At 61.6% G+C, this 47,993-nt stretch carries 41 protein-coding genes, 1 pseudogene and 1 riboswitch; of the genes and pseudogenes, 14 read left to right on the top strand and 28 right to left on the bottom strand.

Annotated elements, in window-relative coordinates; genetic code table 11:
* Positions 1-141: 141 nt before the first annotated feature.
* Positions 142-345, top strand: a pseudogene (locus GGQ66_RS20125) (alpha/beta fold hydrolase); the annotation flags it as partial.
* A 46-nt stretch (positions 346-391) separates the two neighbouring features.
* Entirely contained in the window at positions 392-1,855 is a 1,464-nt protein-coding gene (locus GGQ66_RS20120; protein WP_183795008.1) for an aldehyde dehydrogenase, read from the top strand.
* Positions 1,856-1,959: 104 nt separating this feature from the next.
* On the opposite strand, the gene GGQ66_RS20115 is transcribed toward GGQ66_RS20120, so the two are convergent.
* Positions 1,960-3,513: a hydantoinase/oxoprolinase N-terminal domain-containing protein gene (locus GGQ66_RS20115; RefSeq protein ID WP_183795006.1), complete on the bottom strand. Its 1,554-nt coding sequence runs from the start codon at positions 3,511-3,513 to the stop codon at positions 1,960-1,962.
* Positions 3,510-4,589, bottom strand: coding sequence for an S-methyl thiohydantoin desulfurase family protein (locus GGQ66_RS20110; RefSeq protein WP_183795005.1), 1,080 nt, complete (start codon positions 4,587-4,589; stop codon positions 3,510-3,512). The genes GGQ66_RS20115 and GGQ66_RS20110 overlap by 4 nt, the downstream gene beginning before the upstream one ends.
* Before the next feature lie 211 nt (positions 4,590-4,800).
* Between GGQ66_RS20110 and GGQ66_RS23175 the strand changes: the two genes are divergently transcribed.
* The 6 genes from GGQ66_RS23175 to GGQ66_RS20080 all read left to right on the top strand — a co-directional run bounded on the left by GGQ66_RS23175 (position 4,801) and on the right by GGQ66_RS20080 (position 11,865).
* Complete coding sequence (locus GGQ66_RS23175) at positions 4,801-5,691, top strand: AroM family protein (protein WP_183795004.1); 891 nt, start codon at positions 4,801-4,803, stop codon at positions 5,689-5,691.
* Between the two features lie 173 nt (positions 5,692-5,864).
* A complete protein-coding gene (locus GGQ66_RS20100) occupies positions 5,865-6,545 on the top strand; it encodes an AroM family protein (RefSeq protein ID WP_183795003.1) in 681 nt (226 codons plus the stop codon).
* A 51-nt stretch (positions 6,546-6,596) separates the two neighbouring features.
* On the top strand, positions 6,597-8,189 hold the full coding sequence (locus tag GGQ66_RS20095) for an ABC transporter substrate-binding protein (protein WP_183795002.1): 1,593 nt from the start codon (positions 6,597-6,599) through the stop codon (positions 8,187-8,189).
* A gap of 93 nt (positions 8,190-8,282) precedes the next feature.
* Positions 8,283-9,290: an ABC transporter permease gene (locus GGQ66_RS20090; RefSeq protein ID WP_183795001.1), complete on the top strand. Its 1,008-nt coding sequence runs from the start codon at positions 8,283-8,285 to the stop codon at positions 9,288-9,290.
* Complete coding sequence (locus GGQ66_RS20085) at positions 9,290-10,231, top strand: ABC transporter permease (protein ID WP_237359003.1); 942 nt, start codon at positions 9,290-9,292, stop codon at positions 10,229-10,231. Before GGQ66_RS20090 ends, GGQ66_RS20085 begins: the two co-directional genes overlap by 1 nt.
* Positions 10,228-11,865 carry an ABC transporter ATP-binding protein gene (locus tag GGQ66_RS20080; protein ID WP_183794999.1) on the top strand — a complete coding sequence of 546 codons (1,638 nt, stop codon included), beginning with the start codon at positions 10,228-10,230 and terminating at the stop codon, positions 11,863-11,865. Before GGQ66_RS20085 ends, GGQ66_RS20080 begins: the two co-directional genes overlap by 4 nt.
* Positions 11,866-12,076: 211 nt before the next feature.
* Here GGQ66_RS20080 and GGQ66_RS20075 read toward each other — a convergent pair whose 3' ends face one another.
* From GGQ66_RS20075 to GGQ66_RS20055, 5 genes are all read right to left on the bottom strand, one after another.
* Positions 12,077-13,288: a Gfo/Idh/MocA family protein gene (locus tag GGQ66_RS20075; protein ID WP_183794997.1), complete on the bottom strand. Its 1,212-nt coding sequence runs from the start codon at positions 13,286-13,288 to the stop codon at positions 12,077-12,079.
* Between the two features lie 10 nt (positions 13,289-13,298).
* Entirely contained in the window at positions 13,299-14,351 is a 1,053-nt protein-coding gene (locus tag GGQ66_RS20070) for a sugar phosphate isomerase/epimerase family protein (protein ID WP_183794995.1), read from the bottom strand.
* A gap of 64 nt (positions 14,352-14,415) precedes the next feature.
* On the bottom strand, positions 14,416-15,363 hold the full coding sequence (locus GGQ66_RS20065) for a substrate-binding domain-containing protein (RefSeq protein WP_183794993.1): 948 nt from the start codon (positions 15,361-15,363) through the stop codon (positions 14,416-14,418).
* Positions 15,364-15,439: 76 nt separating this feature from the next.
* Positions 15,440-16,447, bottom strand: coding sequence for an ABC transporter permease (locus GGQ66_RS20060; protein ID WP_183794991.1), 1,008 nt, complete (start codon positions 16,445-16,447; stop codon positions 15,440-15,442).
* Positions 16,448-16,510: 63 nt separating this feature from the next.
* Complete coding sequence (locus GGQ66_RS20055; protein ID WP_183794989.1) at positions 16,511-18,031, bottom strand: sugar ABC transporter ATP-binding protein; 1,521 nt, start codon at positions 18,029-18,031, stop codon at positions 16,511-16,513.
* 166 nt (positions 18,032-18,197) lie between these two features.
* On the opposite strand from GGQ66_RS20055, the gene GGQ66_RS20050 reads away from it, so the two are divergent.
* Entirely contained in the window at positions 18,198-19,229 is a 1,032-nt protein-coding gene (locus GGQ66_RS20050) for a LacI family DNA-binding transcriptional regulator (protein WP_183795014.1), read from the top strand.
* Between the two features lie 15 nt (positions 19,230-19,244).
* Here the strand turns inward: GGQ66_RS20050 and xylA are convergent, their stop codons facing one another.
* Genes xylA through GGQ66_RS20035 form a run of 3 tightly spaced genes read right to left on the bottom strand, consistent with a single transcriptional unit; the run spans position 19,245 to position 23,081 of the window.
* Positions 19,245-20,555, bottom strand: a complete 1,311-nt coding sequence (gene xylA, locus GGQ66_RS20045; RefSeq protein WP_183794987.1) for a xylose isomerase — start codon at positions 20,553-20,555, stop codon at positions 19,245-19,247.
* 40 nt (positions 20,556-20,595) lie between these two features.
* Complete coding sequence (xylB, locus tag GGQ66_RS20040; RefSeq protein ID WP_183794985.1) at positions 20,596-22,050, bottom strand: xylulokinase; 1,455 nt, start codon at positions 22,048-22,050, stop codon at positions 20,596-20,598.
* Entirely contained in the window at positions 22,047-23,081 is a 1,035-nt protein-coding gene (locus tag GGQ66_RS20035; protein ID WP_183794983.1) for a LacI family DNA-binding transcriptional regulator, read from the bottom strand. Before GGQ66_RS20035 ends, xylB begins: the two co-directional genes overlap by 4 nt.
* A gap of 404 nt (positions 23,082-23,485) precedes the next feature.
* On the opposite strand from GGQ66_RS20035, the gene xylF reads away from it, so the two are divergent.
* The 3 genes from xylF to GGQ66_RS20020 all read left to right on the top strand — a co-directional run bounded on the left by xylF (position 23,486) and on the right by GGQ66_RS20020 (position 27,287).
* On the top strand, positions 23,486-24,496 hold the full coding sequence (xylF, locus tag GGQ66_RS20030; RefSeq protein WP_183794981.1) for a D-xylose ABC transporter substrate-binding protein: 1,011 nt from the start codon (positions 23,486-23,488) through the stop codon (positions 24,494-24,496).
* A gap of 72 nt (positions 24,497-24,568) precedes the next feature.
* The gene (locus GGQ66_RS20025) at positions 24,569-26,101 is read left to right on the top strand and encodes a xylose ABC transporter ATP-binding protein (protein ID WP_183794979.1); all 1,533 of its coding nucleotides are present in this window, start codon (positions 24,569-24,571) and stop codon (positions 26,099-26,101) included.
* 13 nt (positions 26,102-26,114) lie between these two features.
* Positions 26,115-27,287: a sugar ABC transporter permease gene (locus GGQ66_RS20020; RefSeq protein WP_183794977.1), complete on the top strand. Its 1,173-nt coding sequence runs from the start codon at positions 26,115-26,117 to the stop codon at positions 27,285-27,287.
* A 136-nt stretch (positions 27,288-27,423) separates the two neighbouring features.
* Here GGQ66_RS20020 and GGQ66_RS20015 read toward each other — a convergent pair whose 3' ends face one another.
* The 7 genes from GGQ66_RS20015 to GGQ66_RS19985 form a co-directional block, all read right to left on the bottom strand.
* Complete coding sequence (locus GGQ66_RS20015) at positions 27,424-28,230, bottom strand: ABC transporter permease (RefSeq protein ID WP_183794975.1); 807 nt, start codon at positions 28,228-28,230, stop codon at positions 27,424-27,426.
* 1 nt (position 28,231) lies between these two features.
* Positions 28,232-29,098 carry an ABC transporter permease gene (locus GGQ66_RS20010; RefSeq protein ID WP_183794973.1) on the bottom strand — a complete coding sequence of 289 codons (867 nt, stop codon included), beginning with the start codon at positions 29,096-29,098 and terminating at the stop codon, positions 28,232-28,234.
* Positions 29,095-30,192 (bottom strand): ABC transporter ATP-binding protein, encoded by a 1,098-nt coding sequence (locus GGQ66_RS20005; RefSeq protein ID WP_183794971.1) that lies wholly within the window; start codon positions 30,190-30,192, stop codon positions 29,095-29,097. The genes GGQ66_RS20010 and GGQ66_RS20005 overlap by 4 nt, the downstream gene beginning before the upstream one ends.
* A 103-nt stretch (positions 30,193-30,295) precedes the next feature.
* Positions 30,296-31,348 carry an ABC transporter substrate-binding protein gene (locus GGQ66_RS20000; protein ID WP_183794969.1) on the bottom strand — a complete coding sequence of 351 codons (1,053 nt, stop codon included), beginning with the start codon at positions 31,346-31,348 and terminating at the stop codon, positions 30,296-30,298.
* 59 nt (positions 31,349-31,407) lie between these two features.
* Complete coding sequence (locus GGQ66_RS19995) at positions 31,408-31,773, bottom strand: cupin domain-containing protein (protein ID WP_183794967.1); 366 nt, start codon at positions 31,771-31,773, stop codon at positions 31,408-31,410.
* A gap of 73 nt (positions 31,774-31,846) precedes the next feature.
* Positions 31,847-33,133, bottom strand: a complete 1,287-nt coding sequence (locus GGQ66_RS19990) for an NAD(P)/FAD-dependent oxidoreductase (protein ID WP_183794965.1) — start codon at positions 33,131-33,133, stop codon at positions 31,847-31,849.
* 10 nt (positions 33,134-33,143) lie between these two features.
* Entirely contained in the window at positions 33,144-34,487 is a 1,344-nt protein-coding gene (locus GGQ66_RS19985) for a glutamine synthetase family protein (protein ID WP_183794963.1), read from the bottom strand.
* Positions 34,488-34,535: 48 nt separating this feature from the next.
* On the opposite strand from GGQ66_RS19985, the gene GGQ66_RS23295 reads away from it, so the two are divergent.
* Positions 34,536-35,255 (top strand): GntR family transcriptional regulator, encoded by a 720-nt coding sequence (locus GGQ66_RS23295; RefSeq protein WP_370686397.1) that lies wholly within the window; start codon positions 34,536-34,538, stop codon positions 35,253-35,255.
* A gap of 102 nt (positions 35,256-35,357) precedes the next feature.
* Here the strand turns inward: GGQ66_RS23295 and GGQ66_RS19975 are convergent, their stop codons facing one another.
* The 11 genes from GGQ66_RS19975 to GGQ66_RS19925 form a co-directional block, all read right to left on the bottom strand.
* On the bottom strand, positions 35,358-36,113 hold the full coding sequence (locus GGQ66_RS19975) for an ABC transporter permease (protein ID WP_183794958.1): 756 nt from the start codon (positions 36,111-36,113) through the stop codon (positions 35,358-35,360).
* Positions 36,110-37,030, bottom strand: coding sequence for an ABC transporter permease (locus tag GGQ66_RS19970; RefSeq protein ID WP_370686396.1), 921 nt, complete (start codon positions 37,028-37,030; stop codon positions 36,110-36,112). The genes GGQ66_RS19975 and GGQ66_RS19970 overlap by 4 nt, the downstream gene beginning before the upstream one ends.
* 1 nt (position 37,031) lies before the next feature.
* Positions 37,032-38,531: an ABC transporter substrate-binding protein gene (locus tag GGQ66_RS19965; RefSeq protein WP_183794956.1), complete on the bottom strand. Its 1,500-nt coding sequence runs from the start codon at positions 38,529-38,531 to the stop codon at positions 37,032-37,034.
* An 18-nt stretch (positions 38,532-38,549) separates the two neighbouring features.
* Positions 38,550-39,341, bottom strand: coding sequence for a (2Fe-2S) ferredoxin domain-containing protein (locus tag GGQ66_RS19960; protein WP_370686395.1), 792 nt, complete (start codon positions 39,339-39,341; stop codon positions 38,550-38,552).
* A gap of 101 nt (positions 39,342-39,442) precedes the next feature.
* Positions 39,443-39,631: riboswitch (cobalamin riboswitch) on the bottom strand.
* An 82-nt stretch (positions 39,632-39,713) separates the two neighbouring features.
* Positions 39,714-40,376 (bottom strand): ZinT family metal-binding protein, encoded by a 663-nt coding sequence (locus GGQ66_RS19955; RefSeq protein ID WP_183794954.1) that lies wholly within the window; start codon positions 40,374-40,376, stop codon positions 39,714-39,716.
* Positions 40,377-40,694: 318 nt separating this feature from the next.
* Positions 40,695-42,020, bottom strand: coding sequence for an amidase (locus tag GGQ66_RS19950; protein WP_183794952.1), 1,326 nt, complete (start codon positions 42,018-42,020; stop codon positions 40,695-40,697).
* A gap of 12 nt (positions 42,021-42,032) precedes the next feature.
* The gene (locus GGQ66_RS19945) at positions 42,033-43,076 is read right to left on the bottom strand and encodes a DmpA family aminopeptidase (protein ID WP_183794950.1); all 1,044 of its coding nucleotides are present in this window, start codon (positions 43,074-43,076) and stop codon (positions 42,033-42,035) included.
* A 16-nt stretch (positions 43,077-43,092) separates the two neighbouring features.
* A complete protein-coding gene (locus GGQ66_RS19940; protein WP_183794948.1) occupies positions 43,093-43,836 on the bottom strand; it encodes an amino acid ABC transporter ATP-binding protein in 744 nt (247 codons plus the stop codon).
* 10 nt (positions 43,837-43,846) lie between these two features.
* Positions 43,847-44,968 carry an amino acid ABC transporter permease gene (locus tag GGQ66_RS19935; RefSeq protein WP_183794946.1) on the bottom strand — a complete coding sequence of 374 codons (1,122 nt, stop codon included), beginning with the start codon at positions 44,966-44,968 and terminating at the stop codon, positions 43,847-43,849.
* 16 nt (positions 44,969-44,984) lie between these two features.
* Positions 44,985-45,839, bottom strand: coding sequence for an ABC transporter substrate-binding protein (locus GGQ66_RS19930; protein WP_183794944.1), 855 nt, complete (start codon positions 45,837-45,839; stop codon positions 44,985-44,987).
* A gap of 90 nt (positions 45,840-45,929) precedes the next feature.
* Entirely contained in the window at positions 45,930-46,823 is an 894-nt protein-coding gene (locus GGQ66_RS19925; RefSeq protein WP_183794942.1) for a D-amino-acid transaminase, read from the bottom strand.
* 136 nt (positions 46,824-46,959) lie between these two features.
* Here GGQ66_RS19925 and GGQ66_RS19920 point away from each other — a divergent pair, with 136 nt between their 5' ends.
* The gene (locus GGQ66_RS19920) at positions 46,960-47,853 is read left to right on the top strand and encodes a LysR family transcriptional regulator (RefSeq protein ID WP_183794940.1); all 894 of its coding nucleotides are present in this window, start codon (positions 46,960-46,962) and stop codon (positions 47,851-47,853) included.
* The last annotated feature ends 140 nt before the right edge of the window (positions 47,854-47,993 follow it).

The raw sequence follows: 47,993 nt of genomic DNA, 5'->3' as shown, positions 1-47,993 counted from the left end.
CAGGCTCTCTTGACTATGTTGTATCGCTCGACGGACTGCCTCTGTCGTGCGGGCGCTCCCGTGTAGAATTTGACCCATAGCGCATCCCTCCATTCCTAGCTGAATAATGCACCATCAAATGCCGGGACTAAACACCGTGTATGGCCGAAGGTCGGTTGCCCGGCGCTGTTCCTGACGGGCAGCGGCGATCCGAACTCCACGCCGAACATGGCCAGGCAGATGGCGGCGCTTTGCCCTCAGGGCGTGGCGCGGATTATCGAAGGGCATCGACACATGGTCAATCTTACGGCTCCGGAAGCCGTCAATGCGCTGATGCGCGAATGGTTGGCGGTTCCGGCGGCCTGAGCGACCGTAGCCTGCCGCATTCCGGTTTTGTCACAAGGAGCAAGCGATGAGGACGTTTCAGCTTTATATCGATGGTGCCTTCGAGGACGGAGACGGCGCATTCGAGAGCATTGATCCGGCCACCGGTCAGGCATGGGCGGTCATGCCGGAAGCGCGTGAGGCGGCGGTCGACAGGGCCGTCGCCGCCGCGCACCGCGCCCTGAGCGAAGGCGCATGGCCACGAATGACCGCCACCCAGCGCGGCCAGCTTCTTCACCGCCTGGCCGACCTCGTGGCCGAAAACGCCAGGGTGCTGGCCGAACTCGAAACCCGCGACACCGGCAAGATCATCCGCGAAACTTCGACCCAGATCGCCTATGTCGCGAATTACTATCGCTACTATGCCGGGCTGGCGGACAAGATCGAAGGCTCTTACCTGCCCATCGACAAGCCGGACATGGAGGTGTGGCTGCGCCGCGAACCGGTCGGCGTCGTCGCCATGGTCGTGCCGTGGAACAGCCAGCTTTTCCTGTCCGCCGTCAAGATCGGCCCGGCGCTCGCCGCCGGCTGCACGCTGGTTCTGAAAGCTTCGGAAGATGGTCCCGCGCCTCTTCTGGAATTTGCCCGCCTCGTGCATGAAGCCGGTTTCCCGCCGGGCGTCGTCAATGTCGTCACCGGCTTCGGCACCGCCTGCGGCGCGGCACTCACCAGCCACCCCAATGTCGCCCATATCGCTTTCACCGGCGGACCGGAATCGGCGCGGCATGTGGTGCGTAACTCCGCTGAAAACCTTGCCTCCACCTCGCTGGAACTCGGCGGCAAGTCGCCCTTCGTGGTCTTCGCCGATGCCGATATGGAAAGCGCGGTCAATGCGCAGGTCGCCGGCATTTTCGCCGCCACCGGCCAGTCCTGCGTCGCGGGTTCGCGCCTTATTATCGAGCGTTCGATCAAGGCCGAATTTCTGACGCGCCTGAAGACGAAGGCCGAAGCGATCCGCATTGGCAGCCCGCTCGACATGGCGACCGAGGTCGGGCCGCTGGCGACGCGACGCCAGCAGGATCACGTCGACCGGCTGGTCACGGCTTCGATTGCCGCCGGCGCGACGCTCGTGAGCGGTGGCGTGCGGCCCGAGGGGCCCGGCAATTATTACCCGCCCACCATTCTCGACTGCGACGGCATCGCCTCGCCATCGCTCGAACAGGAATTCTTCGGCCCGGTTCTCTCCGTGGTTTCGTTCGAAACGGAAGATGAGGCCACGCGGCTTGCCAACGACACCCGCTTCGGGCTTGCCTCGGGCGTCTTCACGCGCGATCTGGCGCGCGGCCATCGCATGAGCCGCAATATCCGCGCGGGCATCGTGTGGCTCAACACCTACCGCGCCGTTTCACCCATCGCGCCCTTCGGCGGCTTCGGCCTTTCCGGCCATGGCCGCGAGGGTGGCATGGCGGCGGTTCTCGATTACACGCGCACCAAGACCGTCTGGCTCAATACCTCGGACGCACCATTTCCCGACCCCTTTGTCATGCGGTGAAGCCTGAATAAAGAGCTTCATCTCAAACGGATCGCACAACACTGGCAGCCCGTCCCCGATCCTGCCGGGATCGGGGACATCAGGGCGTTGAAAACAATCGGGATTTATTGCGCAGCCGCCGTTTGCGGGCTTTTCATGAACGCAATATCACCCACGACACGCACACGGACACGGCGGGCATCGCCCGGCAGATACGCGATCGGGATGTCTTCCGCATCCAGTGTCACGATCGAGTTCGGGTCAGCGCCGGATTCGATTGCGCGCTGGCGGGCAAGACGGTCCGCTTCGGCAATGGCGGCGTCGCGCGACATGCCGGAGAAGACCTGATCGACTTCGCCGGACACCTGCGCCATGGCAGCGCCAAGCGCGTTCGCAACACCGGCATGTTCCACCCGCAGCACCGAGCTTGCGCCTTTGAGCTTTTCCGGGATGAGGAATGCGCCCCCGCCAACGGCGATGAGATTGACACCCTCCGCCGAGGTCTTCATGCGGTCGACACCGTCTTCCACCATTGCCTCGATCCGCTTCAGAAGATCGCCGACCAGGGCCTTGTCCAGATCCTTGACGCGGTCCCGGTCGCCGATTTCGACAAGGCCGGCCGCAACGGCGATGTCCGTCGTCGTCAGCGTGTCGCCGCCGAAGACACGGGCCTTTTCCGTGATGCGATAACCGACAGAACGCGGACCGATCTTGCGGGTTTCGGGGTCGATGATCGTACCGCCACCAAGGGCCATCGGCAGAAGGTCGGGCATGCGGAACAATGTACGGACACCGCCGACTTCCACCACATTGTTGGCTTCGCGCGGGAAACCGCCAACGAGGCAACCGATATCCGACGTCGTGCCGCCGACATCGATGACCATGGCTTCCTTGAGGCCCGTCAGGAATGCAGCACCGCGCATGGAATTGGTGGGGCCGGAAGCGAAGCTGTAAACCGGGTTGGCCGCCGCGACATCCGCCAGAACAACGGTGCCGTCATTCTGGGTCAGGTAGAAAGGCGCGTTGACGCCGGCCTTGCGCAGGGCATCCTTGAAGGCATCGATGGTCTTGCGGCCAAGACCCTGGAGCGCGGCATTGAGGAGCGTAACGTTCTCGCGTTCGAGAAGGCCGATCCGCCCGAGCGTGTGCGACAGGGTGATGCGCGCATCCGGAATGACCGAGCGCACGATTTCTTCAGCTTCAAGCTCGCATTCCGCCGTCAATGGCGAAAACAGCGCGGTGATACCGACCGAGGTGATCCCCGCGTCGCGGATATTCATCGCGGCGTCGCGGATTTCGTCGCGGGCGAGCGGAACCAGCGGGCGACCATCATATTCATGTCCGCCATGGACCATGAAGGACAGCGGATCGACCGCTTCGCGCAGATCATCCGGCCAGTCGATCATTGGCGGCAGGGAGGCGCCGGCCGGCATCGCGATGCGGATCGCGGCGATCCGCTCCAGCCGTGCCCGTTCGACGACGGCATTGGTGAAATGCGTCGTCCCGATCATCACGGCATCGACCGGCGCCTGCGAGGCGACGACGTGACCGATGGCGTTGACCACGCCCTGCATCACATCCGAGGTCGTTGGGAACTTGATGGCGGAAATGACCTTTTCGCCATCGATGAGCACGGCATCCGTATTCGTGCCGCCTACGTCAATTCCGATCCGCTTCATGCTGAAAACACCGATTTGAAATCAAGATCATAGCCAAAGGCACGCGGGCCGACATGCTCCAGTCCCTTCGGGCTGGTGAGAACGGCCGGGGCCGGCAGGGCGACCACGGTCACGCGCTGTCCGTAGCGCACGGTTTCGGTGCCAATCGCTTCGCCGGAGACCGTGTCGAGAAGGCAGATGAGGTCCGGCGTCATGGCAATGGGCTGCCCATCACGGAACGCAACCGCCCATTCGTTCTGGAAAGCGAGTTCCACTTTCGAACCACGGTCGTCGTCGAGCCCTTCGAGAATGGCGGCGCCACGCAGGAAGCCGCCTGTGGTGGTGCGGTCCACATCGGCAACCTTGCCGCGGAAGAGAACCTTGCCACCTTCATGCGCCAGGACAGCCGCAATCGGGTCGGTATGAGCGGCACGGGCCTCGAGCACGGCGCGGCCGAGACTGACGGCCTTGGTGACGGTGTGGAGCACGCCCCATTCCTTCACTTCCTTGCCGGTGCGCGGTGCTTTGCAGGTGGCGGAGGTCGAGCCGACTTCGGTGCAGATCTTGCGGGAAATGCGTTCCATCCACTTCCACGAAGCCGCCTTTGCCACGATCGCCTCGTTATCACGGCAATCGACCAGCGTCAGGGGATACATCGGCAGGTCGCCGATGGCGAAGCTCGTCATCTGGGCTTCCGGATAGGCCCGGCCCATCGCATCGGCATCGACAACCGGAAGATCCAGCATCCCGGCGGCCAGGAACGGTGACAGGGCATTGCCGCCGCCGATTTCGACGCTCATCACGGCACGGAACTTGCGACCCGTATATTCTTCCATAAGCTGCATCGCGCGAGCCAGATGCGCGGGGTCGACCAGACGTTCCTGCCCCACAAGCGGCGCGCCCATCTTCGACACTACGGCCACGGCATCACCGTCTTCCAGCGCATTCGGATCGATAAGCTTGACACGCTTGCCGTCCTTGTAGAGCTTCTTCAGGTTGAGTTGCGCCAGATAGGGACTGCCGCCGCCGCCTGTTCCGAGAATCCAGGCACCAACAGCAAGCGGGTCGATCTCACTTGCTTCGAAATCACGGATCATGTTTGCCTCCGAAAAATGTGCTAGAACCTAGCCACGGGAAGCGGAGGATGCCTATAGGGGACTGCCCCTAGAATGGACTTGCCTTTAATTTGAGCATCCTTAGAACGGATTGAACCAGACGATCAGAAGGACCGAGTCCCTGCCCGCGCCGACGCCTCCCCATAACCCGTCCCAACCCTTTGCCAATATCGAGGAGCGGCCTCACCGCGTCATGTTTCTCAGTGTCGGGCAGTCGCCGCGTGCCGATATCATCGACGACATGCTGGGAAATCTCGACCTGCCCATCGAAGCGCGGGAAATCGGTGCGCTTGACGGCCTTTCACAGGCGGAACTCGATGACCTCAGGGTGCGTCCGGGTGAAGCGAGCATTGTAACGAAGCTCGCTGACGGCAGCACCATCGTCATTTCCAAGCCGCGCATCGCAGAGCGGATGGCAAGGATCGCCGCGGCCTTCCAGCCCAACCAGTTCGATCTGGTCGTTATCCTGTCAACGGGTCTCTTTCGGGATTTCGAAAGCACCTGCCCGACGGTCAATGCCCAGCGCGCCATGGAATCCACGGTCATTTCGCTGGCCGCGCACGGGTCTGCCGTCGGCCTCATCCAGCCATTGAAACAGCAGATCGATGAGTTGAGCATTCCGGCGCTTGCGCCCTACAAGATCACCGCAAGCTATGCCGCCGATGGGGACAAGAGGTCGCTCGCGGGCGCGCTTGTCGATCTCGCCGACGCGGAGATTATCGTTCTGAATTCCGTGAGCTTTACCGAAGCGGACCGGTTGACGGTCGCAAAGGCGAGCGGCAAGCCTGTCGTACTTGCACGACGGATTGTTGCCAGCGCGATCCGTCTTCTCCTGCATGGCACGCATCCCGTTGCATTGCCCGGCGTGCCAGCGGAATTTTCCGACAAACTGCAACGGCTGACGCCACGGGAAAGGCAGGTGCTCTCGCTCGTGGCGGAGGGGCTCTCGAACAAGGCGATCGCGCGCCAGCTTGGCATCAGCCCGAAAACGGTTGAGATTCATCGTTCCAACGTCATGGCAAAGATGGAAGTCACGTCGTCCAATGCCCTTATCCGCATGGTCGTTGCGGCCGGCCACCCCTGATGTGAAAATCAGGACTGCATCATAAATTTGCGCAGAAAACACGAAACGCACAAAAAACAGGCGCAAAATATATGACACAATTGCATCGACCTAGGGGCATTACCCTATAGAGAAGCGGTACGTCCGGACGCTAGGTTTCCTGCCAGCAATCTCAAATGCAGGGAACGAGCGAAATGCCTTCCACCTCCAAAATCGCTTTTGTGACGATCGGCCAGACCCCGCGCGTGGATCTGGTGCCGGAAATGATTGCGGAGATTTCCGTCGGACTTCCTGACGGACGCATCGCATTTCAGGAATTCGGCGTTCTCGATGGCATGAGCCCGGCTGAACTGGACGCCATGCGCGCCCGCGACGGCGAATATTCCTTTGCAACCCGCCTTCAGAGCGGCGAGGAAATCGTCACCTCCAAGGCCCGGACCGAAGAGAAGCTCAATGCACTTCTGCGGCGGATCGATGGTGAAGGTTTCGATATCGTCGTGCTTCTTTGCACCGGCACCAGGATCGAACCGCTTGCCAACACGCTGGTTATCGAAGCACAGCGTATCGTGGATTCCACCGTGGAGGCGCTGGCCGCCTCTGCCCGCAAACTGGGCGTCATTCTTCCGCTGGAGCGCCAGGTCAAGGACTTCGCCGAACGTCATGTGCTGCCCGGCAAGCCACACCTCGTTTCGGCATCACCCTACGCCGGCGACGACATCGGCGAACGTGCAAAGCAGCTTGAAGGTTGCGATCTCGTCGTGATGCATTGCATGGGCTACTCCGCCGCCATGCATGAAGCCGTTTGCGATGCGATCGACACGCCTGTGCTGTTGTCACGGCGCCTCGTCGCGGGTGTCGTGCGCCAGATGCTGTAAGCCATTGAAATCATCATGACCGGAACGCCACGCAAAAAGAGAGGGAACGATATGTTCGGCAAGATCATCAGGAATATCGCAATCGCGGGGCTGCTCGCCTCGTCGGTGCTCGCCACGCCGGCCGGTGCCTTCGAGCGCACCGACAAGGGCAATGTCATCGTGTTCGGCGGGCGTCAGGCAATCCCGGTTCTCGATCCGCATATCCGCTACGACTGGTCGACGCGCATGATGCAGCAGGCCGTCTACGATGCGCTCGTGAAGTATGAAGGCGACCCGGCTGACATCAAGCCCTGGCTGGCCGAATCCTGGGAAACCAGCGCCGATGGCAAGACCTGGACGTTCCATCTCGTCAAGAACGCCAAGTTCCATAATGGTGATCCGGTCAACGCCGAAGCCATCCGTTACTCATTCGAGCGCGGCCTCAAGCTGAACAAGGGCGTCGCCTGGATGCTCAAGGACTTCCTGGCGCCGGAAGGCATCTCCGTCGTCGACGACTACACCGTCAAGTTCGACCTCAAGGCCCCTTACACGCCGTTCCTGTCCTTCCTGCCCTGGTGGTACATCGTCAATCCCGCACAGGTGAAGGCGAACGAAGTGGACGGCGATTACGGCCAGAAGTGGCTGACCGACCACGAGGCCGGCTCCGGCCCGTTCAAGCTTGGCCGGTGGGAGCCGAATGTCCTTTATGAAGCGGAAGCTGTCAGCGATTACTGGAAGGGCTGGCCGCAGGGCGATGCAAACCGCCCGGCTGGCGTGATCTACAAGATCATCCGCGAGCCCGCCGCCCAGAAGGCCGCTCTTCAGCGCGGTGAGGCCGATATCGTGGAAGGCCTGACGCCGGACGACTACGTCCAGATCAAGCGCGTGCCGGGCATCGCCATCGAAGATCACAAAGGCATGACCACCTTCGGCATCAAGTTCAACACGCAGCAGGGACCGACCGCCGACATCAATCTGCGCAAGGCCATCGCCTATGCCATGGATTACGACGCGTTGATCCAGGTCTACAACGGTGCAGCAACCCTTGAGACGAGCCCGATCCCGGATGCCATGAAGGGCCATATCGATGTGCCCGGCATTCCGCGCAAGGATCTTGCCAAGGCCAAGGAATATCTTGCGAAATCCGCCTATCCAAACGGCGGAATCACCCTGCCTTACGTGCATGTCGCCGGCCTTGAAGAAGCCCGCCGCATCGGTCTCGTCCTGCTCGACAGCCTGAAGCCGCTGAACATCAATGTCGAGATCAAGCCGGAACAGTGGCCGAACATGGTGGCCAACGGCTCGAAGGTCGAGACCTCGCCGGCCATGACCTCGGTCTACACGACACCGGTCTCAACGGACCCGGATGCCGTCGCCTACCAGTATCACAAGAACAGTTGGGGCCAGTATTTCGCCATGATGTTCTATGACAGCCCGAAGGTTACGGAGATGATCGACAAGGCCCGCTCTTCCTCGAACTGGGACGAACGCGCCAAGCTCTATGCCGATATCCAGACGCAGATCGTTGCCGATCAGCCGGAAGTGTTCGGCATGCTCCAGAACCGCCGCTGGGCCCGCCGCGACTATCTCCAGGGCTTCCAGTTCAGCCCCGTCCGCTTCACCGGGGAGGTTGATCTCTACCCGCTGTGGGTAAAGGCTGAATAAGCTTTCTGGCTCGCCCTGCAAAAGCCAGACTGAAGCGCATGGCCCGCCCCCAACCGCAGGCCATGCGCGCATTTTAAACGATTGGAGCAGACGATGCTGACATTCGCCTTCCGCAAGGTGCTGACGCTGGTCGGCACGATGATCGGTATCGCGGCCCTCACCTTCGTCATCACGAATGTGGCGCCCGGTGATCCTGCCCGTCTCGTGGCCGGACCGAACGCAACGGAAGATATGGTCGCGACCATCCGCACCGAATATGGCCTCGACAAATCGCTTGCAGAGCAGTTTGTCGTCTATATGGGCGATCTGGCGCACGGCGACCTCGGCACGTCGATCATCACGACACGGCCTGTTCTGGAAGAAGTCCTGCGTTATGCGCCGGCAACGCTGGAGCTGGTTTTCGTCGCCATGGGGCTCGGCATCGTCATTGGCGTTCCGCTCGGCATGTTGTCGGCCGTCTACAAGGATGGCCCTCTCGATCAGGTGACGCGCATCTTCTCGATCTCGGGCGTGGCCCTGCCCGCCTTCTGGTTCGGCATCCTGCTGCAATTGCTGTTTTCCGTCGATCTTGGCTGGCTGCCGGTCTCGGGCCGCCTGCCGCTGGTGACCCGCCCGCCGGAGGCCCTGACGGGACTGTTGCTTGTCGACAGCCTGCTGGCGGGACAGTTCTCGACATTCTGGGTTTCCTTTCAGCATATCATCCTGCCGGCCATCGTTCTGTCCTTCCCCTGCCTTGCCTCGATCCTGCGCGTGAACCGCGCCGAGATGATCGAGGTGCTGCAATCGGATTACATCGTGGCGGCGCGGGCACACGGCATTTCTTCTTTCCGCATCGTCGCGCTCTATGCGCTGAAAAACGCCCTGCTGCCGACGCTTGCGATGATCGGCCTGCGTTTCGGCTGGATGCTGGGCTCGACCGTCCTGGTCGAGACGGTTTTCGACTGGCCGGGCATCGGCCTCTATGCCGTATCATCGGCGCTGTCATCCGATTTCAAACCGGTGGTCGGTGTCACGCTGATGATCGGCTTCTTCTTCATTGTCGCCAACACGCTCGTCGATCTTGCCTATGCCTGGATCGACCCGCGCCTGAGGAAAGCGTGATGACGGCAACTTCCATGCCTCCCATGAATTCATCCAACGACACCGAAGCTGCACGGCCGCTTTCCTTCAGGGAGCGTCATGCAAGTGAGATCCGCCAGTGGCGGCTCTATGCGCATATGTTCCGCAAGAGCTTTTCGTCGATGCTCGGTCTTTCACTCGTCGTGGTCTTTCTGCTGCTGGCGGCCTTCGGGCCCTGGATCGTGCCTTTTCCGGAAGCCGCAAGCGGCGCGATCAACATGTCCAGCAAGCTTTTGCCACCAAACGGCACCTACTGGTTCGGCACGGATGAAATGGGCGCCGACATTTTCTCCCGTGTGATCATCGGCGCCCGCACATCCCTGTGGATCGGCGTCGTCATCACCGGCATCGCCGCATTGATCGGCGTGCCGCTCGGCATTCTGGCCGGATATCGCGGCGGCTGGGTTCGTGCCGTGATCATGCGCGTCACCGAGCTTTTTCTGGCCGTTCCGGGACTGGCGCTGGCGCTGGCAATTGTCGCAGCCCTGGGGCCGGGCATCACGAACTGCGTGCTGGCGCTTTCCATTGTCTGGTGGCCGGGTTATGTGCGTCTGGTCGAGGCCAAGACGCTCTCGATCAAGGAAGAACTCTTCATCGAATCCGCGCGCTCCATCGGCGCCAGGACCCCGTGGATTCTCTGGCATCACATTCTGCCGAATTGCCTCTCGCCGATCATCGTCAAGATGAGCATGGACATGGGCATGGCAATCCTGTCAGCAGCGAGCCTCGGCTTCATCGGCCTTGGCGCGCAGCCGCCCTCCCCGGAATGGGGCGCGATGATCTCCGTTGCACGCACCTATATGCCGGACTGGTGGTGGTATTCGCTCTTTCCGGGCGCCGCGATCTTCCTGACCGTGCTCGGCTTCAACCTTCTGGGCGACGGGCTGCGCGATATTCTCGATCCCAGGAGCCGCGACCGATGAGCCTGCTCGACATCAAAGATTACCGGCTGGATATCGACACGTTCGACGGCCCTGTCCATGTGCTGAAAGGCATCAATCTCTCCATCAATCGCGGCGACACGCTCGGCATCGTCGGCGAGAGCGGCTCGGGCAAGACGGTTCTGGTCCGTTCGGTGCTCGGCATCGGTCCGCGCAATGCGCGCGTGATCGAGGGCGGCATCAGCTTCGACGGGCAGAACATCACCAACCTGTCGGAAAAGGAATGGGCGAAGATCCGTGGCATCCGCATCTCGATGATCTTCCAGGATCCGATGACTTATCTCAACCCGCTGTTTTCCATCGGGCGGCAGATATCGGACGTGATCGCCGCGCATGAAAAGGCCGCCGGTCACGGCGTATCCCCGAAGGCAGCGCGGCGCACCCGCACCGAGGAACTGCTGGATCAGGTCGGCCTTCCGAACCCGGCCATGCTCTTCTCGCAATATCCGCACCAGCTTTCTGGCGGCATGCGCCAGCGTGTGCTCATTGCCATGGCGCTGGCGGGAAAGCCGGACATTCTGATTGCCGACGAACCGACCACGGCGCTCGATGTCACGGTTCAGGCGCAGGTGCTCGACCTCATCAATTCGCTGGTCGAAAAGCTCAACCTTACCGTCATCATGATCAGCCATGACATTGGCGCTATCGCAACCGTCGCCCGCCGCTGTGCGGTCATGTACAAGGGCGAGATCGTCGAGCAAGGCCTGACGCGGGATATTCTGAGTAACCCGCAGCACGACTATACGAAGCGCCTGCTTTCGGCCGTGCCGGATATCGACGCGGCGCCGGAAAGGGTTGCTGCCCGGCCCGCGGCAAGCGAACCGGCCAAGTCCCGTTTTCTGCTGGAGGCGGTCGATCTGAAAAAGGTCTATCGCAGCCAGTCCGGCGAAGACTTCACGGCCGTGAATTCGCTCAGTCTTTCTGTGCGTACCGGCGAGATATTCGGGGTCGTCGGCGAAAGCGGTTCGGGAAAATCGACGCTTGCCCGCATGCTCCTGCGGTTGATCGATCCGACATCCGGCGACGTCATCTTCGACGGACAGAATATCTCCGGCCTCTCGGAAAAGGCGCTCAGGGCGATGCGGCGGCATATGCAGTTCGTCTTCCAGAACCCGCATTCTGCCCTCAACGGGCGCCACACCATCGGCGATGCCATCGGCGAGCCGCTACGTTTGCAGACGAAGATGGGCCGTCGGGAAATCGAGGCGCGCATCGAGGCTCTGCTCGACATCGTGCAACTGCCGCGACTGTTCAAATACCGTTATCCGCACGAGCTTTCCGGCGGGCAAAAGCAGCGTGTCTGCATTGCCCGTGCCATTGCGCTCAATCCCCGCCTTCTCGTTCTGGACGAGCCGACCTCGGCGCTGGACATTTCAGTACAGGCGCAGGTGCTTGAGTTCCTGCAACAGCTTCGGGCCGAAATGAACCTGACCTACGTTTTCATCTCGCACAATCTGGCAGTCATCCGGCAGATATGTGATCGCACCATCGTCATGAAACACGGCGAGATTGTCGAGCAAGGGGAGACGGAGCAGATCTTCCTGCATCCACGCGAGAATTATACCAGAACCCTGATCGAAAGCGGCCGCAAGACCTCCCAGGCCGCGGACCTTTGATGAATCGAACTGGACTTGCCTCGAAAGGTGGAACGGTTTTCTTGTTTTGAAAGGAAGCCGTTCGATCGAAACAAGTCCCCTTCACGAAAGAATTCGCGCAAGAAGCCGTCCGGCTGGCTGAAACGAGTGGGCATACGCGGCGCGGGATTGCCCCTTTCTGGCAATGGCGCGTGGCCAGAGCCTGAAAGGGGCCCTTTCGTCGGCCAACGCCCTATGCCGGTCCGGTCGACGCGCCGCCCGGAGAAACCCATTCGCCGTTGCGGCGCGAAGATTCGACACAGGCTTCCACGAAAGCGACGCCCATGACGCCGTCTTCGATGGTTGGATAGACCACGGCGGGATCGACCGGTCGTCCGGATTTTCGGGCGTTGATCGCCAGCGCCGCTTCGGAGTAGAGGGTGGCGAACGCTTCGAGATAGCCTTCCGGATGGCCCGAGGGAATGCGTGTCACTCGTCCCGCCGCAATTCCGGCCCCGGCCCCGGCGCGGGTGATGAGGCGCTTCGGCTCACCGAAGGGCGTATACCAGAGATAGTTCGGATCGGCCTGCGTCCACTCTATCCCCCCGCGTGAGCCATAGACACGCAGTTTGAGACCGTTTTCGTTGCCGGGCGCGACCTGGCTGCTCCAGAGCATGCCCTTGGCGGGTTTTTGCCCGCCCTTCGCCTTGAAGCGCATCAGAACATGCGCGTTGTCATCGAGCCGGCGGCCGGGAACGAAGCTGTCGAGATCGGCGGCGAGGCTGTCGAGTTCCAGCCCTGTGACGAAACAGGCGAGATTGAAGGCATGGGTGCCGATGTCACCGGTCGATCCACCAGCCCCGGACTTGGCCGGATCGGTGCGCCACAAAGCCTGTTTCTGGCCGGATTGCTCGACCGCATCCGTCAGCCAGTCCTGCGGATATTCCGCCTGCACGACACGGATATCGCCGAGATCGCCCGCCTCCACCATGGCCCGCGCCTGCCGGATCATCGGGTAGCCCGTGTAATTGTGGGTGAGGACGAACAGGGCATTGCTGCGTTCGGCGATGCGCTTCAGCTTCACCGCATCCTCAAGTGTCGAGGTCAGCGGCTTGTCGCAGATGACATGGATGCCCTGTTCGAGGAACGCGACCGCCGCGTCGAAATGGACGTGGTTGGGCGTGACGATGGAAACGGCCTCTATCCCGTCCGCACGCCCGGCCTCCCGCCGCGCCATTTCGGCAAACGACCCGTAACAGCGATCCGAATCGAGGCCGAGCGCGCGGCCGGATTCAGCCGACTTTTCAGGCGTCGAGGACAGCGCCCCGGCCACCAGGTCAAAATGATCGTCCAGCCGGGCGGCGATGCGATGCACCGCGCCGATGAAGGCGCCCGTTCCGCCTCCGACCATGCCCAGGCGGATACGCGGCACGCGGGCCGCTTCCGCCGATGCTTCTATGCTCATGTCAGCCTCCTCAAAGTCCGAGCATCCGGCGGTTCGCCGCATCGTCCGTGCCGCCGGCGGCAAAGTCGTCGAAGGCCTTTTCGGTCACACGGATGATGTGGGCACGCACGAACTCCGCCCCTTCCCGCGCCCCGTCTTCCGGGTGCTTGAGGGCGCATTCCCATTCGACAACGGCCCAGCCATCGAAATCATTGGCCGCCATCTTGGAGAAGATCGCGCCGAAATCGACCTGTCCGTCGCCCAGCGACCGGAACCGGCCGGCACGCTCGACCCAGCCCTGATAGCCGCCATAGACGCCCTGCCGCCCCGTGGGGTTGAACTCGGCGTCCTTGACGTGGAACATCCGGATGCGGTCCTTGTAGATGTCGATGTGATCCAGATAATCGAGCTGCTGCAGAACGTAGTGCGAGGGGTCGTAGAGCATGTTCGCGCGGGCATGGTCGCCGACGCGCTCGAGAAACATCTCGAAGGTGATGCCGTCGTGCAGGTCTTCGCCCGGATGGATCTCGTAGCAGATGTCGACGCCGTGCTCGTCCGCATAGTCGAGGATCGGGCGCCAGCGGCGCGCCAGTTCGTCAAAGGCGGTTTCCACGAGGCCGGCCGGACGCTGCGGCCAAGGGTAGATATAGGGCCAGGCCAGCGCACCGGAAAAGGTGGCGTGTGCGCCGATGCCGAGATGGGCGGAGGCCTTGAGCGCCATCTTCACCTGCTCGACCGCCCAGGCCTGCCGGGCCTTCGGGTTACCGCGGACCTCCGGGGCTGCAAACCCGTCGAACGCTTCGTCATAGGCCGGATGAACCGCCACAAGCTGCCCCTGCAAATGGGTGGAAAGCTCGGTGATCTCGACACCATTTTCGCGCGCCTTCCCCGCCAGCTCTTCGCAGTAGGTCTTTGATTCCGCTGCCTTGCGCAGGTCGAAGATCTGGCTGGCCCAGGTCGGCACCTGCACGCCCGCATATCCTTTTTCGGCAGCCCATCTGGTGATGGCATCCCAGGAATTGAAGGGCGCCTGATCGCCCGCAAACTGCCCGAGAAAAATTCCCGGTCCCTTGATTGTCTTCATGTCGGCAAACCTCGTCATGATCGGGGGAAGCGCCCGCACCAGAGGTGCGGGCGCGGGCAAGACATCAGAACGGCGAGTCCGGGAAGTAGTAGGCCTTGGCGTTCTCGGGCGTCACCAGCGTCGCATCGAGAATGTATTCGCCACGCACCGGCACGAGGTCGATGAGGCCGGCGGCCGTCAGTTCCATGGCGGTCCCCACCATGGCCGGCGGATAGAGCACATCGACCGGCACCATCTTGTCGCCGTCCATGACCTTCTTGATCATGTCCTTCGAACCGGCACCGGCGACGATGTACTGGATGTCCTTGCGCTTGGCCTGATCGATGGCTTCGAGAACGCCGACGGCCATATCGTCGTCCTGGCACCAGACCACGTCGATCTTCGGATATTTCGTCAGGTAGTCCTGCATCACCTTGAACGCGTCGTCGCGGTTCCAGTTGCCATACTGGCGCTCGAGAATCTTGACACCGGAACCGGCAATGCCCTTGTCGAAGCCGTCCTGACGCTGCTGATCGATCGGGATCGGCATGCCGCGGATGACGACGACTTCGGCATTCGGCGTGGTCTTGGCAATGTAGCGGCCTGCCACTTCACCCAGCGCCGGGTTGTTACCGGCGATATAGAGATCACGCACCGTGTTATCGTTGCTGGACGGCGCACGGTCCACCAACGCCACGAACTTGCCCTTGTCCTTGACCTCGCGGATGGCGTTGACCAGCGGGTCCGGGTCGGTCGGCAGGATGACGAGCGCATCGATGCCCTGAACGTCGAGGTCCTGCACGGCATTGGCCTGCGAGGCCGGGTCCGGCGACGTCTTGACGATGACCTTGAGGCCCGGATGTTCCTCCATCAGCTTCTTGGCCACCCGTTCGGCGTGGTAGACGACACCGGCGGTCCAGCCATGGTCGGCAGCGGGAACCGAAACCCCCATGGTGTATTTCTTGTCTTCGGCCTGCGCTGCGCCGGCCAGAACACAGGCTGTGGCCGCAAGGCCTAGCATGAGTTTACGCATGATTTTCCTCCCAGAAACGAGGGCTTCATCCTCCCTCCCGGCGGTGCCCTCCAGCCCGCCCGGATGTGACGTCCGGCTACCGGCCCTTGCGGACCAGCGACCGTTGAACCAGCATGGCGATGATGATGATGGTGCCCTGAATGGCCCCGATCAGATACTCGCTGATGAAGTTGGACAGCAGCATGATGTTGCCGACGAGTTCCAGAATGAACGCGCCGCAGATCGTGCCCCAAACGCGCCCGGCCCCGCCTTTCAGCGCCGTTCCGCCCACCACGACCGCCGTGATCGCCTGCAACTCCCAGAGCATGCCGGTGGTCGCCGAGGTGGAGGCCAGACGCGGCACGTAAAGCAGTACCGCGATGGCGACGCACAGCCCCTGAATGGCGAAGGCGATGACGCGGACCCGGTTCACCCGGATACCGGAATAGCGCGCGACATCGCTGTTCGAACCGACGGCAACCACATGGCGCCCATAGGATGTGCGGTAAAGAATGAAGGCGGCCACCAGCGTGACCAGCAGGATCGCGGCAATCGGCACCGGAACACCGAAGATGGTGCCGAAATAGGCCGGACGGTAAAGCGTCTGGATTTCGCGCGATTGCAGCGTGATCGCCCCGCCCTGCGACAGCCAGGTCGTCAGGCCACGATAGATGCCCATCATGCCGAGCGTGGCAATGAACGGCTCGATCCGCCCGACGGTCGTGATCAGCCCGTTGGTCAGGCCGCACAGCAACCCCACCATCACCGTCATGGCGACGCCGATGGCGAGCATCAGCACGGGATCGGCAACCAGCCCGGAATTCATCAGCAAGATCATCAGGCTGGCCACGAAGGCGACCATGGAGCCGACCGAAAGATCGAGATCGCCCGCCGAAATGACGAATGTGGCGCCGACCGCGATGATGGCGATGAAAGCGCAGCGCGTTGCCACATTGGCGAGATTGGCGAACCCGATGAAGTTGGGGTTCACCATGGCGCCCACGACCAGAAGCAGGGCAAGTGCGGCGAACGGCGCTACGGCTCTCAGATCGACATCTCGCCAGGAACGGCCGCGTGGCACCCCGGTTTCTTCATTCACGCTCATGTGCGGCATCCTCCCCGATGCAGTCTATCCCTGTCCCGGCGCCCGAAGCGTCCGCCAGCGCGCTTACGCCGCCTTGCGTTTCAGCCCCGCCGCATAACGCACGATCTCCTGCTCGGAGATTTCCTCCCCTTCGAGCATGCCGACGATATGACCCTCACGCATCACCGCGACACGGGTGCAAAGGCCAATGATCTCCTGCATTTCCGAGGAGATGACGATGATCGAGCAGCCTTCCTGCGCCAGCGCGGAAATGAAGTGGTAAATCTGTTGCTTGGTGCCGACATCGATGCCGCGCGTCGGCTCGTCGATGATGACGATGCGCGGCTCGGTTTCCATGATCTTGGCCAGCAGCAGCTTCTGCTGGTTACCGCCCGACATACGCGCGGCCGGCACGCCATCGTCGCGCACGCGAATATCGAAGCGCCGCCGCGCCCGCTTCAGCGCCTCGGTTTCGCTGGCCTTATCAAGATAGCCGTGGCGCACATGCCGCTCGAGCGATTGCAGTGTGAGATTGACGGCCATGCCGGAGCCGAGCAGAAGCCCGCGCCCCTTGCGATCCTTGGTCATGTAGACGAGGCCGGCCCGGTTGAGCGCAGCGACATCGCCCGCGACCTCATCGCCATTGATCAAGACCATGCCCGAAAGACGGGGGCGAAGCCCGGCAATCGCCTCCGCCAGCTCGGTGCGCCCAGACCCGATGATGCCGGAAAAGCCGAGTACCTCGCCGCGCTTCAGATCGAAGCTCGCATCCTGCACGTAGCCGGTCGACAGATGGCGCACATCGAGCACCAGATCGGCATCCACATCCGGCTCGCATTTCTTGGGATAAAGGCTCGCAAGCTCGCGCCCGACCATTAACTGCGCGATGGATTCGCCGTCGAGAAGGGCCGTCGGGGCCGTCTTGATCCAGTGGCCGTCGCGCAACACCGTCACCCGGTCGGTGATCGCCATCACCTCGTCCAGCTTGTGGGAGACGAAGACGAAGCTCGTGCCCTTTTTCTTCAGGTTGCGCACCTGCGCAAACAGCGAGGCGGTTTCCGCCGCGGAAAGAACCGCCGTCGGCTCGTCCATGATCACGACACGCGCGTCGCGGCTGATCGCCTTGGCGATCTCCACCATCTGCTTGTCGGCCACCGACAGCGAGCCGATCATGGCGTCGACATCGATATGCGCGCCGAGCATGTCGAGAACCCGCCGCGTTTCGGCCCGCATGAAGCGACGGTCGAGAATGCCGAACCGCGTCACCTCGCGGCCGAGGAACAGGCTTTCGGACACCGTGAGATGATCGGCCAGATTGAATTCCTGGTGGATGACGACGATACCCAGCCGCTCGGCATCGCCATTTGGCGGCAGCACGACAGACTGACCATCAAGGCGGATTTCACCCGTGGTTGGCTGTTCGAAGCCGGACAGAACCTTGATGAGTGTCGACTTGCCGGCTCCGTTCTCGCCCATCAAGGCATGGACCTCGCCACACCTCAGCTCAAAGTCGACACTGAAAAGAACCTGCACGCCATTGAACGACTTGCAGATTCGCGACGCGGCAAGCACGATCGGTTGCTCGCCAGCAGCTTCGTCAAGCATGATTTCCTCCCCGCGACCTCCATCGCTTGAAGGCAATGTAAACCTTTACATTTGCCATGTAAAGGTTTACATCGTGACTATTGGCGTAATCGGCTGCTGCTCTCGTTGACGTGAACACAAGTCCGTGTAGTGTCACGGCGAAGATAGCCCCATGACAGAACAACCCATGCCAGTCGCCTCACCGGCAACCATCGAAGACGTCGCCCGTCTTGCGGACGTGTCGATCGCAACCGTGTCACGGGCGATCCACACGCCGGAAAAGGTAGCGAACTCCACCCGCCTGAAGGTGGACAAGGCGATTGCCATTACCGGCTATACTGCCAATGCCATGGCGCGGAATCTGCGCCTCGGGCGGTCGAACATGATCCTGGTCATCGCCCCGGACATCAGTGACCCGAATTTCTCCAACATTCTCGTCGGGCTGGAAAACGAGGCGCGCACGCAGGGCTATGGCGTTCTCATCGGCCATACGCAGAACGAACCGCAGCGCAGCACCGAATATCTGAAGTTTCTCAATTCCAGCCAGGCGATGGGGCTGATCCTCTTCACCGGCCTTCTGCCCTCCGAATATCAGTCGATGACGCCGCGCCTGCCGCCGGCGGTCGCCGTTTTCGAACCCGTGTTCAACGGCGGCCTGCCCTATGTCGGCGTCGATGATGTCGAGGGCGCCCGCAAGATCGCCGACCTTCTTCTCTCCGAAGGCCATCGCAGGATTGCCTTCATTGGCGATTCGCGCACGAAACTGTCGCATATGCGTCGCCGGCAGGGTTATGACGCGGCACTCGATGCGGCGGGCGTGCCGCGCGAGGGACGTATCATTGTCGAGGGAGACGGGACGCTCGAAAGCGGCCGCCATGCGCTGGAACGGCTGTTTATCGCCGATGCGCTGCCGACCGCGTTTCTCTGCGTGAACGACCAGACCGCCATTGGCGTCATGATGGGCCTGCAGGCGCGAAACCATGTCGTGCCGCGCGATTTTTCCGTAACCGGTTTCGATGACATTCCGCATGCAAGCTTCATCTCCCCGTCCTTGACCACGGTTCGCCAGCCGCGATCGGCCATCGGCAAGCAGGCGATGGCCCTTCTGTTCGGCCTTCTGTCCGGCAATGCATCGCCGGACAGTGAAATCCTGTTGCGACCCGACCTTGCCATCCGCAATTCGGTCGGTCCGCCGCCCCGCACCCTGCCTGGGCGCTGAGGCGGCGTTGCACCCTCAGACGTAACGATTGACGACGTTTTCCAGGTATTCCTGACGGCCCGACTTCGGTTGCGGATTGATGTTCTCGCGCAAAACGAGATCGGCAACGCCCTCAAGCGAAGTTTCTCCGCTCAGAAGCGCCTTGCCGCGCGCGCCGCTCCACCCGGCATAACGGTCGGTCAGCGGCTTTTCGAGCGCGCCGTCGGCAATCATGCGGGCCGCCGCCTTGAGGCCGCGGGCGCAGGCATCCATACCGCCGATATGGCCGATCAGCAGATCCTGCGGATCGAGCGACTGACGGCGCAGCTTGGCGTCGAAGTTCGTTCCGCCCGTCGTGAAGCCGCCGGCCTTGAGCACCTGATAGAAGGCCAGCGCCATTTCCGGCACGTTGTTGGGGAACTGGTCGGTATCCCAGCCCGACTGGTAATCGTTGCGGTTCATGTCGATGGAGCCGAAAATGCCGAGCGAGCGGGCAAGCGCCAGTTCGTGCTCGAAGGAGTGCCCGGCCAGAATGGCATGGCCCTGTTCGATATTGACCTTCACTTCCCTTTCGAGACCATATTTCTTGAGGAAGCCATAGACCGTCGCCACATCGTAATCATACTGGTGCTTGGTCGGTTCTTGGGGCTTGGGTTCGATCAGGATCGTGCCCTTGAAGCCGATCTTGTGCTTGTATTCGACGACGAGGTTCAGGAAACGCCCCATCTGGTCGAGTTCGCGGGACAGATCGGTGTTGAGCAATGTCTCATAACCTTCCCGGCCGCCCCACAGCACATAGTTCTCGCCGCCCAGCCGCTTGGTAGCGTCGATGCACGTCTTCACCGTCGCCGCCGCGAAGGCGAACACGTCCGGGTCGGGATTGGTGGCGGCACCGGCCATGTAACGGCGGTGGGAGAACAGGTTGGCGGTCCCCCAGAGGAGCTTGACGCCGGTTTCGGCCTGCTTCTTCTCGAAAATATCGACGATAGCTTCGAGATTGCGGGTGTTTTCAGCGAAGTCTGCGCCTTCCGGACGCACATCGGCGTCGTGGAAGCAGTAATAGGGCGCGCCGAGGAGCTGGAAGAATTCGAAGGCGACATCGGCCTTCAGCTTCGCCGCGTTCATATCGCCCGCGAACCAGGGGCGGTCAAAGGTACGCCCGCCGAAGGGATCGCTCCCCTCCCAGGCGAAGGTGTGCCAATAGGCAACGGCAAAGCGCAGATGGTCTTCAAGACGCTTGCCCGCCACGATCTCGTCGGGATTGTAGTGACGGAACGCGAGCGGATTGTCGCTTTCCGGTCCTTCATAGCGGATGGGGGCAATATCGCCGAAAAAGCCGCTGGCCATAGTTTTCTCCTCCTTGAAAAATAACGGATAAGTCAATGCCTCAGGCAAGTTTGCCGAGGGCGGGATAAAGGGCGCGATAGCGGCGATAGGCGGCCGCGAAGGGCTCGGCCAGCGCTGTCTGCGGTTCAAAGGTTTCGGCAATCGCCGGCGGGGTCAGCACCGCCAGCGGATCGGCATCCGTGGCGGCGATGAGGCCGAGGCGGGCCGCGCCGAAGGCTGCACCGAAATCGCCTGCCGCCGGCAGATCGACCGGAATGCCAAGAATGGTGGCAATCAACGAAAGCCAGTAATGCGATCGTGCGCCACCGCCGACGGCTGTCACGCGGCTGAGTTCGGTGCCGGCCAGCCGCAAGGCTTCCAGATTGTCGCGAATGGCAAAGCCCACGCCTTCCAGCACGGCCTGGGTCAGTGCCGCACGGTCGCTTTCATGGGCCAGACCGATGAAGGCTCCGCGGATCGCCGCGTCATTGTGGGGCGTGCGCTCGCCGGAGAGATAAGGCAGGAACGTCACGCCGGTCGGCGCGCGCAAGGGTTGCCCAAGCTCCGCCGTCAGTTCCGCCGAGGTCAGGCCCGTGATCCCGGCATGCCAGTTCAGCGCATCGGTGGCGGACAGGATAACGCCCATCTGGTGCCAAGTGCCCGGCACCGCATGGCAGAAGGCATGAACCGCGCTTTCGGGGCGCGGCAGATAGGTATCATTGGCCGCAAACAGTACACCGGAAGTGCCGAGCGAAACGAAGGCCGAGCCAGCGCGCACCGTACCCATGCCGCAGGCCGACGCGGCATTGTCGCCGGCACCACCGGCTACGACCACGCCGGGAGAAACGCCCCATTCGCTGGCAAGCGCGGGTCGTAACCGTCCCGAAACCGCCGTACCCTCGACAAGGCGCGGCATCTGCGCACGCTCCATGCCGCTTGCCGCCAGCAATTCATCCGACCAGGCACGCTTGCCGGTGTCGAGCCAGCTCGTGCCGGCGGAATCCGACATGTCCGACACATGCTCCCCTGTCAGCCACAGGCGCAGATAATCCTTGGGCAGCAGAACCGTGGCCACTTTCGCGAAAATCTCCGGCTCATTGTGCTTTACCCAGACCAACTTCGGTGCGGTGAAACCGGGAAAGACAATATTGCCTGTAATGGCGCGAAAGCGGGGATCGGCATCGAGCGCAGCGGCTTCCGCATGGCTGCGGGTATCGTTCCAAAGGATGCAGGGGCGAAGCACGCGATCCGCATTGTCCAGCAGGGTCGCGCCGTGCATATGGCCGGACAGCCCGATACCCGAGAGCCTTGCGAATGCCGCCTTGTTGCGGGCGGAAAGGGCTGCAACGGCCGAAGAACAGGCAGCGATCCAGTCCGCCGGGTTCTTTTCGCTCCAGCCGTGATGCGGGCGCGAGACGGAGAGCGGCGTGCTGACCTCGCCGAGAATGGCGCCATCACTATCGATGAGCATCGCCTTGATGCCCGAGGTTCCAAGGTCCAGTCCGAGAAAAGTCATGGCTGCTCCTGCGGGAGATTGTCCCGGAGATAGATTTCGATACGAATGCGCTCCTGCGCTGCGATGATCGGCGTGCGGTCGGCATGGGCGGTGAGGACGCGGATGGCACTGCGGATTTCATGCCCGGCATCCTGCGCAAGAACGGCATCGATGGTGCCGTCCCGCAGCGCACCCTTGGTAGCGATGTCCAGTTCATGAGCGATGACGAAACGTGGCGGAACCCTGGCCTGCGACAGGGCCCGGACGAGACCGTCATTGCCGGCACCCAGACTGTAGAGGCCGAGAAGGTCGCCGCGCTCCTCCATCAGCTTTGTCAGAAGACGCTCGACCGTGTGCGCCTCGTCCCGTCCCTGCAACGGCGACAGTACGCGAAGGGCCGGAAATTCGCTCTGCATGACGGCCAGAAACCCGTCCAACCGCTGGCGATGGTCGCGCACGCTGAGCGAACCGGCCATGATGGCAACGGTGCCATCGACCCCCGTCAGGAAACGCCCGAGCAGGCTGGCGGCAGAGCGCCCCGCAGCGACGTTGTCGATGCCGACATAGTGGTCGCGGCTCTGTTCAGCGAGATCGGAGACGATGGTGACGGCGCCGATGCCCTCGTCGCGCAGGGAGGAAACCGCCGTCACGATGCGGTCGGAATCGATGGCCACGAAGGCGACGCCGTCTGGCTTGCGTTGCAGTGCGCTGGCTAACGCCCCTTCCAGCGCCTCCTCATCGAAAGCCGGCACATCGATAAGGCGAATGCGCGTCCGCTCGAAGCCGCCCCGCGCCTGCGCCGCGACGATTTCCGCCCGCAGCGCCTGCATGAAGGCATTGTCATTGACGGGCACGATGAAATCGAAATCATAGAAGCGCTGGCGCGCCAGATTGGCGGCGGCGACATCGCGAACGTAGCCGATGCGGTCCATGGCCTCCAGCACCCGGTTGCGCGTCTTGTCGCGCACGCCAGAACGGCCGTTGAGCACCCGGTCGATCGTCGCCAGACTGACGCCCGCAGCTTCCGCCAGATCGTGAACGGTCGGCTTCATTCTTCCCCCTCACTCGCACAGAAAATCCCTCCGCGAAACCAGCGCGGCGGCCCTGTCAAAACGTGGTCCGGTTTTCTCCGCCGCAGTCTGCACTGGCGGCATGGGAGTGTGGGCCGACCATAAGTCCATTTTTGACGTACGTAAATCAGAATTTTGATGTACGTACGTCAAAATCTGCTTGAATTAAATCCGGGCTCGCGTATCAATTGCTCGTAAAGAGCGAACAGGCGGTCTTTTGGAGGGACGGCACGGGTTCGCTGCGACGTGGAGGCGTCGCAGAGGAGGCAACGCAAGCGCGGATCACGGCAGCCGCCGGCTTTCGCAACAGGCGCGTCCGAGAAGGATGCGCGCGTTGAATGCGCATGCCGGCGGGGCCGGCAGCAGTGTCACAAGTGGAGGAAGAAATGAAAGCCATGAAACTTCTTGCCGGCGCGGCCCTTGGCCTCGTCATGGGTGTTTTCGCAACCTCGGCCAATGCGTCGCCGGAAAAGCCGGTCATCGGCTTCTCCATCGATGACCTGCGCGTGGAGCGCTGGGCGCGCGACCGCGACTATTTCATTGCCGCGGCCGAAAAGCTGGGCGCCAAGGTCAACGTTCAATCGGCGGATGGCAACGAGGAAAAGCAGGTCAAGCAGGTGGAAAACCTGATCGCGCAGGGCGTCGATGCCATCGTGATCGTGCCGATGAACTCCAAGGTGTTCGATGCCGTGGTGGCCGATGCCAAGGCATCCGGCATCAAGGTCCTGTCCTATGACCGCCTGATCCTCAACGCCGATGTCGATGCCTATATTTCCTTCGACAACGAGCGCGTCGGCTTCATGCAGGCCGAAGGGCTTCTGAAGGTCAAGCCGGAGGGCAATTATTACCTGCTCGGCGGCTCGCCGACCGACAACAACGCCAAATATCTGCGCGCCGGCCAGGAAAAGGCCCTGAAGCCCGCCATCGATTCCGGCAAGGTGAAGATCGTCGGCTCGCAGTGGGTCAAGGAATGGAGCCCGACCGAAGCGCTCTCGATCATGGAAAACGCGCTGACCGCCGCCCAGAACAAGATCGACGCCGTGGTCGCCTCGAATGACGGTACCGCAGGCGGCGCCATCCAGGCGCTGGCCGCCCAGGGCCTTGCCGGCAAGACGGTCGTTTCCGGTCAGGATTCTGACCTGGCCGCCGTCAAGCGCCTGCTCGACGGCACGCAGACGATGACCGTCTACAAGCCGCTGAAACTGATCGCCTCGGAAGCCGCCAAGCTGACGGTGGAACTGGTGCGCGGCGAAAAGCCCGCCTTCAACGCCAAGATCAACAACGGCAGCAAGGATGTGGACTCGCTTCTGCTGACGCCGACCGCCGTCACCAAGGAGAATGTCGACATCTACGTGAAGGACGGTTTCTACACCAAGGAACAGATCGGCCTGAAGTAAGCGCCGCATTGCCCCGGCCCGGCCACCGCCGCGCCGGGGCAATGTCATCGTCCTGACGTTCAAGAGTTTGCCATGTCCGACTATCTTCTCGAAATGACCGGCATTTCCAAGAGCTTTAACGGGGTTAAGGCGCTGGATGGCATTCACCTCAAGGTACGAGCGGGAGAATGCGTCGGCCTTTGCGGCGAGAACGGCGCGGGCAAGTCCACCCTCATGAAGGTGCTGTCCGCCGTCTATCCCTATGGCACCTGGGAGGGCAAAATTGTCTGGGACGGACAGGAACTGAAGGCAACCTCGATCCGCGAAACCGAAAAGGCCGGGATCGTCATCATCCACCAGGAACTGATGATGGTGCCGCATCTTTCTGTGGCCGAGAACATCTTTCTCGGCTCGGAGATCACCTCGCACGGCTTCATCGATTACGATGCCATGAATGCGCGGGCGACGGAGCTGCTGGCCCAGCTCGATATTCACGACATCAATCCGGCCCTGCCGGTCTACAATTATTCGGGCGGCAAGCAACAGTTGATCGAGATCGCCAAGGCGCTGAACAAGAACGCGCGCCTGCTCATTCTCGACGAGCCGACCTCGGCACTGACGGCCGCCGAAACGCGCACGCTGCTGAACCTCATAAAGCAGTTCAAGGCGCGCGGCATGGCCTGCGTCTACATTTCCCACAAGCTGGACGAAGTGGCCGAGATCGCCGACACGGTGACTGTCATTCGTGACGGCACGCATATCGGCACCCGGCCGATGGCCGAACTGACCACGGACGCCATCATTACCATGATGGTGGGCCGCGAGATGAAGAACCTTTTCCCCCGCGAAGAACATGCGATCGGCGAGGTCATTCTCGACGCCCGCAACATTTCCTGCTGGGATGTGACCAACCCCAATCGCAAGGTGGTCAACAACGTTTCCTTCGAACTGCGACGGGGCGAAATTCTCGGCATTGCCGGGCTGGTCGGCGCCGGACGCACGGAACTCGTCTCCACCCTGTTCGGCGCCTATCGCGGCGCGTATGAGGGCACGGTCTCGCTCGAAGGCAAGGAACTGAAAATCCGCTCGCCGCGCGATGCGGTTCGCGCCGGCATCTGCATGGTGCCGGAAGACCGCAAGCGCGACGGTATCCTGCCCATCGTCGGCGTCGGCCACAACATGACGGTTTCGGTGCTGAACCGTTTCGCCGGCCTCGGCCTGGTGAAGGAAGAGGACGAACTGGCCGCCATCCAGCAGGAAATCATCCGCCTGAAGATCAAGACAGCCGATCCCATGCTGCCGATCGCCTCGCTTTCCGGCGGCAACCAGCAAAAGGCGGTGCTGGCCAAGATGATGCTGCCCGAACCGCGGGTGCTGATCCTCGACGAACCGACCCGCGGCGTCGATGTCGGGGCGAAATACGAAATCTACAAGCTGATCTTCGCCCTCGCCAAGACGGGCGTCGCCGTCCTCATGGTGTCATCGGAAATGCCTGAAGTGCTCGGCATTTCCGACCGGGTTCTGGTGATCGGCGAAGGTGAGCTGCGCGGCAATTTCGTCAACGAAAACCTGAGCCAGGAACAGGTGCTTGCCGCCGCCATCGGCCAGGGTTCGCGGGCGGCATGAAAGGACGGAACGCATGACGACTACAGGCGGCAAGAGCTTCCGCAAGTTTCTCTCGGAAAACAAGATCGTGGCACTACTGGTGGTGGTGGCGCTGATCTGGGCTCTGTTCGGAATTCTCACCTATGACGCCGATACGGGAACCTCCGGCTTCCTGACGGCGCGCAACTTTTCCAACCTGCTGCGACAGATGGCGATTACCGGCATGCTGGCGGCGGCGATGGTGTTCGTCATCGTTGCCGGCGAGATCGACCTGTCCGTCGGCTCGCTGCTCGGACTTCTGGGCGGCGTTGCAGCCATTCTCGATGTGGTCCTCGGCTGGCCACTGGCGGGCACGATTGCAACCGTGCTTCTGCTCGGCGCGGTTCTCGGCCTCTTCAACGGCTGGCTGACGGCTTATCTCGGCATTCCTTCCTTCATCGTCACGCTGGGCGGCCAGCTTGCGTTTCGAGGCGCGGTTCTGGGGCTGACGGGCGGCATCACCATTTCCCCGGTCTCACCCGGGTTCAAATATCTCGGTCAGGGTTACCTGCCGGGCTGGCTCGGCAATGCCTGCGCCATCGGCCTCTTCGTGCTGCTCGTCGCCATGGCCCTGCTCACGCGCGGCAAACGGACGAAACACAACCTGCCGGTGGCCACGCCGGTGGCGGAGGTCGCGCGTCTGGCCGCTATCGGCGCGCTGGTGCTCGGCTTCGTGCTGGTACTGAATTCCTATCAGGGTATTCCCGTCCCCGTTCTGGTGCTTCTCGTCGTTCTCGGCCTCTTCACCGTCATGGCGAAGGGCACGGTGTTTGGCCGCTATGTCTATGCCGTCGGTTCGAATGCCGAGGCGACCCGCCTGTCGGGCGTCAATGTCAATCTGGTGAAGATGCTCGTGTTCGGGCTGATGGGCCTGATGGCCGCCTTTGCCGGTCTCGCCACCACCGCCCGTCTGGCCGCCGGCACACCTTCGGCCGGCTTCGGCGGCGAACTGGACGCCATCGCATCCTGCTTCATCGGCGGTACCTCGATGCGCGGCGGCGTCGGCTCGGTGATCGGCGCGCTGGTGGGGGCACTCATCATGGCAAGCCTCGACAACGGCATGTCGATGCTTGGCGTCGATACGTTCTGGCAGCAGATCATCAAGGGCATGATCCTCGTGCTGGCCGTCTATCTCGATATCGTTTCTTCGGGCAACAAGAGAGCCTGAAGTCAAAAACTGCAATCTGCTTGGCGCGGGAGCAGCCTAGGGCTGTCTCACCGGGTCGAGTGGGTGTGGAACGGTCCCATGATCGCTCGGAGCGGCAGGCCTCGTCAAGACAAGGCCTGCCGGCTTTCTTTTCACATCACTTCTGATCTCTTTCCTTGGTGCCCATAACCGAAATACAGATCAGCACGAACGAGATCAGTACGATGATCGTACCGACCGCGTTGATTTCCGGCGTAATGCCACGCCGCAAAGTGGAATAGATGTACATCGGCAAGGTGTTGTCCCGCCCCGTCAGGAAGTAGGTGACCGGGATTTCGTCGAAACTCAGGACAAAGGACAACAGTCCTGCACTGATGATCGCCGAACGGATATTGGGCAAGGTTATATCGAAGAAGCTGCGCCAGGGGCCGGCGCCAAGATCGAGAGCCGCCTCATCAAGCGATCCGGGCAGACGCTGCAACCGCGCATAGACCTGCGTGACCACGACACCGATCAGCGCCGTCGCATGGCCGGCGATCACCGTTTCCAGCGAGAGCGGCACGTTGATGAGTTTCGAGACATTCAGCATCGAAATACCCGTAACGATGCCTGGAAGCGTGATCGGCAGCAGGATAAGACGGCGAAACAGCGTCTTTCCCGGAAAATCGAACTTGTGGATCGCCAACGCCGCGGGCACACCGATCAGAAGCGTCAGGATCGTCGCGCCGGTGGCAACGTAAAAGCTGTTCCGGATTGCCGCGTGCAGACCGTCATTGGTCGCAAGCTTCGCATACCAGTCCAGCGTAAAGCCCGTCGGCGGCCAGCTCAGGGAGCGGGAACTGTTGAAGGAAAAGGCGATCAGCACCCAGATCGGAACATAGAGGAATGCCATCACGGCCGCGATGAAGGTCATGAAGGCCGCGTCGGCCGCATAGCGTGACGCCTGATAGGGATTGGCGGTCATGTCAGTGGCCTCCCGCGGTGCCGCGCCGTTCGAAACGGTCGCTGAGGGATATGATAGTCAGCACGACGATGAGCATGACGATCGACAAAGCCGAACCGAGCGGCCAGTTCAACGCCGAGCCGAATTGCGTGGTGATGACATTGGCGATGAGGTTGCCGTCCGGACCGCCAACGAGAAACGGCGCAACGAAATCGCCGAAGGAGAGGCAGAACGTCAGCGTGAAGCCTGCGACCACGCCCGGCAGTGACATCGGCAGCGTCACCTTCATCAGGGTGCGCCATGGGCCAAGGCCAAGATCCGCCGAGGCCTCGATCAGGTTTTTCGGGATCTTCTCCAGCGCCGTGTAGATCGGCATCACCATGAACGGGATGAAGATGTAGGTCAGCGTCACGACCATCGAGAACTGGTTGTAGAGAAAGATGGGCGACGGCGTATCGACCAGTCCGGTCCATATGAGGAAGGAGTTGAGAACGCCTTCGGTCCCGAGGATCGTTTTCCAGACATAGGCGCGCAGGAGATAGCTGATCCACAGCGGCGCGACGACTGCCATGTAAAGCCACGTCCTGACCCTGGCGGAACGGCAGCGATAGACCAGGTAATAGGCGAAGGGGTAGGCAATCAGGAAAGAGGCGATGGATACGAGGATGGAGATTTTCGCGGTCCGCAGGAGAACCTTGATGTACTGCGGATCGGCGAGCAGCATCTGGTAGTTGCCCCACTGGAAAGCCGGGATGAAGACCGGATACTTCTTTTCCCAGAAAGAGTAGGTGGCGATGACGCCGTAGGGGATGAGCATGAAGAGCACGACCCAGACGAACGGAATGCCGAGAACGAGCACTGCGGGAATGTTGCGGTAGAAATGTCTCATGCCTCCACCTCGCCGGGAAAGACGAAGACATTGTGCGGCTGCACGGCAAGCCTGACCGGTTGCCCGAGCGGAGGAACATGCGAACGCGACAGCGTGTCCGGCAGAAGCTTGTCCGCGTAAAGCCGCGCTCCCCCCGCAAGCTCGATGCCAAGCCGCAGGCCGAGACCGTAATAGATGACCTCGCATATCTTGCCGGAGAGCGTGTTCGTGGACGCTTCCCCTTCCTCGAGCAGCCGCACCTTTTCGGGACGAAGGCCGATGGTCACCGCCTCTCCGACCGGTAGGGCGATATCCGCGACCGCGTCGAGCGCGCCGCCGCCGATGGCAATCCGTGTCGTGCCGTCGGAGATGCTTTCGGTGACGCCCGGCAAGAAGGTCGTGGTGCCGATGAAGTTCGCGACATAGCGCGAAGCGGGATGGTCGTAGAGTTGCTGCGGGGTCCCCTCCTGGGCGATGCGGCCCTTTTCCATCACGACGATGCGGTCCGACATGACCAGCGCTTCCGTCTGGTCGTGGGTGACCATGATGAAGGTGATGCCGACCTTTTCCTGCAACTGCTTGAGTTCCGTCTGCATCTGCTCGCGCAGCTTGGCGTCGAGCGCCGAAAGCGGCTCGTCGAGAAGCAGAACCTTGGGCCGCCTGACGATGGCCCTTGCCAGCGCGATCCGCTGGCGCTGGCCACCTGAGAGTTGATGCGGATACAGTTTGAGCTTGTCGTAAAGGCCCACGAGATGCAGGGCGTCGAAGACGCGCGTGTCGATCTCGCGCGGGCTGCATCCCATGAGTTTCAGCCCGTAGGCCACATTGTCGCCCACCGTCATGTGCGGAAAGAGCGCGTAATCCTGAAACACCATGTTCACGGCGCGCCGGTACGGCGGCGAAAAGGTCACATCTTCGCCCGCCAGACGAATACACCCGCCGGTGGGTTCCTCGAAACCGCCGATCATACGCAGCAAGGTGGACTTTCCGCAGCCGGACGGACCGAGCAGGGTGACGAACTCGCCATCTTCGACGTTCAACGAAATGTCGTCGACGCCCAGAATGTCCGGTCCGTATTGTTTGGAAATATGGTCAAGTTCTATGATGGTGGCCATTGTGCCCGCCTCTCAATGCCCGGTCCCGTGCCCTCCCAACACGGTAACGGTGCTTTTCAAACCGGCTCCCCGATAGCCCGGCAAAGGGTCAGGGAGCGTTCGTTCATTGCGCCTTCACGGCGTTCCAAGCGTTGGCGTAAGCCTCGTATCGATCGCCCAGCGACTGCCAGACCATCAGCTTGTCGAGGTAGGTCGGGTCATCCTGGTGCAGTTCGGCAAACCGTTCCGGCGTCATGCAGGTCTTGGCTGCGACGGGGTTGGCGACGGAATTCGTGTTGATTTGCGAAATCGCGCATTGGCCGACGGCGGAAAGCTGCATGTTGAGATACTTGTAGGCGCAATCCGTGTTCGGGGTGCCCTTGACCATCATCCAGATGTCCACCCAGCCTTCCGCGCCCTCCTTCGGAATGAATTCCGTCATCGGAATGCCTTCGCGCTTCAGGATGCTCGCCATGTTGCCGGCCCAGGTGTTGGACAGGACAATCTCGCCCGATTTGTAGAGATCGACCAATTCGCCCGCCGTGGTCCAGTATTTGCGAACCAGCGGCTTCTGCTCCTCCAGCGCCTTCCGGGCGGCGGCGATCTGCTCGTCGCTCAGATTGTAGATATTCATGTCGCCATTCTTGCGAGCGGCGAGATAGATGGAGGACTTGTCGTCCCAGATGGAAATCTTGCCCTTGAGTTCCGGGTTCCACAGATCGCTGATCGAAGTCGGCGGCGTCTTGAACGCGTCGGTGCGATACATCATGATGATCGCACCCCACGTATAGGGCATGCCGTAGACATCATCGCCCTTGCGGATGTTTTCGAGCGCCCTCAAGTTCGGGTAGATATTGTTCCATTCGGCGATTTTGGCGGTATCGATGGGCTCGACGAGATCGAGGTCGATCATCAGCTTCGTGGTGTCGAGCGAAGGCGTGATCAGGTCATAGACCCCACCGCCGGCCATCAGCTTCGGTGCGAAGTCGTCGTTCGAACCGACATAGGTGGCGTTCACCTTGCAGCCGGTTTCCTTTTCGAACTGCGTGACATAGGAGGGATCGGCATAGCCTTCCCAGGTCAGCAGGTTCAATGTGCCTTCCGCATGGGCGGTGCCGCTCGAAAGCAGCATTCCCAAAAGCGCGGCGTAAATGCTGGTACGTTCCCCAATTTTCATTTTTTGCTCCTTTTATCGAAGGTTGCTTGCATGGATTCAGTGGGTAGGCTGAACAACGCTCAGGCGGCGGGGTCGTAGGTCACCCAGACCTTTCGGGTCGTTTCGACGACACGCCACACGACCTGCAGGCCGGGACGCATCACGAAAATCGAGCCGGCCTTCAGGACGGTGGTTTCGGATGAACCGACCTCGGTGAGTTCAGAATGTCCGGAGACGATGGACATGAATTCCCAGGTCGGGGCCGTGAAGGTCCAGGTTCCGGGCGCCACTTCCCAGACGCCGGTTTCCACCTTTCCGTCGGGTGTGCGGTCGAAAAGCCAGGTCAGATCGGAGGGGTTGCCTTCGATGATCAGTTCCGGTGCCGGTCCACCGGCAATCGGTTCGCCCGGGTTCAGCGGGTCGATCCCGAATGAATTGTCACTCATGTTCAGTCTTTCCTTTGCTGCTTGCGTTGAAAGGATTTGCTTCTTGTCCTGATGCCCGTCCGTTGCGGACGGTTCAGGTCATGCGCTCGCGAAACTTGTAGTAGAGCATGCCCAGAGCGAGGGCCTGATGGGTTAGCCAGCTTCCCACCGGCAACCGCAGCCGCCGCACGGCGTCGAAAACGTCAAACTCGCCCATGGTGCCGGTCATGGCGTCGGCCATGATTTCTGCCACGATATGCGTTGTGGCGATCCCGTGGCCCGAATAGCCCTCCGCGAAGAAGATGTTGGGCCCGATGCGGCCGAGATGGGGAATCCGGTTTGCGATGATCCCGGCGCGGCCGGACCATTGATAATCGATGCCTACGCCCTTGAGCCGGGGATAGGTGCGTTCCAGAGCCGGCCGCAGTTCGGCCGCAAGATCAACGGTCTCCGCACCGGTGTAATTGGTGCCGCCGCCGAAGATCAATCGCCGGTCGGCGCTCAGGCGGTGATAGTCCAGCACGAAGCGGTTGTCATAGACGGCGATATCCTGCGGGTTGATGGCGCGGGCCACGTCTTCCGGCAGCGGTTCGGTAGCGATGATGCCTAGGGATGCGGGAAACAGCACGCCGCGCATCCGGCCCTGCGCCAGCCCGTGATAGGCGTTGCCGGCGAGCAGAACGCTGTCGCAGATGACCCTTCCCTTGGCCGTCGTCACCACCGGGCGCTTGCCGCGCCGGATACCGGTGACCTGCGATCCCTCGAAAATCCGGACCCCCAGGCTCTGCGCGGCCATGGCCTCGCCGGTCACCAGATTGAGGGAATGGACGTGCATATTGCGGGTGTTGTGGACGCCGCCGATATAGATCGGAGCCTCGATGAGATCGGCAAGCGCCTTGCCCTCGACATAGCGGACTTCATCGCCCATGCCGCGCGCTTCGGCCTCTTGCGCCAGCGCCTTCAGATCGGTGACATGGGCCGGCTTGAGGGCGGCCTGAAGGTGGCCGGGTTTCAGATCGCAATCGATGCCGAAACGCGCCACCCGTTTGCGAATGATCTCATGGCCACGCCAGCGAAGGTTCCATATGTAGTTTTCGGTCTGCGCACCCAATGTGCGGCGAAACTGGCGCGCCATTGCCACATCGCCGGAAAGCGAGCCGGTGATCTGCCCGCCATTGCGCCCGGAAGCACCCCAGCCGATCCGGTTGGCTTCGAGAACGACCACGCGCAGGCCGCGATCGGCAAGTTCGATTGCGGCGTTGATGCCGGTAAAGCCGCCACCGATCACCGCGACATCGGCCTCGACCTCGCCTTCCAGCGAAGCAAAGGCGGGATAGGCATGCGCCGAGGCGGCATAGTAAGAGCCGGTATGTGGTTCCATCGTCCTAGCCTCAGACCGTGTGGAGATAGCTGCGATATTCGAGAGCGGAAATGTCGCCTTCGAACACTTCGAGTTCCTGACGCTTGCAGCTCGTGAACATCCTGATGAAATCCCGGGGGAACAGCTTCTCGACCAGCGGGCTTGCCTCGAAGGTCTCGATCGCCTGCCGCCAGTCCGGGGGGATGGGCCGCGCGGTGACGCCGGTCACGTTGCCGTCCGTCGGCGCGGGCGGCGTGAGACGCTCATCGAGGCCCATGAAGGCTGCGGCAAGCACCGCCGCGATCACCAGATAGGGGTTGGCGTCGCCGCCCGCGACCCGGTGTTCGATCCGCCGCGCCGCTCTCGCCCCGCCGGGAATGCGCACGGCGGCGGTGCGGTTTTCGTAACCCCATGTCGCGTTCACCGGGGCAAGCGTGCCGGGACGCAGCCGACGGGAGGAATTGCGATGCGGCGCGAAGATCAGCGCGGTGTCGTGCATCGCCTCGAGCATGCCCGCAACGGCGTGGCGCAATTCAGGCGTGCCCTTGTCCGTTCCGTCGTCGAAGATGTTGCGGCCCGCCGCATCGATCAGGCTGAAATGCATGTGCAGCCCGTTGCCGGCATGCTGCATGTAGGGCTTGGCCATGAAGGTTGCCCGCATGCCGTGACGGCGCGCCATGTTGCGTATGATCTGCTTGAGATAAACCGTATCGTCCGCGATCCGCAGGGCGTCGGCCCGGTGAAGAAGATTGAACTCGTACTGGGTCGGACCGCTCTCGGAGGTGACGGCTTCGAGGGCGATACCGCAGTCCCCCGCCATGGCATAGACATCGTCCAGAAAGCCGCTGACCTCACCCAGTTCATCGAGGCTGTAGATCGTATCCGCGGCACCGGCGTGGGAGTCCGGCAGGTCGGCAATGGGTACGGGCTTGTACGGCGAGGCATCGCGGATCAGATGGAATTCGACCTCCATCGCCACGACGGGCGTCAGGCCTTTCGCAGTGAAACGACCAAGGACTTCCGCAAGAAGACGGCGAGGATCGCCGAAGAAGGGCGAACCGTCCTCCAGCCGCATCCACATCGGCACGAACAGGGCCGGCGCCTCACCCCACACGAGCGGGATCGGGCCACGTTCGGTAGGCTCGACAATGCCATCGAGATCACCCCGGTCGAAAAGGTCGTTTCCAAGGACATCGGTCCCCCAGACATCGACACCGATCGAGGACATCGGCATGCGAATGCCGGACTTGAGGACTTTTTGCCCATGATCGGCCGGCACGCGCTTGCCGCGCAGAATTCCGTTCAGATCGCAGTGGGCGGCAAGGAATAAGTTTGCGGTTCCCGTTCTTTCCTTGCCGGGTTCGTTTGGCGTCATGCTATCTAATCCGAGTTCATTGATCATCGTGTTATAACACTGAGACATGTGTTATATGATAGTCAACTGCTCATTTCGGACGCATTTAATTTTTTGGGGGGAAAATTGAGCAATTATGAGCCAACTACAGGAGCGGATTCGCTTCATGCGACCCTGAGGCAGCAGATTTGGGAGGGTGCATTCCTGCCGGGAGACCGGGTTTCGATCCGGGGACTGGCGCAATCCTCCGGCATGAGCGTCATTCCCGTGCGCGATGCGGTGCGCCGGCTGGTCGCCGAGGGTGCTCTGTGCTTCATCGACAGCCGGACGATCGAGGTGCCGAAACTCAGCCTCGCGAACCACCGCGATGTGCTGTTCGCCCGCATGCAGCTCGAGCCGGAGGCCGGAAAACGGGCTTTCGGGCAACTGACACAGACAGATCTCGAACAACTGATCGCTTATGACATGGCAGTGAACGAGGCCATCGCCATGAACGATGTGAATGCCTACATGCGGTCGAACTTCGCCTTTCACTTCCACATCTACCGCAAGGCGGACGCGCCGGTTCTGCTTCGCCTGATCGAAATTCTGTGGCTGCAGTCCGGTCCGTCGATGCGCTTCATTGCCGGGCAATATGGGGCGCAAACGGTAACGGTCGATCACCACAAAGAAGCCACGGACGCGCTCACGCGTCGCGACCGCGAGAGCTTCGTGTCAGCACTGCGTGAGGACATCGCACAAGGGATGGAATTCATTCGAAACGCCGAGCTCCCGGAGCTGCCGAAATAACGGCTCCATGCACCCGGAACCTGTCCACTTTGCTCCAGGTCATCTCCGCAGGACTGTCGTACCTTTTCGCGATGGCAACTGGTGATGCCTTGCGCCGGAGGCTCAGCGGTCAAAGGTTCGGTTAAAGACGAATACGGTTGCGCCAAGCGCAAGCGCCGGCCATGCGATCAGCATCGGATTGTCGAAAAGGAACATGCGATATTCGAACAGCATGCCACCCCAGTCGGGCAGGGAAGGGTCGGCGCCGAGACCGATGAAGGCCAGCGACGCGTAGGCGATGGCCGACGCGCCGGACTGGTTACCGACATAGGTGAGAAGCGTCGGCAGGGTGTTGGGCAGAAGGTGGCGAAACAGCATCGTGCCGCTGGAGACGCCGATGGCGTCGGCGGCCATGATGAACGGTTGGCACAGCACCCGTTTCGTCAGCATGTGGGCAAAGAGCGCCAGCGGCCCGATGGCGGCAAGCCCGAGCGCCACACCCGCACTGAACGGCGAGAGGCCGAATACGGCCGCCGCCGTCAGGGCGACGATCAGTGTCGGCACCATGATGAAGAGTTGGCTGGCTTTCAGGATCAGCTTCTCTCGCCAACCACCCAGCACGGCCGCCAGCGTGCCGAGCAGCGCGCCGCCCGTCAAGCCGAGCAGACCGACGGCGAGGATGACGATGCCGGTGCGGAACCCGCCCGCCATCAGCCGCGACAGGAGATCACGCCCGAGATGGTCGGTCCCGAGCGGATGGGCAATATCCGGCGCCGCATGCCGGGCCAGAACATTCACCGCATCGGGGTCCCAGGGCTGCCACAGGCCGCAGGCAAAGAGCAACGTCAGCAGCAGAAGGGGAGCGAGCGCACGTCTCACGACAGGCGCGGCTCCAGCCGCAGGCTCAGCAGCCGTGCGACGAGACCGACGATGGCCATCCACAGCGCGACGACAATTACATAGGCCTGCAACACCATCTGGTCGCGGGCGGAAATGCTCTGCACAAGGAACTGGCTGATGCCGGGCAGGCCGAAGAGAATCTCCATGGCGGCGGCGCTGCCGATCACCCAGCCGGCCTCTGAATGGATGGCGGCCAGAACGGCATAAAAGGCACTGGGATGGGCGTGGCGCCAGAGGGCTCGCCGCTCCGAAAACCCCTTGGCGCGGGCCGTGATGAACCAAGGCTGCCCCATGGCGGCCGCAAGCCCCTGCCTGTAAATGCGGGAGAGCACCGCTGTCGAGTGGAGTGCGACGAGCATGACGGCGAGCGTCAGCGAGGCACCGTCATTCGAGAAAGGCCGGATCCAGCGCAATTGCGCACCCAGAACCCAGATTAGCACCAGCCCGGTGGCGAAAGCCGGCGTCGATTGCGTGAAAACCGAAAGAAGACGGCTGAACCGATCGGCAATGCCGCCTGGCTTCAACGCCGCGGCAAAGCCGAGCGGAAGGGCGAGGGCGATGGCAAGACAGAGACTGGACAGGCCGAGAAAGAGCGACAGCGGCAGGCGTTTCATGAACTCCAGCCGCACGGGCTCGCCAGTGCGGAAGGACCGGCCCCAGTCGCCCTGCACGAAACCGGAAAGCCACTGCACATAGCGCACCGGCAGGGGCCGGTCGAGACCCCAGCCGTGCCGGAGAGCGGCGACTGTTTCATCGGTTGCCGGCAGGTTCCAGTTGCGGATGGCGATCGCCACCGGATCGGCCGGCATCAAAGCGATGATCGCAAACGCCACGAAGGAGACGGCGAGCAGGCCCGCCGCCGTCTGCAATCCCCATCCGCCCAGCCGCTTCACCACGTCACTTGCCTTCGCCGATATCGGCGCGCAGCACATGATAGTCAGACCCCCAGGGCTCGTAGTTCTTCAGCGTGCCGGACATGCCGACATACCAGACGGGCGAGACGAGGAAGGAGACAGGCACATCTTCGAACAGCCTGGTCTGGGCGTCGAGCGCAATCTGGACCCGGGCTGCTGCATCACCCGTTGCGGCGAAGCGGTCGAGGATGGCGTCGAAGTCCGGGGAGGCGTACTTCGCGTAATTCAGCGAGGCGCCACTGCGTAGCATCGAGTTCAGGAAAAAGGCCGGATCGCCGCTCGGCGCCGTATGCTGCGCCCAGAGAGCGATGTCGAATTCACCGCCCGCAGCGACCTGCGAGATGTTGTCGATGACCTGCGTTTCGAGCACGACCCCTGCCCTGGCGAGTTCGGCCTTGGCCATCGGCAGCATTGTCACGAGATCGGGACGCTGCGGATAGGTGATCGCCAGAAGCTTCAGCGGCTTTCCATCCCTGGCGCGGATGCCGTCCGCACCCTTCACCCAGCCAGCGGCTTCCAGCAAGGCCTCGGCGCGGGCAAGATCGGTCGGCCGGGCATCCTTGCCGGCGAAGGGAAAATAGGGGGCGTAGGCGCCGGTCGCAGGGGAGCCGCCATTGATGGCTGCCGCCAGTTCCGTGCGGTCGAAAGCAAGGTCGATGGCCTGGCGCACAGCCTTGTCCTGAAGCGCGGGGCGGGACGTGTTGAGGAAGGCGAAATACTGATAACCGACGGGGAAAGACTTGATGGTGAGCGCCGGATTGGCCTTCAGGCGCGCGATCACTTCCGACGGTAGACCGAAGGCAAGATCCAGTTCGCCCGATTCGAGCGCCAGCGTCATCGCCTGCGCATCGCCGAACTTCTTCAGCATCACCGGTGCGCGCCCGTCCGCTCCTTCAGAATGGGCGTTGGGCCTGAGCTCGATGGCGGCATCGGCATTGAACGACGCAATTTCATAGGGGCCGGAAAAGACGGCCTTACCTTCTTCCGCCGCTGGCTTGTAGGCAATGAGCGGCCATTCGGCAAACAGCGACTGGATGAGCGGCACCGGCTTTTCCGTGGTGACGTTCAAGGTCCGCTCCCCCGTCGCGGTAAAGCTCAACTTGCCGCCGGTTGCCAGTGCCGCCTTGTTGTTGGCGAAGGTTCGCTCGAACCCGGTCGCCAAGGCTTCCGCCGTTACGGGCGTACCATCGGAGAAGAACCGGCCGGCCCGGAGCGTGATCGTCCAGGCAAGGTCGCCGGTGCGTTCGGCCTTTTCGGCAAGCTCCGGCACGAGCTTGCCATCCTTGTCGACGGTGAAAAGGTTTTCTCCCACGCCATGGCTGGTCAATGCCCAGCCGTTCGAGCCTTTGGCCGGATCGACACCGGTGGCGATGAAGGTGGCACCGATGCGCAGCGGTTCTGCCGCAAACGCCGGCAGGGCCGTGGCAAACGTCATGGTGACGATCAGCGCGCCGGTCAGGCGTCCCTTGAACGTGACGGACATGGCAATACTCCTTGGTGGTTAATGCGAATGCGTGGGATGGGCGGGCAGACGCAGCCGCTGCTTGCGGCCGGTCGGGCGATAGGCGAAGGCCTCGACAATACATCCGCCAAGAAGATGCTCGGTGATGATGCGGTCGATCGCCGTTTCGGTCACCCCGCCGTAATAGGTGCCTTCCGGAAAGACCTGCAGAACGGGGGCCAGGTTGCAGGGGCCAAGGCAGGTGGATTTGGCCGTCATCGTGCCCTCGCCGCTGGTACGAAGTTTCTGGCGTTCCTGCTGGTTGCGCAAATGGCACCAGAGCGCGCCCGCACCGGCCGCGCTGCACGGGCCGCCATGGCAGACGAGAACCCGCCGCTTCTGCGCCGGCACCAGCGATCCTTCGATAAGGGCTTTCGGATTGTCGGCGAGATCGAGCGGCCGGGCGGTGGAGAGAAGGCCTGCAACGAGATCGGCCATCATCGGGCTTTGGCCGATATGCCCGGCAAGGGTGATCTCCGGCCAGGGTCGTCCATCCTCGCTTCGCCAGCGGCGCACCGCCTTGCGGAGCCATGTGTGGAAGCCGGGCTCCATGGGCAGGACAAGCGGGACGATGGAAACGCGCATGAACGCCTGATCCACGAGACTGGCAAGCGCTCCGCGCAGCGAGGGCATTCCCTGTTCGGTGAAGGCGAACCGGACATCCGCATCCGGATGCCGCGCGACCACCTGCGCGGCAATCGCGGCCATATCGGCATGCGGCGCGGCCGCGAACGCGGATTTCGCGATGAGCAGAACGGCGCACCGTTCCGCATGTCTTGTCTGTGTCGTCACTGCGTGCCTCGCGCAAGAACGATCGAGGCGAGCAGCGAAACGACCGGAACAGCGAACCGAAGGCTCACAGGCCGGTCATTCCTGCGGCACACCCCGACCGCGGAATTCTATCGTGTCAGGCAGGTCTCCTGGCTCACGGGTCAGCGCCATCCCCCGTCTTCCCGGCCTTTCGACCAGTGACATCGTAGGGGCGGCTCGCCGCTCACAGTTGCGGGACAGCTCCGGTTTCGCACCGGATTCCCTCTTAGCTTCCATCGTTGATGGAAGAACCATAACGTTGCGGACTGTAGCGTCCCGCTCCCGGGCGTCAATCTGAAAATCGTGGAAGCATCCACGCGGCAGCGGATGCCTCCCCTTCCCCACCTCACGGCATCAGTGAGCGAGCATCTCCTCGGCGATCTGCTTGCCGTCGAGTTTCGCGGGGTAATAGGTTGGCCAGTTGGTGACCTCCTTCAGTAGCTCCGCGCGGTCGTCACCCCAATAAAGGTGATAGTGACCCGCTTTCTCCGGTGCCACGATGTGATCGCTGAACTGGATGAACCGGGGGGCGACATCATCACCGGCTGCCTTCCTGAAAATGAAGCGGACACCACGATTGCCCTTCTTGTAGGTCAGGATTTCGTGGCCATCCATCTCGTATTCTCCGCTGACGGCCACCTGGCCGCGGAAGAACGTTACCTTCTGTCCCTCAATCAGGATGCGATCGACGTCGGTCTTGTATCCGATGTCGTAATAGGCGCGGTACTCCTGGGCGCTCTTGTCGCCATGCTCGGCCTTTTCCGCCATGACCGGATCCAGCGTTCCATCGACAAGGTAAGGATAGACGGATTGCCAGTCTCCTTCCCAATCCGAGAGTGGGCGGGCCTTCACCTGGGCATCATCGAAATACCCGTTATAGATCGGGCTCTTTTCACCGGCTACGTGACTGTGGCTATGCTTGTTATCCACCGATGTCTGAGCGCTTGCGGTTCCCGTGATCCCCAGCGCCAAGGATGCAGCCAGTGCATAGCTCAGCATTCCGATCATCTTGCGCATTGCCTTTACCCTTTCGTCCGCGAAGTTTACGTCGTCTAACATGATATGTAATAACGTTACATATGTGAACTAGCCTGCTTCGAGTCCGAACGCAAGATTAAATGGGACGGCGATATTCGAAGAGGAAGCCGCACACGGCCCCGGCTTTGGCGGTGAATTCAGGTGCGCGGATGCAAGGAGCCTCCGGCGTTCACTTTTCAAGGGCGATTACATCACCAACGCCCTCAAGCTTGATCGCAAGCAAAACCATATCGCTACCGTGCTGGCGGCAATCTCCGCCAGCACTTCCAACCGGGTTCTGTTGCTTTCAGCCTCACCCTAGGCAACGCCATCTGTCCAGATGGCCGATATGACATCGGCAGCCGCCAACAAAGACAGATCACAGCCACGCCGCGCCGACAGCATAAGACCGAAAAACCGGCCGCTCGGCAGCCGGGCGTACGGCAAGCTCAGCGATGGCTGACGGCTGAGATTGAAGACCGTTGCGTTGCGATAGGCCTTTTCCGCATAATCTGGCGCGTAGCCCCGCAAGGGCATCGCCAGTGTCTGCGCCGCCGGTGCGAGCAGCACGTCGAACCCGGACGAAAGGCAATCGAGTTTTTCCTCGAACTGCCGCCGCTCCTGTCCTGCCCGTAGATATTCGGCCGCCGTAATTTCATATTTTCGGGTCAGTTTTTCCCGCAATTGCGGACTGAAACAATCCGGTTGCCGCTGGAGAGCGGTTTCGAAATGCCCCAAAGCTTCGGCGAACAGGACCCTCGTGAGCGGCCCGACCTTCTCGACGGGCACATCGTTGACATCAATGACATCCATCCCGCAGGCCCGCAGCCGTTCGACAGCGCGCTCCATCGCCGCCTCGATTTCGGGAGCGCAACCGTCCATGAGGGGGCGAAGCAATCCAACGCGCAATGCGCTCCGCCGAGCGGAAAGTGCCGCGGTTCCGGCACCAAGCCCCTGCATGGCCAAACGGGCATCGCCGATCGTGCGCGCAAAAAGGCCAAGATGGTCCATGCTGTCCACCAGAGGTGTCACGCCTTCGAGCGACAGAACGTCGAAGCCGGGTTTGAAACCCACCACGCCGCAACAATGGGCGGGAAAGCGAATGGAACAGGCCGTATCGGTCCCGAATGCAATGGAGGCAAGACCTGCGGCCACCGCAGCAGCCGAGCCGCCGCTGGAGCCGCCGCAATCGCTCTCAGGGTCCAAGGGGTTAAGCGTGTCGCCGAAAAACGGATTTGTCCCATCGATGCCCCAGGCCAGCTCATGCATGGCCGTTTTCCCGAGGATGATGGCGCCAGCATCCTTGAGCTGCCGCACGATGGTTGCATCCTGACCGGTTTGCCGTTCTGCGAACAATGCGGAGCCGCAAGCCGTCACAGTCCCGGCAACCGCAATGTTGTCCTTGAGCGCGACCGGAATGCCGTGCAGCACACCGCGCCGGTGTCCCGCGACCATCTCCGCGTCGGCTCGATCCGCCGCATCAAGCGCCTGTTCGTGAAAAACCCGTACGTAGGCGTTGATAGCCGGGTTTTGCCTGTCGATAGCGTCCAGTACCCCGAGAATGACATCGCGCACTTTCAGGCGACCGTGACTGAAGCCTTCATTCAGGTCCGCAATCGATGGCAAGTGGTCGGTCGCGCGCACTTCAATTCCACCTCAACCGCGCCGGGCCATGAGCCATGCCGCCAATGACTGCTTCACGGTCCTCTCCCTGCCCTGAAAGGTGTCCGCCGCGCAAAGCGAGTTGAGAATTGCCTCCTGCGTCGCCTCGGCGACCGCCTGAAAGGCGCGATCGATCCGTGCTTCGTTCAACATCGCCGACGGCACGCTATCGCGCGTCTCGTCGTGATCGATGCGGCTTGCCGTGCCGAAAGCCAGCACGATATCCCCGCTGCCATTGCCCCAGAACGCACCCAGCCGGGCAATACCCGCCCCGGCGCGCTTTGCAATGCGGCCAAGCTGGCGATAATCCGCCGGCAGGTCGGTTGCCACGATCACGATGATCGATCCCTTTTCCGTTTCCTCAACGGGCAGAACAGGGCGCTTGTCGGGGGTTGCCCGCGTGCCATCCGGCAGCATCAAATCGCCGGACCGACCGAAATTCGAAAGCACGAGTACGCCGATATGACGATCTTCTCCATCGATGACGAGACGGCGCGAGGCGGTTCCGATGCCTCCCTTGAAGCCGAAGCACACCATGCCGGTGCCAGCACCGACCGCGCCTTCCGCAACGACCCCGCCATCTGCCGCGTGAAGAGCCGCAAGCGCATCGGCTTCCGATACGGCAAAGGCCTGAATGTCGTTCAGAACACCGTCATTGCACTCGCACACCACCGGGTTGACCGTCGATGTGGTCCGCCCGATATCCGGATTGGCAGCAATTGCCTGCCGGATGAGGGTCTTGGCGCAATCGGCAACGGAAAGCGTGTTGGTCAGCAGGATCGGGGTTTCGAGCGAGCCGAGTTCCTCCACCTGCACGAGACCGACGCTTTTGCCGAAGCCATTGATGACGTGCACGGCGGCTGGCACCTTGGAACGGAAGAGATTGCCGTCGTGGGGCAGGATCGCGGTCACACCCGTGTTGACCTCGCCGTCCCGAATGGTCTGATGCCCGACCCGAACGCCCGGAACATCCGTAATGGCGTTCCCGGCCCCCGTCGGCAACGTGCCGCAAACCAGTCCGAAATCCCTTGCGCGCATGGATGCGTCCTTTCCGTTACAGCCGCCCGGCTTCGATGATGCGGCGCAGAAAGGCCTTGGTCCGCTCTTCGCGAGGATCGCCGAAAATCTGCTCCGGCGGTCCTTCCTCATGCACCAGCCCGCCCTGCAGGAAGCACACTTTATCAGACACTTCGCGGGCGAAACCCATTTCATGCGTGGCAAGAACCATCGTCATGCCCTTTGACGCCAGATCGCGCACGATGTCGAGCACTTCCGAAACGAGCTCCGGATCGAGCGCCGAGGTGATTTCATCGAGCAGCAGAACGGTAGGGTCCATCATGAGGGCCCGCACGATGGCGACGCGCTGTTGCTGGCCGCCCGAAAGACGGTCAGGGTATTCGCCAGCCTTGTGATCCAGCCCGATGCGCGTCAACAGCGCCATGCCGCGATCCCACGCTTCCTCGCGTGACATGCCGAGCACCTTGAGGGGCGCCAGCGTCACGTTCTCGATGACGCTCATATGCGGGAAAAGGTTATACCCCTGAAAGACGATCCCGATTTCCCGGCGCAGCATGTCGAGGTCGACACCGGGCCCGGTTATCCGGTCGCCGTGCAGGCGGATTTCGCCTTCACTGATCGTTTCAAGCTGGTTGATACAGCGCAGCAGGGTCGATTTTCCGCAACCGGACGGGCCGATCAGGCACACGACCTGATGCGCGTCGATATCCAGTTTCAGACCGTTGAGAATGCTGAACGTGCCGTAACGCTTATGAATGTGGTCGATTTCCAGCAGTTTCATCTGCGGTTCCTCACTGTCCCGCCCGCATCCGGCGGCGGTCGCGTTCTATCAGGCGATCGACGAAACGGGCCTGCGGAATGGTGATCAGGATGAAGATCAGGGCCACGGTAGTGACGGCGGAAAGATTGAAATGGTTGCTGGCAATGATCTTCGACTGGTTGAAGGCGTCGATCGTACCGATGATGGCAACCAGTGCCGTGTCCTTCTGCAGGCTGATCATGTTGTTGAGCAGAGGCGGAATAACGCCCCTCACCGCCAGCGGAATGACGACGTGCCGCAACGTCCGGAAGTAGGAAAGCCCCAATGAGCGGGCCGCCGCGATCTGGCTGGGATGCACCGACTCGATCCCGGCACGGTAGATTTCCGAGGTGTAGGCGCCATAAGTCAGCGTCAGCGCTATGATCGCATACGTGTTGGACGACAGATCCTTGAGGAACGGCAGGCCCGTCAACGGCAGACCGAAGCCGATCAGGTAGATATTGATGATGACCGGCAGCCCGCGGAAAAAGTCGCAATAGGCGATGGCAAGGGCGCGCAATGGACGCCCCGCACGACCCGGCAGAGTACGCGCCACCGCAATCACCAGCGCCCAGACGAGGATCAGCGCCGCCGAGACCGCGAAAATCTCGAGATTGACCACAAAGGCCGCGAGAATGGTCCCGGCGGACGAGACGATAAGTCCCGCATCGAAGAATGTCCGGCTGACCGCAGCATCATTGACGACAAGAAAGCCCGCACCGACGCAAAGGCCGGAAAGCGCCAGGGAATAGGCAAGCGAACGCCAGCCGCTTTCCGCCGCCGCAGCGCCAAGCGCCCGGCCACGATAAACATCGCTTGTGCCTGCCGCCCGGGCGGACAGGACAAGGCTGCGCGCACCTGTCACGGCAAACAATACGGCACCGAGAACGATGGCGACTGCCACCGTCACGACAACCGGCTGGGACCAACCGGCATCGATCACGTAGTTAGCGACATGCCAGGCCGTAAAGGCCGTGGCGGCGGTCACGGCGAGCGCAAGCGTGCATGCCGTGACCGCAAGCCCGCGGTAAACCCGCAGGTGGTGGTTCGCGCGCCATTCGCTGGCGCGCGTTTCAATCGTTCGGGAACGTGTTCCCTGCCGCTCTTCGGTCATCACAGAGGCCGTGCTCTCAAGGCTTCCAGAACGGAATGTCGGACGGCGACTTGCCCCATTGCGGCAGAAGATAGGCTTCTTCCAGCTTCTTCAGCGTGCCATCGGCCTTGAGATCGGCAATGATCTTGTCGATGACCGGCTTGTTCTGCGAGTCCTTGGGATAAACGCCAGCCGTTTCGCGACCGGAAACGAACTGCCCGGGGATCGTCAGCTTGCCACCGGAATTGGCGACCTGCCCCAGAATGATCGAGGTGTTCGTCATGGCGGCATCGATCTTGCCGGCGATGAGAGCGGTGAACATGGAAGACGTATCGGGGAACACTTCAACCTTCGCTGGCTTCAGCACTTCCTGCGCGAACTGCACCATGGTGGTGCCGGACTGAACGCCGACACTGCCGGCCTTGATCGTTGCCTCGCTCACCGGCTTGTCAGCCCGCGTCGCCACACCGAAGTCCGACGATGCGTAAGGCGTGGAGAACGACACGACCTTCTTGCGCGGCTCCGTGATCGAAACCTGTGCGAGAGCCAGATCGTAATCCTTCGTCTGGCCTGCGACGATCGCGTCGAACGCGACATTGACGAGCTTCAGCTTTTCAAGGCCGAGACGGTTGGCAATGTTGGCGGCAATGCAGAACTCGAAGCCATCCTTGATTGTATCGGGCGTATCGCCATTGAAATCGCCGACAGCCGGAAGATTGATCTCGACGGTGAACTGGCCGGGCACAGCCGGAGTAATGGTTGCCTCACCCTTCGTGCCGGTGAGGATGCAGTCGCCATAGGTACCGGCAGCGAATGCCGGTGCGGAAAGAAGCGTTCCGGCAGCCAGAACGGCACCGGCAATCCGGCAGGTCAGCGGGTTCTTGAAATTCATAACGTTCCCTTTTTGCTTGGTTTGGTTCAATGCCCGCGCAATCACGCAGGCCTCCCGTGCCGATCTCCGGAGAGAAACCGGCTTGATCGGTCAGGCCGAAGCGCCCAGACTGACCGCATCATCCAGCGCGAAGAGCGGTTCGCCCTTCATCGCCTGATCCAGATAAATGGCTTGCAACCGGCGGGTCAGCGGCCCCGGCTTTCCATCGCCGATCACGCATTCCCCAATGCGAACGACTGGTGTGACGGTGCTGGAGGCGCTGGTCAGGAAAGCTTCGGAGGCATCCTGCGCCTGCTCGACCGTGAACGGGCGCTCATCCAGAAGGAGACCGGTTTCCTCGGCAAGGCGCAACACGGCAAGGCGCGTGCAGCCCGGCAGAATGGCCTGCGAATTGGCCCGCGAAACGATGCGTCCGTCTTTCGTGACGATGAATGCGCTTGACGATGCACCTTCGGTGATGAAGCCATCCTCAACCATCCAGACATCGTTGAAGCCCTTCTTGCCCGCCTCATGCTTGGCCAGAACCTGCGCCAGCAACATGACCGACTTGATGTCACGGCGCTGCCAGCGGATATCGGGCTGAAGGTCGACCGAAATGCCGGTCGACAGTTTCGGCGTCACGATCTTCCTGTCCTGCGTAAAGGCCACGAAGTTCGGCTTCAGATCGTCGGCATAATGAAAATCGCGCTCTGCGCTTCCCCGCGTCACCTGCATGTAGACAACGCCTTCCACCAGACGATTGCGGCGGACGAGTTCCTTCATGATCTCTACCACCTCAGCAGACGCCACCGGCAGCGCGATACCGATTTCGCCGACCGAGCGTACGAGCCGCTTCATGTGGAGATCGACGTCAACAAGCCGCCGATCGATGACGGCGCAAACCTCGTAAATGCCGTCCGCAAACAGGAAACCGCGATCGAAAATCGGTAGAAGCGCTTGCGCTTCCGGCACGTAGGAACCATTGAGATAAATCTGACGTTGCACTGCCATTCGCCTTCAATTCTTGATGCGGAAAGGCTATGCGAAAAAAATGTTGGCTTCCAATTCATTGTTTTCTTAACATTATGCAAAAATTGCATTAGCGTCTCACACTGGAGCCACTCAGGCTGGGAGCTTCGGCATGGAACTGAAATGGCTTGAGGATTTTGTCTGCCTCGCAGAAACGTTGAGCTTTTCCCGCGCGGCCGAAATGCGCCATGTTTCTCAACCCGCCTTCAGCCGCCGCATCCGGCAACTTGAACAATGGCTGGGCGTAACGCTCATCAATCGCGCCATGGTTCCTGCCGATCTGACCCCCGAGGGGCGTAAATTCCTGCCTGTTGCCATCGACAACATCCGGTTGATGCAGGAAACCCGGCGCGCGCTCCGACCGGACAGCAAAGAGGTGGCACGAACCGTCGTCTTTTCTTCGCTTCACACGTTGACATTGACGTTCATGCCGGACTGGCTCCAGAAGCTGGCCACGATCAAGGGCGGCCTTCGCTCCCGTATCGCACCGGACAGAGGCGGCATCGAAGATAACATCAACACGCTTGTGGAAAAGGAGGCCGACTTTTTCCTGACATACAGTCACCCCCTCGTGCCGATACTGCTCGATGAGACCCGCTTTCCGCGACGCCTGATCGGCAAGGAGCGTCTGCTTCCCGTCTGCCCGGCCAGCGCGGGCAAGATGCTGGACAATGCGTTGAAGACGAACACGCCGCTCGATTACCTCAGTTATGGAGACTACTCGTTCTTCGGTATGGCGCTTGGCCGGCTATTTGCGCTTCTTCCAACCTTTGAGCGCACAGTTTCGCATGAAAATACGATGTCCGTCAGCCTCAAGGCCATGACGCTTGCCGGCTGGGGAACGGTATGGCTGCCGGAGAGCCTGGTATCTGACGAACTCGAGACGGGCACGCTGGTGACAGCAAGCGACGACCCCGCCTGGATCCTCGATCTCGATATCTGCATTTACCGTCTGGGTGGCCCCTCGCGTCCCATAGTTGAGGCGGTCTGGAATACGCTGTCTTGATGATGGTTTCGGCGGGCCAGGAATTTGCGCGACAGTGAATAGCCCCTAGGTGTTTAGTCCCGGCATTTGATGGTGCATTATTCAGCCATGAATGGAGGGATGCGCTATGGGTCAAATTCTACACGGGAGCGCCCGCACGA

Origin of the sequence: Allorhizobium borbori (assembly GCF_014196535.1) — a bacterium.
GTDB classification, from domain to species: Bacteria; Pseudomonadota; Alphaproteobacteria; order Rhizobiales; family Rhizobiaceae; genus Ectorhizobium; species Ectorhizobium borbori.
Note: the sequence above shows the minus strand (reverse complement) of the source record. Positions and strands in the feature narration are given on the sequence as shown.

Coding starts and splice junctions, on each gene's coding strand:
- GGQ66_RS20120 (WP_183795008.1), top strand. CDS start 392: ATGAGGACGTTTCAGCTTTATATCGATGGTGCCTTCGAGGACGGAGAC.
- GGQ66_RS20115 (WP_183795006.1), bottom strand. CDS start 3,513: ATGAAGCGGATCGGAATTGACGTAGGCGGCACGAATACGGATGCCGTG.
- GGQ66_RS20110 (WP_183795005.1), bottom strand. CDS start 4,589: ATGATCCGTGATTTCGAAGCAAGTGAGATCGACCCGCTTGCTGTTGGT.
- GGQ66_RS23175 (WP_183795004.1), top strand. CDS start 4,801: ATGTTTCTCAGTGTCGGGCAGTCGCCGCGTGCCGATATCATCGACGAC.
- GGQ66_RS20100 (WP_183795003.1), top strand. CDS start 5,865: ATGCCTTCCACCTCCAAAATCGCTTTTGTGACGATCGGCCAGACCCCG.
- GGQ66_RS20095 (WP_183795002.1), top strand. CDS start 6,597: ATGTTCGGCAAGATCATCAGGAATATCGCAATCGCGGGGCTGCTCGCC.
- GGQ66_RS20090 (WP_183795001.1), top strand. CDS start 8,283: ATGCTGACATTCGCCTTCCGCAAGGTGCTGACGCTGGTCGGCACGATG.
- GGQ66_RS20085 (WP_237359003.1), top strand. CDS start 9,290: ATGACGGCAACTTCCATGCCTCCCATGAATTCATCCAACGACACCGAA.
- GGQ66_RS20080 (WP_183794999.1), top strand. CDS start 10,228: ATGAGCCTGCTCGACATCAAAGATTACCGGCTGGATATCGACACGTTC.
- GGQ66_RS20075 (WP_183794997.1), bottom strand. CDS start 13,288: ATGAGCATAGAAGCATCGGCGGAAGCGGCCCGCGTGCCGCGTATCCGC.
- GGQ66_RS20070 (WP_183794995.1), bottom strand. CDS start 14,351: ATGAAGACAATCAAGGGACCGGGAATTTTTCTCGGGCAGTTTGCGGGC.
- GGQ66_RS20065 (WP_183794993.1), bottom strand. CDS start 15,363: ATGCGTAAACTCATGCTAGGCCTTGCGGCCACAGCCTGTGTTCTGGCC.
- GGQ66_RS20060 (WP_183794991.1), bottom strand. CDS start 16,447: ATGAGCGTGAATGAAGAAACCGGGGTGCCACGCGGCCGTTCCTGGCGA.
- GGQ66_RS20055 (WP_183794989.1), bottom strand. CDS start 18,031: ATGCTTGACGAAGCTGCTGGCGAGCAACCGATCGTGCTTGCCGCGTCG.
- GGQ66_RS20050 (WP_183795014.1), top strand. CDS start 18,198: ATGCCAGTCGCCTCACCGGCAACCATCGAAGACGTCGCCCGTCTTGCG.
- xylA (WP_183794987.1), bottom strand. CDS start 20,555: ATGGCCAGCGGCTTTTTCGGCGATATTGCCCCCATCCGCTATGAAGGA.
- xylB (WP_183794985.1), bottom strand. CDS start 22,050: ATGACTTTTCTCGGACTGGACCTTGGAACCTCGGGCATCAAGGCGATG.
- GGQ66_RS20035 (WP_183794983.1), bottom strand. CDS start 23,081: ATGAAGCCGACCGTTCACGATCTGGCGGAAGCTGCGGGCGTCAGTCTG.
- xylF (WP_183794981.1), top strand. CDS start 23,486: ATGAAAGCCATGAAACTTCTTGCCGGCGCGGCCCTTGGCCTCGTCATG.
- GGQ66_RS20025 (WP_183794979.1), top strand. CDS start 24,569: ATGTCCGACTATCTTCTCGAAATGACCGGCATTTCCAAGAGCTTTAAC.
- GGQ66_RS20020 (WP_183794977.1), top strand. CDS start 26,115: ATGACGACTACAGGCGGCAAGAGCTTCCGCAAGTTTCTCTCGGAAAAC.
- GGQ66_RS20015 (WP_183794975.1), bottom strand. CDS start 28,230: ATGACCGCCAATCCCTATCAGGCGTCACGCTATGCGGCCGACGCGGCC.
- GGQ66_RS20010 (WP_183794973.1), bottom strand. CDS start 29,098: ATGAGACATTTCTACCGCAACATTCCCGCAGTGCTCGTTCTCGGCATT.
- GGQ66_RS20005 (WP_183794971.1), bottom strand. CDS start 30,192: ATGGCCACCATCATAGAACTTGACCATATTTCCAAACAATACGGACCG.
- GGQ66_RS20000 (WP_183794969.1), bottom strand. CDS start 31,348: ATGAAAATTGGGGAACGTACCAGCATTTACGCCGCGCTTTTGGGAATG.
- GGQ66_RS19995 (WP_183794967.1), bottom strand. CDS start 31,773: ATGAGTGACAATTCATTCGGGATCGACCCGCTGAACCCGGGCGAACCG.
- GGQ66_RS19990 (WP_183794965.1), bottom strand. CDS start 33,133: ATGGAACCACATACCGGCTCTTACTATGCCGCCTCGGCGCATGCCTAT.
- GGQ66_RS19985 (WP_183794963.1), bottom strand. CDS start 34,487: ATGACGCCAAACGAACCCGGCAAGGAAAGAACGGGAACCGCAAACTTA.
- GGQ66_RS19965 (WP_183794956.1), bottom strand. CDS start 38,531: ATGTCCGTCACGTTCAAGGGACGCCTGACCGGCGCGCTGATCGTCACC.
- GGQ66_RS19955 (WP_183794954.1), bottom strand. CDS start 40,376: ATGCGCAAGATGATCGGAATGCTGAGCTATGCACTGGCTGCATCCTTG.
- GGQ66_RS19945 (WP_183794950.1), bottom strand. CDS start 43,076: ATGCGCGCAAGGGATTTCGGACTGGTTTGCGGCACGTTGCCGACGGGG.
- GGQ66_RS19940 (WP_183794948.1), bottom strand. CDS start 43,836: ATGAAACTGCTGGAAATCGACCACATTCATAAGCGTTACGGCACGTTC.
- GGQ66_RS19935 (WP_183794946.1), bottom strand. CDS start 44,968: ATGACCGAAGAGCGGCAGGGAACACGTTCCCGAACGATTGAAACGCGC.
- GGQ66_RS19930 (WP_183794944.1), bottom strand. CDS start 45,839: ATGAATTTCAAGAACCCGCTGACCTGCCGGATTGCCGGTGCCGTTCTG.
- GGQ66_RS19920 (WP_183794940.1), top strand. CDS start 46,960: ATGGAACTGAAATGGCTTGAGGATTTTGTCTGCCTCGCAGAAACGTTG.